The sequence below is a fragment of the Halogeometricum sp. S3BR5-2 genome (genome assembly GCF_031624635.1).
In the GTDB taxonomy this organism is placed as follows: Archaea; Halobacteriota; Halobacteria; order Halobacteriales; family Haloferacaceae; genus Halogeometricum; species Halogeometricum luteum.
This window is the reverse complement of the sequence record NZ_JAMQOQ010000006.1, coordinates 109,479-162,139: the sequence shown is the minus strand read 5'-3', so window position 1 is coordinate 162,139 and position 52,661 is coordinate 109,479. Positions and strand designations below refer to the sequence as shown.

Sequence of the window (52,661 nt, the reverse complement as noted above, 5' to 3'; positions counted from 1 at the left end):
TCCTGATTCACCACGTCCAGAATCTTCGAGGGAAGGCGGTAGGAGTTCGGCAGCACCACGTCCTCGTCGCGTTCGGTGTCGAGGAGGAGGTTCGGGTCCGCGCCCTGCCACGCGTAGACGACCTGGTCGTCGTCGCCGGCGATGAGCACGCCCTTCAGGTGCGGGAGCCACTCCTGGTACACGTCGTACTGCAGCGTCGTGATGTCCTGGAACTCGTCGATGACGAGGTAGTCGACGTTCGGGACGAGCGAGCGCTGCTTCACCCGTTCGAGCATGTCCGCGAAGCCGACGAGGCCGTTGTCGCCCTTGTACTTGCGCCACCCGCGGATGACGCTCGGCACGTCGATGCGGTCGTCGTCGGAGGGCCACGTCGGCGTGTACTTGTTGCCCTCCTGCGCGTTGGGGTCGACCTCCGGCGGGAGTCGGACCTCCTCGACGTCCCAGTTGAACGGCACGTCGTACCACTCGGAGACGTCGCGGCGGGTCCGCTGGAGCCACTGGCTCGTGGCGATGATCTTGTTCCCGATGGTCGTCGACCGGGCGGTGCGGCGGCCGGCGCCGCCGTACTCGTCTTCGAACTCGACGCCGAAGTCCTCGCAGAACTCCTCTTTGTCCTTCTCGCCGACCACGTCGTTGCGCGAGAGGTCGAGCAGTTCGTACGCCTTCGCGTGCATCGTGGCGACGTTCCCCTGCAACGCCCGCGGGGAGACGTCGAGTCGCTCCGCGAGTCGCTCTCGTATCTCCGCGGCCGCGGCGCGGGTGTAGGAGACGACGAGGATGTCCCGAATCGTCACGTCGTCGTCTTCGAGAATCTCCTCGACTCGGTCGAGGAGCGCCGTCGTCTTCCCGCTCCCCGGACCCCCGAACAGACGGGTGACTGTCGCGTCGGAGTCGCTCATTGTACCCGTTCACGCCCTAGTCCCTGATAAACTGCCTGCTTTTGGAGACCGCTCTCATCGTCGGAAAACGCGAGTCAGAAGTCGATTCGCGGAGGTCGAGCGGGGGCCGTCAGGCGCGCGGGTCCCATCCGCAGACGGTACAGTCGACCGCCGCCTCGTCGTGGAGTGCACCGCAGTCCGGACACTGCTTCTTGTTATAGGATGTCTCCCAGTCCTGCGGTTCGGATACGTCGTGACCGCGGTCGTCCAAGAACTGGTCGAACAGCGCCTCGTCGGAGTCGGGTGCTGAGGCCATACATGGTGTGCTACGCCGTACCATTACTTAGGCTTGTTGCCGGTACCCACGCCTCGGGAGCGGTCGATAGTTTCCGGAGACGGACGGGCGTCGTTTCGGGTCGAATTGGACCAGAGGAGCGCGGAGCGCTCGTTCGCTACGCGTCGATGCCGTACAGGTCGCCGTACTTCTCGGTGACGTAGTCGGTGAACGCCTCGGCGGTGAAGTCCTCGCCCGTCGCACCAACCACGAGTTCGTTCGTCTCGTAGCGCGCGCCGTGCCGGTGGACGTTCTCGGTCAGCCACTCGTGCAGCGGTTCGAAGTCGCCCTCCCCGATTCGGTCCTCCAAGCCGTCGATGTCGTCCTCGGCGGCGTCGTACAACTGCGCGGCCATCACCGACCCGAGCGAGTACGTCGGGAAGTAGCCGAAGTTGCCGTGGCTCCAGTGGATGTCCTGCAGGCAGCCTTCCGAGTCCGTCTCGGGGCGGACGCCGAGGTACTCCTCGTACTTGTCGTTCCACACCTCGGGCACCTCCTCGACGTCGATGTCGCCCGCGATGAGCGCCCGCTCTATCTCGAAGCGGACGATGATGTGCAGGTGGTAGGTGAGTTCGTCCGCCTCGACGCGGATGAGGTTGTCCTCGTACACCTGATTCGCCGCCTCGTAGGCCTCCTCCGGCGTCACGTCCTCGGCCTTCGGGAACTGCTCTTTGAACGTCGGGAGCAGCACGTTCCAGAACGCCTCCGAGCGGCCGACGTGATTCTCCCAGAGGCGCGATTGGGACTCGTGGACCGACAGGTCACGCGACTCGCCCAGCGGCGTCGCGTAGTGCTCGTCCGGCAGGCCGTGGGTGTACGTCGCGTGGCCGAACTCGTGGACCGTCGAGAGCAGCGACCCGAGCGGGTCGGACTCGTCGAAGCGCGTCGTCACGCGCGCGTCGAACGTCGTCCCCGTGGAGAACGGATGCGAGGAGGTGTCGAGGCGGCCGCGCTCCCACGGGTAGCCGAGCGTCGAGAGCACGTCGCGGCAGAGTTCCTCCTGTGCGTCCTCGGGGTACTCGCCCTCCCTCGTGAACGCGTCGGTGGCGATGTCGTCGCCCGACTTGCGTATCTCCGCTATCATGGGGACGAGCGTGTCGCGGAGTTCTTCGAGGATGGACTCGGCCTGCTCCAAGGGGAGACACGGCTCGAAGTCCTCGAACAGCACCTCGTAGGGGTCCCGGTCGGGGTCGATGTGCTCGGCGTACTCCCGCTTGAGTTCGATGTGTTTCTCCAGGTGGGGCGCGAACGCCGAGAAGTCGTCCTCGGCCTTCGCCTTCTCCCACGCCGGGAGCGCCTCCGAGGAGGCGGTGGATATCTCCTCGACCAACTCGGAGGGGACGCTCACGGCGCGGTCGTACGCGCGCCGAATCTCCCTGACGACGGCGGCCTGCTCGTCGGTCAGGTCGGCGTCTTCGAGTTCCTCCAGCGCCTCGCCCACCTCGTCGTCGGTGAGCAGTTCGTGCGACAGCGACGAGAGCGTCGACAACTGCTGGGAGCGCGCGGGGGTGCCGCCCTCCGGCATCATCACCTGCTGGTCCCACGAGAGCAGTCCGGCCGCGTTCCGGACGTTCGAGACCCGCTTGTACGTTTCGAGGAGTTCCGCGTAAGCGTCTGGCGCCGACTCGGCGTCGGCCCCGGCGGCGTCAGTGGCCATATCGAATCGAAACACCTCCCGCGTTATCAACTATTGCATGCCGAGGCCGCCGTACCGAGGGGCTACGTCGTCGGCCACGACTCGGCCGCGTCGCGGTATATCTCGTAACACCGCTCGACCACCGACAGCGAGACGCTCTCGGTCTTCGTGTGCGCCTCGCCCGGTTCGGAGGCGCCGCAGACGACGCACGTCGTCCCCGCCTCCGCCAGCCATCCGGCGTCCGTGGCGTGCGGCTTCGTCACCAGTTCCGGGTCGCCCGCCTGCGCCCGCGCGGCCGCGCCGAGGACGGCCTCCGCGAACGCCTCGTCGTCGCATCCCATCGGCGGCAGGTCCTGTTCGACCACCCACTCGACGCCCTCGACGGACTCCACCCGTTCCAAGTCGGCGTAGTCGCCGGGGACGGTTCGCTCGTCCACGGTCACCTCGCAGCGCTCGGGGACGACGTTCCACGCCGACCCGCCGTCAACCTCGGTGACGACGACGCTCCCGGACAACCGCTCGCCGAACACGTCGGCCTCGGGGGCGTCGAGGTCGCGGATCACGTCGACGGCGTCGCAGGCGCGGTAGACGGCGTTCTCGCCCGCCTCGGGTTCGCTCGCGTGCGAGGCGGTGCCGCGCGCGACGACGGTGGAGGCGCGCCGTCCCTTGTGCGCGACGACCACATCGGTCACATCGGCTCCAGAATAGTTCGTCGACCCCTCGCCGACGATTGCGTGGTCGGGCGCGAACCCGTCCGCGATGGCGCCGCGGGCGCCCTCGCCGCCCACCTCCTCGCCGACGAACGAGGCGAAGACGAGTTCGCCCGCCGGGTCGGCGTCGCGGAAGGCGAGCATCGACGCCGCGACGGCGCCTTTCATGTCCGCCGTCCCGCGGCCGTACAGGCGGCCGTCGCGTTCCTCGACGACGTACTCGCCGTCGTCTATCTGGGAGTCGTCCGGCGGCACCACGTCGTGGTGCCCCACGAGGGCGAGCGACGTCCCCTCGCCCTTCCGGGCGACGACGTTCCCGTGTTCGTCCCGCGTCACGTCGGCGTCCGTCTCCCCGCGGAGCCACGACTCGATGGCGTCGCCGCAGGCCGACTCGTCCTCGTGGCTCGGCGTCGAGACGAGTTTCCGGGTGAGTTCGCGCAGTTCTCGCATGCGCGGAGATATCCCGCGGCCGGCATAAGTCTCGGCTCCCCGGTAACGCCGGGGAGCGGACTGAAGGGGTGGGACGGACTCCCGGCCGGAGGACCCTTCCGTCGGCCGACGCTACGGTCGACCGTATGACGGACGACGATACCGACGCCGAGGAGGAACGGCAGGAACAGTACGGCGGCGGCGAGGGCGACGTCGACGCCGTCGAGCAGACGGAGGCCGTCGGGGACGCGGATTCGGATTCCGACGCGGACACGGATTCGGATTCGGATTCGGACTCTGACTCCGACGCGGACGCGGACTCGGACGACGACTGACGACCGAGATTCGGCCGCGGGGAGCGGTCCTCGCGGCGACGCTTCTTCCGGAAGTCGACTCCGAGACGAGCGGCGAGTCCGGCCAAAAAAGAAATCGGCGACGCTCCGTCCGCTCAGTTCACTTCGTTGTACATCTCGTCGATGACCTTCTCGACGTTCGGCGGGCCGCCGTCGGGTTGCTCGGAGGTGTACGAGTACTCCGATTTGCCGTCGTGCGAGGGGCCAGTCGTCCACGGCTGTTCGGGGTCCGCGCGCTCCTCGCGCATCGTGGACATGAACGTGTAGTTGTAGTCCTGGTTCTCCTTCTCCTGCGGGAAACTCGCCGGGACGGGGAGGTGCTCGTCGAAGGAGTCGATGACCGAGTGCCACTGGTTCTGGTGCATCGTGTCGCGGGCGATGAGGTACTCCAGCATGTCCTCCATGCCGGGGTCGTCGGTGAACTCGTAGAGCCGCGTCGCCAGCGTGCGGCCGGTGGACTCGGCCATCACGTTGGCGTACATGTCGGCGGCGAGGTTGCCGCTGGCGACGACGTAGTTGCCGGTGAACGGCACGCCGTTGCTGTCGACGGGCATCGCGTGCAGGCCGGCCGAGAGCGCCTGTCGGGGCTGGCCGCTGCGCATCATCTCGTCGATGACGGCGTCCTCGCGGGCCGACTCGCGGGCCTCGGGGGAAGCGCCTTCGAGGTTCTTGGCGACGGCCGTCGCCAGCATCTCGATGTGGCCCATCTCCTCCATCGCCGTCTCCATGAGGAGCGTCTTGTACTCGCTCATCTCACTGGGGACGGCGAAGGACTGGAACATGTACTGCAGGGCGACGCGCATCTCGCCCTCCGCACCGCCGATGGCTTGCTGGAGCATCTTCGCGAACTGCGGGTTCGGGTCCTCGACTTCGACCTCGTACTGGAGGCCGTTTTCGTGGTAGAACATCGTTACAATATCTCCGACACGCGGTGTACTAAAATAATTTTTTGCCGACAGACAAGTTCTGTACCGATGCAGAAAACGGGAGTCCCGTAAACTTCAAAAACAAAGTCTCATTCGACCGTCATTCCGGCGCTCCGATACTATTCACCGAGCCGTCACGTCGTCGGGGACGGCCGGTCGCCGGTCCGCCGTGATACGTTCTTTTATCCGTCTCCCACGCCAAGCCGGGGCCATGAAGCTAGTGCCGGACACGAGCGCGGTCATCGACGGTCGCGTGTCCGAGCGAGTCGAGTCGGGCGGCGACGCGGAGACGGTGTGCGTGCCCGAAGCCGTCGTCGGCGAACTCGAATCGCAGGCGAACAGCGGTTACGACACGGGCTGGGAGGGTCTCTCCGAACTCCAGCGACTCACCGAACTCGCCGACAAGGGGTCGGTGACCGTCGAGTACGTCGGCCGGCGGACGAAGCCCAGCGAGGCCACCGGCGCCCACGAGGGCGACATCGACGCCCTCATCCGCGACATCGCCGAGGAGCGCGAGGCGACGCTCCTGACGAGCGACCAGGTGCAGGCCGAAGTCGCCCGCGCGAAGGGCATCGACGTGGAGTTCGTCGAGGCGCGCGTCCGCGGGTCCGGCGGCCTCGTCATCGAGGAGTTCTTCGACGACGAGACGATGTCCGTCCACCTCAAGACCGGCACGAAACCGAAGGCCAAGCGCGGCGCCATCGGCGAGATGCACTACCAGACTATCAGCGAGGAGGTGTCCGACGAGGAGACGATGAAGGCGTGGGCCGACGACATCGAGAACTCCGCCCGCGCGAGTCCGGACGGCTTCGTCGAACTCTCCGAACCGGGGATGCAAATCGTGCAGTTCCGCGACTACCGCATCGCCCTCGCCCGCCCGCCGTTCGCCGACGGCATCGAGATAACCGCCGTCCGGCCCATCGTCAAGACGGAACTCGACGAGTACGAGTTCGCCGACGAACTCCGCGACCGACTCAGCGAACGCCAGCGCGGCGTCCTCATCTCGGGGGCGCCCGGCGCCGGCAAGTCCACGTTCGCGCAGGCCGTCGCGGAGTTCCTCAACGACAGCGACTACGCGGTGAAGACGATGGAGAAACCGCGCGACCTGCAGGTCGGCCCCGAGATAACGCAGTACACCGCCCTCGACGGGCAGATGGCGAAGACGGCCGACTCCCTCCTCCTCGTCCGCCCCGACTACACCATCTACGACGAGGTGCGCAAGACGGACGACTTCGAGGTGTTCTCCGACATGCGTCTGGCCGGCGTCGGCATGGTCGGCGTCGTCCACGCCACGCGCGCCATCGACGCCCTCCAGCGACTCGTCGGCCGCGTCGAACTCGGGATGATTCCGCAGGTCGTCGACACCGTCGTCTACATCGAGGACGGCCGCGTCGACACCGTCTACGACGTGCGGACGGAGGTGAAGGTGCCCGAGGGCCTCACCGCCGAGGACCTCGCCCGCCCCGTCATCCAGGTCACCGACTTCGAGACGGACACGCCCGCCTACGAGATTTACACGTTCAACCGGCAGGTCGTCACCGTCCCCCTCGGCGACGAGGCGGAGGGACGCGACGAGACGGGCGTGAGCCGACTCGCGCGACAGGAGATAGAGCGGGAGATTCGCTCCATCGCCCGCGGCCACGTCGAGGTGGAACTGCAGGGACAGGAGAAGGCGACCGTCTACGTCGACGAGGACGACATCTCCTACGTCATCGGGAAGGGCGGCGGGAGAATCTCCGACATCGAGGACCGACTCGGCATCGACATCGACGTGCGGACCCACGAGGACAACCCGGCGCAGTCGTCGGCGTCCGGCGGGTCCGGCGACGAGGACGGCGACGTCGTCACCCCCGAGGTGACCTCCCGGCACGTCGTCGTCCGGATGGACGACCACGTCGGCGAAACCGTCGAAGTGCGCGCCGACGGCGACTACCTCTTCACCGCGACGGTCGGCCGCGGCGGCGACATCCAGGTCTCACGGGGGAGCGCCATCGCCGACGAACTCGAACAGGCCATCGACCGGAAGCAGAAGATCACGGTCCACCCGGCGTAGACCGCTCTCCTCCGTCGTCTCCGTCCGCTTCGCCGTCCCCGGAGTTTCGCTCCTCGCGCGTGGTAGTCACACACTCAGAGTGGTAGCCACACCTAAAGCGTGTGATACAAACAGGCGGCGGTCGTGGGCCGGAGTACGATGTCGAGCGAGTCACCCCGCCGACTGCTACTCGTCGCCGCCGCGGTCGGTGTCGCGGCGATTGCGCAGGCGTACAGGCTCTTCCTCGGCGAGGGCGGTGCCTGGGCGCTCGTCGCTCTCGTCGGTTTCTCGCTGGTCGCTCTCGCATCGGGGTGGCAACTGTGGTCCGTTCGTCGCTCGGGAACGACCCGTCGCTGAGGAGCGTCCTCACTCCGCTTCGCCGCGCCGAGCGCCGTCGCTCGCCGGGCGGAAAGGGAGAAGATCGGTTTCCACGTCGTCGCGGAGTGGTCGTGTGTCGGTGCGCGCCGTGGGGTGAGCCGGTGACGTCGTGACGGAGCTATTCCGCGCAGCAGGCTTCCGCCTCGTCGGCGTCGCCCTCCGAGGGCCGCTTCGGGGCCGCGTCGGTGAGTTGGTAGAGATTCTGCCGTGCGTCCGCGAAGTAGACGTCCTCGTCGACGACGCCGATTCCCTCCAGCCGTTCGAGCGCGTAGCGAACCGTCCGGGCCGACAGCATCGACTCCTGGACGATTCCCTTCTGCGTGAGCGGGCCGTTGTATTCGAGTACTTTGAAAACTAACTTCGCACTCGGAGGGAGGTCGTCGAGACTCTCCTGTTCTTGTTCTGCCTCAGCCATCGTTACGAATCGAAACGTCCAATCGGCATAAACCTTCGTGGACGGGCACGGTCGAACGGTCCCGGTTCGCTAGGTGTCGCGGCGCGGCGCGCCGCCCGCGTGCGGGAACGAACGCCTTTTGACGCCGGGTATCGGAGTCGTACCCATGGCAACGGAAACGCAGACGGGCCTCTCGGGTCACATGCGGGGGGTCACGGTCACCACGCTCGCCTGCCTCGCCGGCGTCGCGGCGGCGCTCGCGTCGGGCGCGCTCGTCGGATTGGGGTCGGTCCCCGTCTCCGAGGCGGCGACGAACCAGCAGGCGTTGGCCGTGCTGGGGGCGGCCATCCTCGCGCAGTTTCCCGTCCTGAAGGTCGTCGGCGTCGACGTCTCCGACTTCGGCGCGAAGGACTACCTCTACATCGGCTTCATGACGTTCACGCTGTGGTTCATCTCGTTCGGCATCCTGCTGACCTCCGGAGCGGCACTGTAATCCATGGCGGACGACAGCATCGCGGTCGTCGACCTCGACCGGTGTCAGCCCGACCGCTGTAGCTACGAGTGCGCCAACTACTGCCCGCCGAACCGGACGGGCAAGGAGTGCATCGTCACGCGCGGGGAGCACTACGAGGAGGACGAACCGTACGACGGCGGCCCCGACCAGATACGCATCTCCGAGGAGGTCTGCCTCGGCGAGACCTGCGGCATCTGCGTCGAGAAATGTCCGTTCGACGCCATCGAGATTATCAACCTCCCGACAGAGTTGCAGGAGGACCCGGTCCACCGCTACGGCGAGAACGCCTTCGCCCTCTACGGTCTTCCCGTGCCCGAGTCGGGCGCGGTGACGGGCATCCTCGGCCCGAACGGTATCGGGAAGACGACGGCCGTCCGCGCCCTGGCGGGCGAGATGGTGCCGAACCTCGGCAACTACGACGACGAGGCGACGTGGGAGGCCGTCCTCGAACGGTATCGCGGAACGGAGCTTCAGAACTACATCGAACGCGTCCGCGAGGAGAAAGTCACCATCGCGCGCAAGCCGCAGTACGTCGACCAGATTCCCAAGCAGTTCGACGGCGTCACGAGCGAACTGCTGGCGGCGACCGACGAGCGAGGCAAACTCGACGAGTACGTCGAGCGACTCGGCATCGCCCCCGTCGTCGACCAACCGCTCGACACCCTTTCTGGAGGAGAGCTCCAGCGCGTCGCCCTCGCGGCGACGCTGGCCCGCGACCGGGACTTCTACTTCCTCGACGAGATAACGCCGTACCTCGACATCGGTCAGCGCGTCACCGCGGCGCGACTCATCCGCGAACTCGCCGAGGAGGAGGACAAGGCCGTCCTCGCCGTCGAACACGACCTCGCCATCTTGGACCTCCTCGCCGACACGCTCCACATCGCCTACGGCGAACCCGGCGCCTACGGCGTCGTCACGGACCCCAAGTCGGTCAGAAACGGCATCAACGAGTATCTCAAGGGGTACCTCTCGAACGAGAACATGCGCATCCGGCCCGACGAGATACAGTTCCACGAGCACGCGCCGCGCGAGACGACCAAGAGCGCCCCCCTCGTCGACTACCCGGACCTCTCGAAGTCCTACGGCGACGGGGAGTTCTCCCTCGACGTCGAGGGCGGCACCATCTACCAGTCGGAGGTGCTCGGCATCGTCGGCCCGAACGGCATCGGGAAGTCCACCTTAGCCCAGATGTTCGCGGGGTCGCTCGAACCCGACGAGGGCGAACTCGACTTCCGCCTCGACATCGCGTACAAACCGCAGTACATCGACATCGACCAGCCGATGCGCGTCGACGCGTTCCTCTCCTCTATCACCGAGGACTTCGGCACCTCCTACTGGAAGACCGAAGTCGCCAACCCGCTCCAACTCGGCCGCATCATGGAGCGCAACCTCGACGACCTCTCGGGCGGGGAGCGCCAGCGAGTCGCCATCGCGGCCTGCCTCTCGGAGGACGCCGACCTGTACGTGCTCGACGAACCGTCGGCCCACCTCGACGTCGAACAGCGAGTGCAGGCGACGACGGCCATCCGCCGCTACGCGGAGAACCACGACGCGACGGTGATGGTCATCGACCACGACATCTACATGATCGACCTCCTGGCGGACCGCCTGATGGTGTTCGACGGCGAACCCTCGGAGCACGGGCACGCCGGGACGCCCCAGGAGATGCGCGCCGGGATGAACGACTTCCTCTCGGACCTCGACATCACGTTCCGCCGCGACGAGCGCACCCAACGGCCCCGCATCAACAAGCCGGGCTCGCAACTCGACAGCAAGCAGAAGCGCTCGGGCGAGTACTACTACTCCTCGGAGTAACGGACGCCCGAGGCGCCGCCCGTTCTCCCGTCCGATTCGCCGATTCGGCCTCAAACGTTAACGGGGTTGGCGCTCGATACGGAGTACATGAAACAGCAAGTGCTGAAGCAGTTCCTCGGTTCGAAGCGGTCCCGCCAACTCGGCGTCGTCATCCCGCTCGTTCAGGCGGCGATGGCGCTCCTCAAGAAGAAGCCCAAGCGGGCGCTGCTCCTCGTCGGCGTCGCCCTCGTGTCGAGCAGGTCGACGAAACTCGGAACCGTCGCGCAGGTTCTGCTCAAGGTCTTCGGCCGCCGCATCGACGCCTGATTCGGGCGGTCCGACGACTCCGACGGCTCCGACTTTTCGAGACGCCCGCTACCGCTCCAGCGGCGCGGACGCCACCGCGCCCCGGTCCGTCTCCGTTATCTCCAGTTCGTAGCCGAACGCCCGTATCACCGCGGCGTTCGTCCGCACGTGGTCGGTGACGCGCGGCGTCCGCACCGCGCCGCCGGCGAGGGCGACCCACGGGAGCAGTTGGTCGCCGAGGTGCTCGTCCACCGCCGCGCCCGTCGCCCGCCACTCGCGGAACGCCTCGACGGCCCGTTCGGCCACCGATTCGCTCGGGACGCCGCGCTCCCCGAGGACGCCGAACCCCGCCCGCGAGTCACAGCAGTCGGCGACGAGGGTGAGGACGGCCCCCGGCGACGACGTCTCGGCGTACGCCGCGGCCGTCTCCGTCGGCACCGCGGTCCGGTCGTCGACGGTCTCGCACATGCGCTCGGCCACCGACGCGGATTCGAGGGAGTCGGAGGCGACGGCGCGGGCCGAGAGCCCCTCCACCGGGCCGCGCTCCCGGAGGTCGACCGCCGAGAGCGTCGACGGTCGGAGCGTCAAAGAGAGCGTTCCGCCGCCCGTCGGGTAGAAGCCGCGGCGCTCGACCGCGACGTCGGCGTCGACGCCGAGACCGCGCAGAAGCGGCAGTTTCGCGTGCAGGAGGTAGTCCGCCGGCGGCGACCACTTCACGTCCGTGCCGCCGCGAATCCGGACCGACAGCGGTTCGTCGAGGGCGACGGCGAGGGGCAGGAGGGCGTCGCAGACGAGGGTCGCGCTCCCGGCCGTCCCCACGTCGACGGCGAACTCGCCGCCGGGCGGCGCGGTCGGTTCGAAGGTGAAGGCGTCGCCGCCCTCTTCGACGCCCTCGACGGTCGCCTCCGTCGCCGCCGCCACGGCCTCGATAGCGGCGACGTGCTGGGCTTTCAGCCCGGGGTCCGGTCGCTCGGCGCGGACGTTCTCGACGCGTATCGACCGCCCCTCGACGGCGGCCAAGGAGAGGGCGGTCCTGACCTGCTGGCCGCCGCCGGCGCCGCCGTCGAGTTCGAGCATTCGATGAATCGTAGCCGAGTTCGAATCGTGTCCTCGCTCTCAGTGGACCAGCCGACTGCAGGTGCCACAGAGGTTCTCCTCTTTGACGTCGACTTCGCGGACCGTGGGGGAGAACGACATCACGCACTTCGAGTTGTCGCAGTGCTCCAGACCGAGCGTGTGGCCGATTTCGTGGACGACTTCCTTGCGGACGCGGTCGGCGAACACTTCCGATTGGGGCTTGGTCGTGATTCCGCCGTCCGAAGAGGTCTGGAGGCGGTACGTGGAGATGACGGAGCCGTTGCCGTTGAGGTAGGCGAGACCGAAGACGTAGTTCCGCCGGCGGTAGTAGAGGTCCTGGGCGGTGATACCGATGTTCTTCTCGCCGCTGCCGACCCGACTCGCGAGCTCGATGAACTGCTCGGCACGGTACTGGTTGCGCCCGCGGTCGAACGCGCCCTCGGGAATCGACTGCTCGTTGTGAACCGTGACGTCGCAGTCGTAGACGCCGCGGAGGGCCGCAGATGCCTCGCGCTTGACCTGCGCGGGAAGGTCCCCGATGGGCACGATGTCGACAAGCATGAAAGTTGTTAAGCGGGGCGGTGCCATAAATATCCCGCCGTGGAATCCGAAATTACGGCGGCTCTCGCTTCGCGTCTCGGACGTTACAAGGCGCTGACAGAGGTCGGCGTGGGTCGGCGCCCGGCGGTCGCCTTGGCGCTCCGAGACGCCGGACGGGACGTGACCGTCACGGACGTTCGCGCCGTCGACCTCCCCTCGGAACTCCGCTTCGTCGAGGACGACGTGGTGGCCGCGAGCGAACGCGCCGACCCCGGCGACGCGTATCGTTCCGACGCCGTCTACGCGCTGAACCTCCCCGGGGAACTCCACCGCCCGGTCCGCGACGTGGCCGCCGCCGTCGGCGCCGACTTCCTCTTCACGACGCTCGGCTTCGACTCCCCGACGGTCCCCTGCGAGTCCGAGTCGTTGGCCGGCGGGAGGGAGACGCTGTACGTCGTCGCGGCGTCCGGGACCCCGTCCGACCGCCGCGGCCCCGCGGGTCGCCGCTCCGAAGGACAACGCTAACGGTGCCGTGCCGCCGTCTCCCGGTATGCACGCAGACGCAGTCGTCCTCGACGTGGACGGCGTCCTTGTCGACGTGGCCGACTCCTACCGGCGCGCCATCGTGGAGTCCGTCGCGCGCCTGTACGACCGGACCGTCGACCGCTCGGAGGTTCAACTGTTCAAGGACGCCGGCGGCTTCAACAACGACTGGGAACTGACGTACGCCGCCGCGCTGTACGTCCTCGCGGACGACCGCGAACCGCTCGATATCGCCGCGTTCACCGACCGAATCGCCGAACGGGGCGGCGGCCTGTCGGCCGCCGAAGCCGTCGCCGAGGACCACCTCTCCGCCGCCGACCACGACGCGGTCCGCGAGGCGTGGGACCCCGAACGGCTCCGAAGCGTCTTCCAAGCGCTCTACCTCGGCGCGGACCTCTTCCGGGAGTTAGAGGGCGGCGACCCGCCGTTCGAGGCGCCGGGCTACATCCACGACGAACCCGTCTTGGTGACAGAAGAGACCCTGGACTACCTCACCTCGCGGCACCGCGTCGGCGTCCTCACCGGCCGCCCGGCCGCCGAGGCCGACATCGCCCTCTCGCGGGCGCACCTCGCCGTCCCCGAGGACCACCGGTTCACGATGGACGACTGGGAGGAGGGGAAACCCCACCCCCGCGCGCTCGTGACGCTCGCCGAGCGTCTGGACGCCGACACCGTCGCCTTCGTGGGCGACACGCTCGACGACGTGCGGACGGCGGTCAACGCCGCCGAGGAGGACGGGTCGCGGACCTATCGAGGAATCGGCGTCCTCACCGGCGGTCTGACGGGTGAGGCGGGCCGCGAGAAGTTCGAGTCCGCGGGCGCGTCGGCCGTCCTCGACTCGGTGAACGACCTGCCCGAACTCCTGTCGGACGACGAATAGGTTTAGTCGACGGCGCACAGACTCTCTCGCGTGGACGCGCACCGACTCGAACGCCTCGTCTGGTCCGCCGCCTTCGGCTACTGGCTCGGCGTTCCGCTGGCTCTCCGTCTCACGCCCGACGCTTCGGGGCCGGTGTACCTCGCGCTCGCCGCGCTGGGATTCCTCGTCACCTCCCTCCTGGTCGCTCGCGCCCTCGCATTCGCCGAGTCGGAGACGGACCGGCCGGGCGATTCGACCGTGTGGTTCGCGGCGGTCGGCGGCACCGTCCTCGGACTCCACGCGGTACTGAACTTCGTCGGAGTCGGCGGCACCGTCGCGACGTTCGTCTCCATCGCCGTCGGCTACTGGGTGGGCGGCCGGGTCGCTACCCGACTCGTCGCCTCCCGCCGCGACGACGGTCCGCTCTCGTCGTGACTCCCTCGGCGACGCTCGGCGGTCGAGGAACACGCTTAGGTCGCCCGCGCTCGAAATCGCACCCCATGGACGCGCTCCGACTCGAACGACTCGTCTGGTCCGTCCTGTTCGGCCTGTTCGTCGGGACCACGACGGCGCTCCTCTTCGCTCCGGACCCGACGGGCCTCGTCGCGTTCGCCCTCGCGGCCGTCGTCTTCGCCGCCTCGGCCGCCGTCGCGTTCCGCGTCTTCGCGTTCTCCGAGTCGCCGACGGCCGAGGCGGGCGACATGAGCGTCCGGTTCGTCGCCTTCCTCCTCGCCGCCACCGCCCTCCAGTTCGGCCTCGCGGCCGTCGGGTTCGACGGCTTGGTGGGACGGGTGGCCGGGTTCGCGGGCGGGTGGGTGGCGGCCCACTACGCGTCGACGCGGCTGAATCCCCGTCGGTGGGGAAGCGGAGGTGTCGCCCCGTGAGAGACACCCTGCAACACCTCTCGCGGTTCCTCACGGTGATGCTGCTCGTCGACTTCCTCGGCCTCGGCGTTTGGGTCATCCTGCCGGCGTCGGCGGGGTTCAGACAGTACGTTCTCCTGGGGACGCTCGTCGTCGCGCCGCTCATCGCCTTTCTCGTCACCTACGGCCCGGAGTTCGCGGACGCGTGACCGGCCGCACCCGCGTCCCCGACCGCGGCAGGCGTTCGCGGTCACGCAACGCTTTACCCCCCGCCGGCCGCACGCGGTAGCATGCGAATCGCACTCCTCGGTGGGACCGGCGACATCGGCGAGGGACTCGCCCTGCGCTGGGCCTACCACACCGACCACGAGGTCGTCGTCGGGTCGCGCGACCCCGAGAAAGCGCGGGCGAAGGCCGACGAGTACGAGACCGAACTCGAGAGCCGCGGCCGTGAGGTGAAGGTCAACGGCTTCACCAACGAGATGGCGGCCGACCGCGCCAGCGTCGTCGTCCTCGCGGTGCCGCCGTACCACGTCTCCGATACGGTCGACGCCGTCGCCGACGGACTCGACGGCGAGGACATCCTCGTCACGCCCGCCGCCGGCATCAAGCGCGAGGACGACGGCTTCCACTACCACCCGCCGAACGTCGGCAGCGTCACGCAGTTGGTCGACGACGCCGCCCCCGACGGCGTCCCCGTCGTCGGCGCGTTCCACAACCTCGCGGCGGGCCGCCTCGCCAACCTCGACGCCGAGTTGGACATCGACACGCTGCTGGTCGCCGACGACTACGACGCCAAGGACATCGTGTGGCGACTCGCCGAGGACATCGACGGCCTCCGCGCCCTCGACGCCGGCGGCATCTCCAACGCCGCGGAGGTGGAGTCGGTGACGCCGCTTCTCATCAACGTCGCGCAGAACAACGAGGGGATGCACGACCTCGGGATTCAGTTCCGCTGAGTCGGTCTCTCCTCACAGCTCCGAGCGCGGCGCCGTCGCCCCCTCGCCGTACAGCGTCCGCGCGGCGAGCATCCCGACGAGGACGACGAGGGCGACGCAGGCGAGGTACTCGACGCGGAAGCCGACGATTTCCGCCATCGGGACGGCGACGAGGGGACCGAGCGTCGACCCCGTGTCGCCGAACACGTTGTAGACGCCGCCGAGTTTCCCCACGTCGTCCGCGGGGCTGAGGTCGCCGAGGTAGGCGAGCAGCGGCGGGTTCGACCCGCCGACGCCGACGCCGATGAGGGCGACGCCCGCCAGCGCCGACGGGAGCGTCGGCACGAGGGCCAACAGTGCGTACCCGGCGGCGAGCACGCCCAGAGCGGGCAGCGTCAGCGCCGCGCGGTTCGACAGGCGGTCGGAGTAGCGCCCGACGACGAGCGTCGTGACGCTGGAGGCGACGACGCCGACGGCCATCACGACGCCGCTGACGCCCGTCTCCGACAGCAGGCCGATGGTGATGTCGTTCGCCCGCGCGTACAGCACCGCCGTCGAGAGCAGGACGCCCGCGAACAGGAAGCGGACGGTGAAGTTGACGGCGCCGACGGTGAAGATGCGCGCGTCGGCGGCGACCAACCGCGGCACGTCGCGCAGCGAACTCGACGCGCCGACGTCGGTGTGAACGTCCGGCAGGACGGAGACGGCGACGAGGGCGGCGAACAGGCCCGCGCAACCGGCGACGACGAACGCCGTCGCGTAGCCGAACGCGTCGGTGACGAGTCCGCCGACGACCAATCCGGCGGGGAAGCCGAGGCTCTGTCCGCCGCGCATGTAGCCGACCCATCTTCCTCTGTTTTCGGCCGTCGTGACGTGCGTGATGGTGCTGAACGCGCCGACGAACACGAACGCCGACCCGAGACCCCAGCAGGCGCGCGACAGCAGGAACACCGTGGCGCTGTCGAGGGGGAGCGGACCGGGGTCGAGTCCGAGGACGTAGCCGAACGGCGCCAACCCTTGGACGAGGAACCCGGCTATCATCGGCCGGCGCGTCCCCATCGTGTCGAGCACCTGCCCGGCGGGCGTGTTCATCACCAGTCGGGTGAACCGGTTCGTCGAGAGGATGAGACCGACCAGAAACGGCGAGATTCCGAGGATGGGTCCGAGCGTCGGCAGCGTCGGGAAGGCGACGCCGGCGCCGACGCCGCCGAAGAACACGCCGGCGATGAGGCTGCCGGCGACGAACTCCGTGGACGGTTCGTCGCCGCCGAACAGCCGACTCACGCGGCGGGGCTCCGACGGTCGGACGGTCGGCCGCGGGCGGAGAGAGCAGACGACGGCCGGATTCGTGGGGCGTTCACGGACGGGTACGCTGTCGTGAGCGCACGTCCTTGGCGCTTTGCAATCGGGCGTTCTCGGCCGGAAACGGCGGTCGACGCCGCTACTCCGACCGGAGCGTCTCCCGGAGACTCTCGGCCGCCGCCTCGTCCTCCGTCGTCAGGACGAACTCCCCGTCCCACTCGCCTTCGGCCATAGCCGTCGCGAGGTCCTGCGCGATACCGAACCGGTTCGCCTCCTCGCCGCCGCGCCGCAGGACGAACTCGAACTCCTCGGGGTTCTCGTCGACCCCGGCCGCGCTCACCGTGTCGCTGATGCGCTCCGTCGCGTCGTCGTCGAGCGTTATCGGGAGGCCGTACGACGTCTGATAGCGCTGCGCCTCGCCGACGCGCGCCACGTCCTCGCCGGTGAACAGCACCTGCTCCGTCTCGGGACCGACGAGTCGCATCTCCACGGACGCGGGCGCGCCGGCCGTTTCGGACGCGTCGGTCGTCCCCGACGGCTCCGAGTCCGTCTCCGCCCCCGACTCGGAGGTCACCGCCGCGTCGGTTCCGCCGCTTCCGGCGGTGCACCCGGCGAGGAGGGCGACCGTCGCGCTTCCGAGCAGTCCGAGCGTCGCGCGTCTGGAGGGCGGCATAGGTTCGGATGACAGACACGTCGGCAAAGCTCTTGTGCCGCCGGTCCGCGCCGTCCCCGCTCAGAACCGCTCGCGCAGTTCCGCGCGCAGGTCGTCGAGCGAGGCGCCCTTCATCGAGAGGAGGACGAGGAGGTGATACACCAAATCGGCGCTCTCGGCCAGCAACTCCTCGCGGTCGTCGTCCTTGGCGGCCAGAATCGTCTCGGTCGCCTCCTCGCCGATCTTCTCCAACACGTAGTTCTCGCCCTTCTCGTGGGTGAACAGCGTCGTCGTGTAGGAGTCCTCGGGCAACTCCGCCTTCCGCGACTCGACGGTCGAGAACAGTTCGTCCAGCACCTCGTCGTCGGGCGTGTCGGCGTCCATACCGCCCTCTCGAACGAGGCGGGCCAAAACACGCCCGGTTCGGTCGCGGGTTCGCCTCCTCGACGGGCCGGCACCCGGCGCGGCCTCAGTCGGCGGCGTCGGCCTCCACGCGGTCGAAGAACGCCAAGTCGTGCAGGCGACTGTCGGTGGTCAACTCGGGGTGAAAGGAGGTGCCGACGACCGGACCCTGCCGGACGGCGACGGGCGTCCCCTCCCACTCGGCCAGCACCTCGACGCCCTCGCCCACCTCGTCGATGAGGGGCGCGCGGATGAACACCGCCGGGAACGGGTCGTCCATGCCGGTGATATCGAGCGGTGCTTCGAAGCTGTCGACCTGCCGGCCGAACGCGTTGCGGTCGACGGTCACGTCTATCAGGTCGAGCGTCTCGACCCGTTCGTCCTTCGCGTCCGTGGACGCCACGATGAGGCCGGCGCACGTCGCCAGCACGGGCTTTCCGGCGGCGACGTGTTCGCGTATCTCCGCGTCGATACCCTCGCCCCTCAGGAGGCGGGAGATGGCCGTCGACTCGCCGCCGGGGACGAGAAGCACGTCACAGTCGGGGACGTGGCCCGACTGGCGAATCTCGACCACTTCGACCTCCTCGCCGTGGGCGGCCGCCGCGCGGCGGATGGCCTCGGCGTGTTCGGACACGTCGCCCTGAACGGCGACGACGCCTGCGCGTAGCATACGTACCCGTCGGTGGGCCGGGGTGAAAAACCGAGCGTTCGGGAGGACCCGTCCTCAGAAGGCGACCGAGTTCAGGACGATGACGAGGACGCCGAAGAGGAGGCCGAAGGCGACGATGGTCTTGGGGTCGATGCGGATGGCGTTGCGGTCCTCCGCGTCGAAGTACCGAACGAGACCCGCACTAGACATCAAGCCGCCGCTGTTCTGTCCGCTGCTCATGTCACCTTCTGTGAGTGCCCCCGGCCTAAACGTTTCGACTCCGCGCGAACCCGGCGGGGTTGAGAAACCCTTATGCGCGGGGACAGGTTATCACACGGCGGACACCATGACCGTTCGACTCAAGGATTTCTACGCCGATTGGTGCGGCCCGTGTAAGACGCAGGACCCCATCCTGGAGGAGTTAGAGGCCGACTACGCGGACGTCGAGTTCGAGAAAGTCGACGTGGACGACGAACAGGACGTGGCCAACGAGTACCAGGTGCGCTCGCTCCCGACGCTCATCGTCGAGAACGACGACGGCATCGTGGACCGCTTCGTCGGCGTCACTCAGCGCGAAGACATCGAGTCGGCGCTGCAGAAGGCGGGCGCCTGAACGGCGACGCGGCTCTTTCCGACGGTTCCGCTCCCTCCGGAGCGACGGCGCCGGTACCGCCGTTCACCGTCTCGCAAGCGTTATACGGACGGCTGGGGAAACGTCCCGTATGCCCAGCAACGAAGCCGCGACGAAGCGAACGCTCGAGAAACAGGTCTGCATGCGCTGTAACGCGCGGAACCCGCCGCGAGCGGACAGTTGTCGCAAGTGCGGCTACAAGAACCTCCGCCCGAAGTCGAAGGAACGCCGCGCCGCGTAATCGGGCGGCCTCGCCGCTCCGCTACTCCTCGGGATACTTCGGTTCGCGACGCTCGGCGCGCGTCAGCGCCCGCCGTATCACCTCGCGCACCGTGTCGCCCTCCGGTTCGTTTCGGAACACGTCGCCGTGGCCCGCGTACAGTTCCGCGACGGATTCGGGCGTCCGTTCGAGAAGCGAGTTCAGGCTCTCGATGAGTCGCTCGCGCGACTGACCGGACATGTCCGTGCGGCCGAAACTGCCGTCGTCGAACGCGCCGTCGTTGTACACCACCACGTCGCCGCTGAACAGGCGCGTCTCGCTCGCGAACGAGACGTGGTCGGAGGCGTGTCCCGGCGTGTACACCACCTCGAACGTCTCCTCGCCCATCGTCACCTCGTCGCCGTCTTCGAGGGCGCCGTCGCGGCGCGGATGCTCCGCGTAGGCGTACAGGTCGGCGTCGAACCGGTCCAACACGGCGTCGAGTTCCGCGACGTGGTCGGTGTGCTGGTGGGTGAGGACGACGGCGTCCAGTTCGTCGACGTACTCCGCGACGACGTCCTCGACGCCGGGCATCGCGCCGGCGTCGACGAGCACGTTCCGGTCGCCGACCACGAGGTACGCGTTGCAGGTGAACTGCTCGGCCCCCTCGGTCACCGTGAATATCTCCATACGTCCGGTGTGCTCCGCGACGGGAAAAAGTCCCCCGAGTCGGCAACGCACCGGGCGGTCGAACCCCACGAATCGGGCAGAATCGTATCTTTCTTACGTTCGTAGGACGAATATAATCCGAATTAGCGTATCACTTTTCCGTCCGAACCCGCTATGTGAGAGTGTATGGGATTTGGGAGCTACGACGAGTCAGAACAAGAGAGTCAGGACTACGACCAAGATCTCGACGAGAACGACGGCGTTGCGACCTCGGAGAGCGACCACAAGGGTGAGGTGAACTTCGAGAACGGCGCGTCGAACGACGAACTGCTGGACCGCCTCAAAGAGATCAAGGACGACTGACGACCCGTCGTGACGCCGACGCCGAAGCCGGGAACGCGGGCGCTCGGCGTCGCGGAGTCGTACGCGGACCGACGATCCGACGCGAGCGCCCGTCCCGACGCGGAGAGCGTGCTGTGCGGTGCGGTCGTCCGCGCGGACCGCGTCGTCGACGGCGCCGCCTTCGATACCTGCGCCGTCGGCGGAACGGACGCGACGGACGCGATACGCCGACTGTTCTCGGACCTCGGCCGCGAGGACGTGCGCTTGCTGTTCGTCGCGGGCGTCGCACCCGCGTGGTTCAACCTCGTCGACCTCGAACGACTCGCCGACGCCGTCGAGCGACCCGTTCTCTCGGTCTCCTTCGAGGGGAGTTCGGGGCTGGCGTCGGCGCTTCGCGAGCAGTTCTCCGGCGACGCACTCGACGCCCGCCTCGCGACGTACGAGTCGCTGCCGCCGCGGCGACCCGTCGACGTCGGCGACGACACCGTGTTCGTCCGCGCCGTCGGCGTCGGCGACGAGGCGGCGGCGCGCGCCGTCCGCGCGTACACGCCCGAGGGGAGCGGACGCCCCGAACCCCTCCGCGTGGCGCGCCTCCTCGCCCGGTCCGGCCGGCGGTGGCGCGAGGGAGAGCGGTAGGGAGAGACGAGCGAGGCGCGCCGACCGACCGCCGCCGCTAAGTCGCCCCGGCCCGCCCCTCCGGTATGAGCGACGACGCGATGGACGGCCTCTGCGTCCGCGAGTGCGAGCGGTGCCCCGCCCTCGTCGAGTCCCGGAGCCGAATCGTCAACGGCGTCGGCCCCGACGAGGCGGACCTCCTGTTCCTCGGCGAGGCGCCCGGCGCGAACGAGGACGAGGAGGGCGAACCGTTCGTCGGCCGGTCGGGGAGCGTCCTCGACGACGCCCTCCGCGAGGTGGGGTTGGCCCGCGCCGACGTGCGCATCACGAACTGCGTCCGGTGTCGGCCGCCGGAGAACCGCGACCCGACGAAGGAGGAACTGGGCAACTGCCGCGGCTACCTCGAACGAGAACTCGAACTCGTCGACCCGGACCTCGTCGTCACCCTCGGGAAGGTGCCCTCCGAACACCTGCTCGACCGCTCCGTCGCGGTGACGAAGGAGGCGGGCGACGTGGCGGACGTGCGCCTCGGCGACCGCTCCCAGCGCACCCTCGTCTGCGTCCACCCGGCCGCGACGCTGTACGACGGGAGCCAGAAGGAGACGTTCTTCGACGCCGTCGCGAAGGCGGCCGACCTCTCGGGCCTCGCCGACGGCGGCGACGGCCAGTCCAGCCTCGGCGACTTCTGAGTTCTGCGTTCTCGCTGTTTTCTCTGATTTCCCCCGAACGCCGTTGTTCGGCCCCCCGAAACGGCAATTGATATAACATATGTTAACGTATGTCGAGATATGAGCGCCGAAGGCCTCGAACGACGAACGCGGAACTACCTGAGCAACAACGTCCCGCAGATACAGGAGCACGGCGGGTTCTTCGAGGTGCAGGACGTCGACGACGAGACGGGCGAGGTGACAGTCGCCATCGGCGGCGCCTGCTCGGGGTGCGGCATCGCCCCGATGACGATGAACGCCATCGAGCACCGCCTGCCCGACGAGATGGACGGCGTCTCGTCGGTGAAAGTGGTCCGCGCGGGCGGCCCGCGGGCGGCGGTCATGCCGACGAAGACGGCCGAGATGGAGTCGATGGAGGAGTACCGGGATTACTCGCCGCCGTTCTGAACCCGGTCCGGAGCGGCGTCCGCATCCCCATCTTCGATCTTGATGCGGCCGGACGCCACGTGCAGCGATGCTCCTGTAGGTGTGCGACCGCGCCGAACCCCGTTTTCGGAGCGACTATCCGAGCGGCGAGCACCGGGAGACGCCCGACGGCGAACGCCCCGGCGGCCGAATCTACCCCGAGGGAAAGCCACTTGACCGCCCTCCTCCCATCTCCGATATGAGCACGACGACGGCCGAGACGCGCGAGACGGTGGCCTCTGTGGTCATGGTCGACTACGGCCTCGGCAACCTCCGGAGCGCGCGGCGCGGCCTCGAACGCGCGGGCGCGGACGTGACCGTCTCGGACGACCCCGAGACGTTCGCCGACGCCGACGGAATCGTCCTCCCGGGAGTCGGGGCGTTCTCCGAGGGGATGGAGAACGCGGGCCCGTTCCGCGAGGCCCTCGCCGAGGCGGCCGACCGCGGTCAGCCGATTTTCGGCATCTGCCTCGGGATGCAGATGCTTCTGACCTCCTCGGAGGAGGCCGCCCACGCCGGCGAGGGCGAGGTGGAGGGACTCGACCTGATACCCGGACGCAACGTCCGCTTCGACGAGGGGCAGAAGGTGCCGCACATGGGCTGGAACGAACTGGACGTCGAGCGTGACCACCCCCTCGTCGAGGGCGTGGACGGACAGTACGCCTACTTCGTCCACTCCTACTACGCCGTCCCCGAAAACGCGGACGCCGTCGTGGCGACCACCGACTACGGCGTCGAGTTCCCGGCCATCGTCGCGAACGAGGCGGGCAACGTGTTCGGCACGCAGTTCCACCCCGAGAAGTCCGGCGAGACCGGACTCCGAATCCTCCGGAACTTCGTCGACTTCTGCGCGGAGCGGTAGGACCCCGTCAGGACAGCGTCACGTCGTCTATCGCCCGCGCCACTTCCGTCTCCCAGACGACGCTGACGCCGACGGCGACGATGCCGACGTCCTCGGCGTCCACCTCGTACTCGTATCGGTTCCACCCCGCGCGGTCCTCTATCGCCCGTTCGGTGTCGAAGTCGGCCTCGCGCAACCACCCCCGCTCGGGCCGCGGCCCGGCGTAGACGGCGAGTCTGGTGATGGTGTTGAACGACTCCTCGGGCGAGTGGACGGACACCGAGAGCGTGTCCACTTCGTCGAAACGAGCGGCCTGCTGAGCCCAGATGACGCCGTCGTCCTGCAGGCCGTTGATGAACAACTGGAGGGCGGCGTCGCCGGAGGCGACGGGGTCGTCGACGACCCGCGCGGCCGATTCGACCGGAAGGCCCGTGTTCGGGTCCGTCGGCAGGTCGCGGCCGATCAGCCACCCCCGGAGCCCCGACTCGAATCCCGGGTTCACTATCTGTGCGCTCGGGTCCGTCGTCCCGTCGTCGACGACGGGCGCGTTGCATCCCGCGAGGGCGGCGAGACCGGTGCCGCAGGCGGCGAGGTAGCGTCTTCGGTTCACGAGTACCCGCCACACGGGGCGAGACGATATACCCCACGACGACGGGACGTGCGAGGAAGCGCGACGGGCGCGAGTACACCCGAGAGCCTTTTACAGGGGGCTGGAGAACGTCGGTCCATGCAGGCAGTCACGCTGGGTCCGGCCGGGACGTACTCGCACCGCGCGGCGCGCGCCGTCGCCGACGACGTGGCGTTCCGCGAGTCGGTGTCCGCCATCGTCGACGCCGTCGACGCCGGCGAGTACGAACGCGGCGTCGTCCCCATCGAGAACAGCATCGAAGGCAGCGTCACGGAGACGCTGGACGCCATCGCCTCCGCGAACATCGCCGTCACCCGCGAGATAGTGACGCCCATCAGACACGCCCTCCTCGCGCAGTCCGAGGAATTCTCCGTCGTCGCCTCCCACTCGCAGGCCCTCGCGCAGTGTCGAACTTACTTGGAGACCAACTACCCCGAGGTGAAACTGGAGGCCGTCGCCAGCACGGCCCGCGGCGTCGAACGCGCCCGCGAGGACTCCTCCATCGCCGGCATCGGCCACCCCGACAACGCCGGCGAGGGTCTCTCCGTCGTCGCGGAGGACATCCAGGACCAGTCCTCGAACGCGACGCGGTTTTTCGTCATCGCGCCCGAGTCCGCCCGCTCGGACGCCGGCGGGAAGTCCACCGTCGTCGTCTACCCGAACGCCAACTACCCCGGATTGCTGCTCGAACTGCTCGAGGCGTTCGCGGAGCGGAACATCAACCTCTCGCGCATCGAGTCCCGCCCCAGCGGCAACCGCCTCGGCGACTACCTGTTCCACGTCGACTTCGAGGCCGGACTGTACGAGGAACGCGCGCAGGAGGCGCTCGACGCCGTCGAGGAGATAGCCTCGCGCGGGTGGGTCAAGCGCCTCGGCTCGTACGACACACAGCACGTCCTCTACTGAGCGGCGGCGAACGGACGCCGGTCGAACCGCGCTCGCGCCCGCAAAAACCTTGATGCCGGGACGGGACGAACTCCAACGCGATCATGACGCGTCAGAACCCCTTCGACGAGATAGAACAGTTCTTCAAGCGGATGGGACGCGAGTTCGAGGAGTCCGGCCTCGCCTCGCTCCGGGACGTCTCGGTGGACGTCTCCGAGACGGACGACACCATCGTCGTCACCGCGGACCTGCCCGGCTACGAGAAGGAGGATATCGACATCTCCGCGTCCGGGCGCGAACTGACCATCAGCGCGGAGCGAAGCGCCGCCGACGAGGAGTCGGGCGACCGGTACATCCGCCGCGAGCGAACCCGAAGCAGCGTCGAGCGCTCGCTGACGCTCCCCGAGGAAGTCGTCGAGGAGGAGGCGTCCGCCACGTACAACAACGGCGTCCTCACCGTCACACTCCCGAAGGAGTCGGCCGACGAGGACGACGAGTCGACGGATATCGACGTCATCTGAACGGGCGGCGAACGCCCGAGGTTCGATTCGTTCAAACGACTAATTCGGACGGCTCGGGACTCCTGCCGTGCGAACTGTCGTCTCGCGTCCCGCGATATTTATCTCCTCGAACGGCGTTATAGCGCTCGGTGAATTACCAATGATGCGACGTTCCAACCCCTTCGAAAACATGGAATCGATGTTCGAACGAATGTCCCGACAGTTCGACGAGATGAGCCGTCAGTTCGACGACTCCCACTGGACCGGTTCCTCGACCCGGGGCATGGAAGTCGACGTCCGCGACGGCGAGGACGAGTTCGTCGTCGTGGCCGACCTGCCCGGGTTCGAGAAGGAGGACATCGACCTCTCCATCACCGAACGCGCGCTGACCATCTCCGCCTCCCGCGAGACGGCGACGGAGACGGACTCCGACGGTGACGCCGACGGCGAGTACCTCCGCCGCGAACGGCGCCACGAGTCGATGCGCCGCACCTTCCGCCTCCCCGGCGACGTGACGGCCGACGACGCCTCCGCCTCCTACAAGAACGGCGTCCTCACCGTCACCCTCCCGAAGGTGACCATCGACCGCGAGGACTCCCGTCACATCGACATCGAGTGAGCGGTCGACCGGGCCCGCACACCTCGAAGACGTACCGCCGCCGCTGAGGCCTCCGGGTCTCGACGCTTCGCTTCGTTTCTCCGCGTCGTTCGACCGTCCGCCCCGCCTACCGGTCGGACTCGGACGACGCCGGCCGTTTCGCCCGTGCGGTGTTTTCTCTCTCGACTCACTGTTCCTGCGTCGCCGCGGCGTCCGAATCGACGGCTCCGAAAGTCGGGTATAGGAGTTAATTTATGCGCGCATCCTGTCCCAACAGACATGGAATACGACCCGCAGGAACTCGAGGAGCGCTGGCGGGAGCGGTGGGCCGAGACCGGTCGGTATGAGGCCGACCCCTCGGACGCCGACGAGGACCCGACGTTCATCACGGTGCCCTACCCGTACCCCAGCGGCGGGATGCACATCGGCCACGCGCGGACGTACACCGTCCCCGACGTGTACGCCCGATACCGGCGACAGCGGGGGGACAACGTCCTGTTCCCCATCGCGTGGCACGTCACCGGCACGCCCATCATCGGCGCCGTCGAGCGCCTGAAGAAAGGGGAGGAAAAGCAGCTCTCGGTCCTGCGCGACACGTACAACGTCCCCGAGGAGACGCTGACCGACCTGGAGACGCCGATGGGCTTCGCCCGCTACTTCATCGAGGAACACTACAAGCGCGGGATGAAGTCGCTCGGCCTCTCGGTCGACTGGCGCCGCGAGTTCACGACGAACGACGAGCGCTACTCGAAGTTCATCACGTGGCAGTACGAGACGCTGCGGGAGCGCGAACTGCTGGAGAAGGGCCTCCACCCGGTCAAGTACTGTACGAACGAGGAGCAACCCGTCACCACGCACGACCTGCTCGAAGGCGAAGAGGCCGAGTTCCAGGAGTACACGCTCGTCCGCTTCGGCCGCGGCGACACCGTCGTCCCGATGGCGACGCTGCGCCCCGAGACGGTCCGCGGCGTGACGAACGCCTACGTCAACCCCGACGGCGACTACGTCTACGCCGACGTCGACGGCGAGGAGTGGTTCGTCTCGGCGAAGGCGGCCGAGAAACTGCGCCTGCAGGCCCACGACGTCGAGGTCCGCGAGGAGGTCACCGGCGCCGAGTTGGTCGGCGAACGCGTCACCAACCCCGTCACGGGCGACGACGTGTTGGTTCTGCCCGCGGAGTTCGTCGACCCCGAGAACGCGACGGGCGTCGTGATGTCGGTTCCGGCGCACTCGCCCGACGACTACGTGGCGCTTCAGGAGGCGAAGGACGACGACGCCCGGATGGAGGAGTACGGCATCGACCCGGCCGACGTGGCGGCCATCGAGCCGATTCCGATTCTGACCGTCGAGGGCTACGGCGAGATTCCCGCGCGGTCCGCCGTCGAGGAGGCGGGCGTCACGAGTTCCGACGACCCCGCCCTGGAGAAGGCGACGAAGGACCTCTACAACAAGGAGTTCCACGCGGGCCGCATGAACGACGACTACGGCGAGTTCGCCGGCGAACTCGTCGAGGACGTGCGAACGAGATTCCGCGACGCCCACCGCGAGGAGGGCGCCTTCGGGACGATGCAGGAGTTCTCCGAGGACGTCGTCTGCCGGTGCGGCGGCGACGTCGTCGTCGCCGAACAGGACACGTGGTTCCTGCGCTACGACGACGAGGACTGGAAGGCGAAGGCCCACGAGGTGGTCTCGGAGATGGACGCCATCCCCGAGAACACCCGCGGGGAGTACGACCACACCATCGACTGGTTGAACGAGTGGCCGTGCATCCGCAACTACGGACTGGGGACCCGCCTGCCGTGGGACGAGGACTTCGTCATCGAACCGCTGTCGGACTCCACCATCTACATGGCCTACTACACCATCGCGCACCGCCTGCGGGACGTGCCGGTGGAGGAGTTAGACCGGGAGTTCTTCGATACGCTCTTCTACGGACCGGAGGCCGTCGACGACGCGCCCGAACGCGCGGTCGAACTGCGCGAGGAGTGGGACTACTGGTACCCCGTCGACTACCGCTTCTCGGCGAACGACCTCATCTCGAACCACCTGACGTTCTACCTGTTCCACCACGCCGAACTGTTCGACCGGCCGAACTGGCCGCAGGGCGTCGTCATCATGGGGATGGGGCTGTTGGAGGGCGAGAAGATGTCCTCCTCGAAGGGCCACGTCGTCCTCCCCGGCGCCGCCATCGACGACTACGGCGCCGACACGGTGCGCTTCTTCCTACTCAACTCGGCGGAACCGTGGCAGGACTACGACTGGCGGGACGACCAGGTCGAGTCGGTCCGCACCCAACTGGAGCGCTTCTGGAACCGCGCCGACGAGATAATCGAGTCGGACGCACCCGCGGAGCGACCCGAACTGGCGCAGGAGGACCGCTGGCTCCTGTCGAAACTGCAGGCGACGGTTCGGAAAGTGACCGAAGCGATGGAGTCCTCGGAAACCAGAAGCGCCAGTCAGGCGGCGTTCTACGACTTCGAGGAGCAACTGCGCTGGTACCGCCGCCGCACCGACACCGACCGCCCGGCCGCGCGGTGGACCCTCCGGGAGGTCTTGGAGACGCGTCTGCGCCTCCTCGCGCCGTTCGTCCCGTTCATGACGAACGAACTCCACGAGCGGTTGACCGGCACGCCCGCCGAGGACGCGCCGTGGCCCGAGGCCGACGAGTCCGTCGAGAGCGACGCCGTCGAGGCGAGCGAGTCCCAGATAGCGCGGCTGACCGAGGACATCAAGGGCATCCAGCAGTCGCTGGCGAACGCCGACGAGGACGTGCCCGAGGCCGACCCCGACCGAATCGTCGTCACCGTCGCCGCCGACTGGAAGCGCGAGGTGTTCGCCGCCGTCGCCGAGGAGGGGGCGGACCAGGGCGCCGTGATGGGAACGGTGATGCAAAAGCCCGACCTGCGCGAACGCGGAAACGAGGTCAACGACCTCGTGGGCGAACTCGTGGAGTTCGCCCGCGGCCACGACGACGAGGAGGTGACCGCCCTCGCGGAACTCGACGAGTACGAGACGTACGAGGCGGCGACCGAGTTCCTCTCGCGGGAGTTCGACGCCGCGGTGGAGATTCGACTCGAGGGCGACGACGCCGAGGCGACCAAACGGGCGATTCCGTTCCGCCCGGCCGTCGAACTCGAAGTCGAGTAACGACTCACTCCTCCTCGCCGGACTCGTCGGACGCCTCCGATTCATCGGGTCCGCCGGACAGGTCGAACAACCGCTCGCGGTTCAGGTAGCCGACGGCGGAGACGACGACGACGGCGGCGACCAGCGCGATTGCGGCCCAGTATCGCTCGGTCCCGAGGAAGTCGCCGACCACGTTGACGAGGAAGAACGCCGGCGCCCGTCCGACCGCGGCGATGACGACGAGTTGCCACAGCGGAATCCGGGTGAGGCCGCCGGCGAAGCAGAGCACGTCGTCCGGCAGGCCGGGGAAGAGAAAGAAGACGAACAGCACCGTCCGTCCGTAGCCGTCGCCGAGGGCGTCGAACCGCGCGAGGGCGTCGGCGTGAACCATCCGGTCGACGTACGCGCGGCCGAACCGCCGCGAGAGCCAGAAGGCGACGGTGCTGCCGAGGGTCACCCCGACCAGACTGTAGACGGTGCCCCACCAGGCGCCGAAGAGGTAGCCGGCGACGACGGCGAGCACCTGCCCGGGGAGGGGGGCGACGACGACCTGAAGCGCCTGCAGGGCGACGAGCGCCGCCGGCCCCCAGACGCCGTACCCGCGGACGAACGCGCGCACCGCCCCCGGGTCGGCCAGAAACGCGAGGTGCCGTCGGGCGAGGGCGACGGCGACGACGAGGACGAGGGCGGCCGCCGCCGCGTGGACGAGGAATCGCCGCCGCTCTCTGGCGGACGCGAACACCCGAACCTCGTCGACCCGCGAGCGAACCAGTTCCAACTGTCCCCTCATCTCTCTGTCATCGGTTCGGACGGCGCCCCGGAACTTAGGTTTGCGATCCGACCGTCGTGGCCGCGAACCGCTCGTCTCCTTTTCGCCCGCCATCGACGCGCCGCGGAGCGAACGTATTTTCGTGCCGGCGGGCGTTGGTCCGACCATGGCAGACGAAGAAGAATCTCCGGGCGCACTGCGACGCGCCTACCGGACGGTGACGCCGGGGTACAAATCGCACACCGACAGGGAAATGAACTCCGTGGGCTGGATCATCTTCCTGGTCCTCCTCGCGCTGTTTCTCCCCCTGCTCCCGTTCTTCCTCGCCGTCTGGGCCCTGACGAAACTGCTCGAGTTCCTCGCGGCGCAGCGGGGACAGAGCGAAGAGGACGAGACGTAGACAGCCGACCGATTCAGCGCTCGTTCCGACCCCGACCGGCGAGGCCGAGCAGGTCGAACTCGTAGCCGTTGTCGTTCTCGTCGGCGTGTTCGTAGACGACGTGCGCCGCGGCCACGTCCTGAATCGCGAGGCCCGTCGAGTCGAAGACGGTGATGCCGTCCTCGGCGGTGCGGCCCGCCTTCTCCCCGACGACTATCTCGCCGATGGCGCCGTAGATGTCCTCGTCGGTGAGCGTCCCCGCTCCGTAGGGGACGTTTATCTCGCCCGAGTGGGTGGTCTGTTCGTGGTCGTCGATGACGAGTTTCGAATCGAGGAGCACCTCGTCGGCGAGTTCGTGTTTCCCCTCCGCGTCCGCGCCCATCGCGTTGATGTGGGTGTGCTCGCCGACGGCCTCGCGCGGGACGATGGGGCTCTCGACGGGCGTCACCGTCGAGAGCACGTCGCAGGCGGCGGCCTCCTCGACGGACCCTGCCCGCACGTCGAACTCGTCCTCGAAGGCGTCGAGAAAGCGCGCGACGCGTTCCTCGTCGAGGTCCGAGACGACGACCTCTCGGATGTCGCGGACGGTGGAGATGGCCTCCAACTGCGTGTACGACTGGACGCCCGCGCCGACGATGCCGAGGGACGTCGCGTCCTCGACGGCGAGGTGGTCGGTGGCGACGGCGGCGGCCGCGCCCGTCCGCTTCATCGTCAACTCGGTGCCGTCCATGACCGCGAGGGGGAACGCCGTCTCCGGCGAGGAGTACACCATCGTTCCCATCACGGTGGGCAGGTCGAACCGGTCGTCGTTGTCGGGGTGGACGTTCACCCACTTGATGCCCGCGGCGTCCCAGTCGCCGGCGTCCATGTACGCCGGCATCGACCGGAAGTCGCCGTTGTACTGCGGCAGGTCGATGTAGGACTTCGGCGGCATCTGCGCGTCGCCGCGTTCGAAGGCGGCGAACGCCTCCTCGATTGCGGGGACGAGGTCACCCATGTTCGCGTTCTCGTGGACGTCGTCACCGTTCAAGAGCAGCGTTTGCATCTTACCGTCCTGTTCCGCGGTACATTACTTAGTTCATGGTGAATCAGAACGAACTCCCACACCGAACCAGATATTCGAATAACTTCTCTTTACAGAGCGAAAATTGAAATAATATTCGAACATCCCCGTCCGCCGCCGGTTGTCCGAACCGAACTGGTCGAGAGACCATGGAATAATTTCAACCACTTTTCATTTTTGCGAATTAGAGCGTCTCGGCGGTCTGACACTCCCGAAATACGCAGAAGCGGTTTTCTACGCTCCCCGTAATGTGTACTTCGATGTCAGATCCAGACACCGCCTCGGACGGCCGGACAGACGCTGAGACGACGCCCGACCCGCGGGACGGGTTCGCCCTCCGGCGCCGGACCCTCGTGCGCGCGGCTGGTATCGGCGCCGTCGCCGCCGGCGGCGTCGGCGCGTGGGGGATGGCCGCGGCGGCCGACGACGAGGACGGTGGCGAGGAGTACGAGGGGGACGCCGAAGACGACACCGACGACGGGACGAACCAACCCCCCTCGGCCGACCCGGTGTTCGGATACGCGTCCATCTCGCCGGACGTGACCCCGCCCGTCGAACCCGACCACGAGGTCGAGTTGCTGGTCCGGCCGGCCGAGGGACGGGAGATACCCGAGTTCTACTACGACCCCTGCGGTCTGTACGTCGACCCCGGCGACACGGTGAAGTTCTCGTACACGACGCCGCACCACACCATCACGGCGTACCACCCCGCCCGCGGCGAGATGCGCCGCGTCCCCGAGGGCGTCCCGCCCTTCTCGTCGCCCGTGCTGAACGCCGGGGCGTACTGGCTGTACACGTTCGAGATACCCGGCGTGTACGACCTCTACTGCGGCCCGCACGAGGCGTTCGGCCACGTGATGCGCGTCGTCGTGGGGACCACGGAGGGGTACGAACCGCTCCCGGACCCCTGCGCGGCGCCGCCCGAGGAGACGGAAACTGAGACCGAAGTGCCGACCGAGACGGAGACGCCGACGGCGACGATGACCGAGACGTCGACGGAGACCGCCACGGAGACGTCGACGGAGTACGGGACGCCGACCCCGACGGAGATGCCGACCGAGGACGGAGGTGAGGTCGAGGGCGGCGAACCCGAACTGCGCCTCCCCCTGTTCACCGGACTGACCGTCCTGCGCGACCCCGCTCTCGACCCGGAGAACATCGTCGCCGACGGCGAGGTCCACTGGGACGACCTCGCCGCCGAGAGCAAGCAGTTGTTCCTCCGCGTCGAGGGGTTCCCGCCCTGCTCGACCGACGAGGAGAGCGAGTAACCGCGCCGCTCGGCTTTTTGTACAGGTGACGGAGCGGTCGCTCTCGGGTCGGCGTCGAAAGAAAATCGGGTTCGGCCTGCGGGCCGACGGTTGCGCGGCGATTCGAGGTCGGAACGGGGTGTGAGTCGGGTTGTTCCCTACTTCACATCGCGCCGCCCATGCCGCCCATGCCGCCCATGCCGCCGGCGGGGGCGCCGCCCTCGTCGTCGCCGCCGCTGGTGCTCAGGTCGCCCGCGGCGATGATGTCGTCGATTTTGAGGACGAGGTTCGCGGCTTCCTGTGCGGAGGAAATCGCCTGCTCCTTCGCGTGAGCGGGTTCGACGATGCCCGCCTCGAAGGTGTCCTCGACCTCGCCGGTGAAGACGTTCAGCCCGGCGTGGGTCTCGCCGTCCTCGTGGGCCGAGCGCAGGTCGACGAGCGTGTCGATGGAGTCCAGCCCGGCGTTCTCGGCGAGGACGCGGGGGACGAGTTCGAGTGCGTCCGCGAACGCCTCGACCGCGAGCTGTTCGCGGCCGGAGACGGAGTCAGCGTAGTCGCGGAGGCGCGAGGCGAGTTCGACCTCGATGGCGCCGCCGCCCGCGAGGACGCGGCCGTCGGAAACGGTCGTGGCCACCACGTCGAGGGCGTCCTCGACGCCGCGTTCGAGTTCGTCGACCACGTGGTCGGTGGAGCCGCGGAGGAGCATCGTGACGCCGTGGCGCTCGTCGCCGAGGCCCTCGACGTAGAACAGGTCGTCCTCGTCGTCGCGGCGGACCGACGCCGTCCCGAGGTCGGCGTCCGTGAGGCTGTCGAGGTCGGAGACGATGGAGCCGCCCGCGACGTTCTTCAGGAACTTCATGTCGGACTTCTTGGTCCGACGGACCGCGAGGATGCCCTCCTTCGCGAGGTAGTGCTGGGCCATGTCGTCGATGCCCTTCTGGCAGAACACGACGTCAGCGCCGGAGTCGACGATCTTCTGGACCTTGTCCTTCAGCTGTTTCTCCTCCTGGTCGAGGAACTTCTGGAGCTGGTCCGGCGAGTCGATGCTGACCTGCGTGTCGACGTCGGCCTCCTCGACCTCGATGGGCTCGTTGAGGAGGAGCACGTCGGCCTCGTCGAACTCGGTCGGCATGTCGTCGTGGACGGGGTCCTTGTCGATGACCGCGCCGTTGAGCAGTTCGGACTCGCCGGCGGAGCGACCCGTCTGCGTCTCGATGGAGACGTTCTCCAGGTCGACCACGTGGGAACCGTCGTTGGCCTCGACGGTGACGCCGTTGACGGCCTCGACGATGAGTTCGGCGAGGAGCTCCTTGTTGAGTTCGGAGCTCTTCCCGGTCATGGAGGTCTCGGCGACCTTCTTCAGCAGTTCCTCGTCGCCGGGGTCGACGGACTCGGCGACGTTGTCTACTTCCTCGCGGGCCTTCTGGCTGGCGAGGTGGAAGCCCTTGATGATGGCCGTCGGGTGGATGTCCTGTTCGAGGAGGTCCTGCGCGTTCTTCAGGAGTTCGCCGGCGATGGCGACGGCCGTCGTCGTGCCGTCGCCCGCCTCGTTCTCCTGCGTCTCGGCGACTTCGACGATCATCTCGGCCGTCGGGTTGTCGATGTCCATCTCCTGGAGGATGGTGACGCCGTCGTTTGTGATGGTGACGTCGCCCATCGAGTCGACGAGCATCTTGTCCATCCCTTTCGGGCCGAGTGTGGAGCGTACCGCTTCAGCGACGGCGCGGGCGGCGTTGATGTTGTACTCCTGCGCGTCGCGGTCCTTCACGCGCTGAGCGTCCTCTCCCATGATGATCATGGGCTGTCCCTGCTGCATTCGCTGACTCATAGTCACCGCAGGATTGTTTGTGATTCTATATAAAAGCTTCGCTACGGTCGCTCGTGAGGGGTGTCACCACGAATCAGGGAACCTCCCGAAAATCAGCCCGCGTGTCGCGTTTCCGTCGTCGCCGCCGTCCGCCCGTCGCGCGTGCGAACGCGGTGTCGAAACGCGATGTGCGGGGTTGTTTATATACTCTCGAACGGTGGAACGAACCCGCGGCCCGAACGCCGCAGTCGCTAGCGAAGGGACGCTCGCCCACCGAACGGAGCGACGCCGTCGCTCGGGCGTCGGGACGCGAAGAAAGGGTGTCGTGGAGGTCGGCGGACGGTCAGCGTCTGTCGGGAAGCTCGTCCGCGAGGAACTCCGATTCGCGGGACCGGTCGGACTCGAACGGTGGAAGCTCGTCCTCCGTGTCGAGAGCGTCCATCTCTTCGGTATAGAGGCTCTCTTGGAGCTGACTCTGCTTGTTACGACCTTTGCGCTCCCTGCCGTTCTTTGTGTCTGGCATTGTCAAACACACGTACTCGCGGTGTGAACATCAATCTTTGGGATAGGTTCGCACGGTGAAGTCGGCGGCTCGCTGTCCGACTCGTGTCGTTCTCGTCCGAGCAGCAGGGGAGGTCGGGACAGGGATTTGAACTCACTCGTACCGCTTCGCGGTGCTCGCTGCACAAACCCCTTCGTACCTGTCTAGACTCCATCGCTGTCGCTCGGCGATGAAACGCTTCGCCGGAGGGTAGAGTCAATAGAACGCCGGGACAGGGATTTGAACCACGGTCGCTTCGCTCCCTGATTCAAATCCCCTCGGCGTCGCTTCGACGCTCGCGGCGACGAGCACACGCTACGCGGTGCTCGTCGGGTAGTCGCGTCAGAAACGCCGGGACAGGGATTTGAACCCTGGATCCCAAAGGGAACACGCTTTCCAGGCGTGCGCCTTACCACTCGGCCATCCCGGCTCGATTCGAGGTAGCCCGGTGATGCGTTTAAGTCCTTCCTTTCGCGCTGAGACGGTGCTCGGTGGCGTACGTCGCGGCGGTGACCACGAGTCCGACGAGGACGGCGACGGCGGCCGTCGCGCCGAACCCGATGCCCAACGGTCCGACGAGGAGGCGGTAGCCCTGTACGAGGACGAGAAACGACAGCGTCCCCACGAGACCCCACAGCGCCGCCGACCGGGCGCGCGGTGTCACTCCTCCGACACGTCGGCGATGGCCTCTATCTCGACGCTCGCCCCCTTCGGCAGGGCGCCGACTTCGAGGGCGCTCCGGGCCGGCGGTTCCTCCTCGAAGTACGTCGCGTACGTCTCGTTCATCTCCTCGAAGTCGTCGATGTCGTCGAGGTAGACGTTCACCTTGAGCACGTCCGAGGCGTCCGCGCCCTCCGATTCGAGGATGGCCATCACGTTGTCGAGCGACCGCTCGGTCTGCGTGGCGACGTCCTCGTCGTCGAGGAGTTCTCCGTCCGGCGTGAGCGGAATCTGCCCGGCCGTGAACAGAATAGAACCGTTCGTCGTCGCCTGACTGTACGCGCCCACCGCCGCGGGGGCGTCGTCCGTGCTGATAGTTCGCTTCACACGCGCTGTCTTACCCTCGTCGGACTTAAAACCGAGAGAACTGCGGGTTTACTTTCCGCGTCGTCTCGGCGGACCCCGGCCGCGACTCAGACGAGAACTTCGACCGCGTAGCCCCGTTCGCGGAGGGCCGACAGCAGGTCCTCGACGTGGTCGTGCCCGCGCGTCTCCAAGTCGAGTTCCACGTCCGTCTCGTTCATGCCTATCTCCCGGGAGGTCCGGTCGTGGCGGATGGCGTAGATGTTCGCCTGTGCGTCGGCGATGACCGACAGCAGGTCGTGGAGGGCGCCCGGTCGGTCCCGGAGCACCGTCCGCACCTTCAGATATCGGCCCGTCTCGACGAGGCCGCGCATGACGACGGTGGTGAGTTGGTTCATGTCGATGTTGCCGCCGCAGAGGGCCGGCACGACCACCTCTCCCTCCTCGTAGTCGAACTTCTCGAAGACCAGGGCGGCGAGGGCGACGGCGCCCGCCCCCTCGACCAGCGTCTTCGAGCGTTCGAGCAGGTAGGTGAGCGCCACGGCTATCTCCTCGTCGGAGACGGTGACCACCTCGTCGACGCGCTCTCGGATGACCTCGAACGGCTTGTCGCCGACGCGGCGCGTGGCGATGCCGTCGGCGATGGTGTTGACGCTGTCGAGTTCGTGGACCGACCCCTTCCGGAGCGACTCGGCCACGCTGGAGGCGCCCTCCGCCTGCACGCCGACGACGCGCGCGTCGGGCAGTTGCGCCTTCACCGCGGTGGCGATGCCGGAGATGAGGCCGCCGCCGCCGATGGGGACGACGACGGTGTCCAGGTCGGGGCAGTCCTCGACGATTTCGAGGCCGATGGTGCCCTGCCCGGCCATCACGTAGTCGTCGTCGAACGCGTGGACGTAGGTGCGGCCCTCCTCGGCCTCTATCTCGTGCGCCCGCGCCTGCGCCTCGTCGTAGTCCGCGCCGTGCAGCACCGCCCGTCCGCCGTACCGGCGCGTCGCCTTCACCTTCGAGATGGGGGCGTGCTCGGGCATCACCACCGTCGAGTCCACGCCCGTCCGGGTCGCCGCGAGGGCGACGCCCTGCGCGTGGTTGCCGGCGCTGGCGGTCACGACGCCCGCCTCCTTCTCCTCCTCGGAGAGCGTCGCGATACGGTTCATCGCGCCGCGTATCTTGAACGACCCCGTCCGCTGGTTGTTCTCCAACTTCAGGTGGACCGCCGCCCCGGTCATCTCCGAGAACGTGTACGAGTAGTCCAGGGGCGTGCGCTTCGCGACCTCCTCGACCCGGTCGCGCGCCGCCTCGATGTCGGCAAGCGAAATCATACGCCGCGGTTCCGCGGCCCACCGGGTAAGCGTTCGCATTACGCTTTCGGAGGCGACAATTTGTGCGCCGGCGGGAACTCAACCCGGCGTGCGCTCCCGGGCGCGGCGGCTCGGAGAAGTGTAAGGGGGAATGCACGCGCGTGACGTGCAGTTGTTCTACCGACCGGCTGCTACATAAACGTCCCCCAGGCGCGGTGAAAGTAAAATCGGGAGACGGAGGCGCCCTGAACTCCGCGTCTGACGGCCGTCGTTCGTCCGTCTTATCCTGATTCTCCCGTTTCGACCACAACTCTGTTCTCTGACAAATACTGCTCGACGCGGGTCCGCAGGTCGCCGTCGCCGGGCCACTCGGCGTCCGCGTTCAGGCGGGCGGCGTCGCCGACGTAGGCGAAGGCGTGCTCGCCGTCCGTACGCGGGAGTTCGACGCGGACGTACAGGCCGGAGTCGACGCCCTCGTAGGCGTCCAGCGTCGCCGCGTCGTCGGTTTCGAGCAGGCGCCCGGAGACGGACCCGCCGGGCGCCAGCGTCGGGTAGCGCCCCTCGGCGCGGTGAAGTCCGTCGACGCGCGCGTCGGGTCCGAACGACCACTCGTCGAGGAGACGGTCCACCTGTACGCGGTCGGTCAGCGTACCGTAGACGAAGAACGACGGCATGGGCGGCCGTTCGGCGCCGAGACACCTTCCGTTTCCGGTATCGTCAAGCGCGCCCCGCGACTCGTGGCCGCATGAACTGGGGGCGACTCCGCGGCGTCTGGCGACGCGTGTTCTCGCTGGCGTGGCCCGTCATGGCCGAGCAGACGACGCGGACGCTCATGCGCACCGTCGACGTGCTGGTGACCGCGGCGCTGTCGCCCGCCGCCGTCGTGGCCATCGGCCTCGCGGACCTGTTCGCCCGCTTTCCGCTCCGCATCGGCCTCGGCCTCGGCGGCGCCGCCATCGCCCTCTCCAGTCAGGACACCGGAAGCGGCGCCGACGCCAACCGCAACGAGGCGGTGACGCAAGCGATACTCGTCGCCCTCCTCGTCGGCCTGCCGTTCGTCCTCGCCGGCTTCCTCGCCGGCGACGTCCTCGTCGGTCTGTTCCCCGCCAGCGACCGGGCGGTCGAACTCGGCGGCACGTACCTCGCGGTCATCTTCGCCACCGCGCCCGCCCGACTCGTCGTCCTCGTCGCCGCGCGCGCCCTGCAGGGCCTCGGCGACACCCGCACCCCGATGTACGTCAACGTCGTCGCCAACGTGCTCAACGTCTCGCTGTCCGTCGGCCTCGGGTTCGGACTCGCCGGCCTCCCGCGACTCGGCGTCTTCGGCGTCGGCCTCGCCACCTCGGCGGCCAACGTGCTCTCGGCCGCTCTCCTCCTCGCCGCCACTTACCGCCCGTCCTCGCCCGTCGCGTTCGCGCGGCCGACGGACCCTACGGTCGGCGCGCAACTCGTGCGCGTCAGCCTCCCTCGGATAGCCGAGGGGTTCACGGCCGAACTCGCGGAGTTCCCGTTCAACGCCCTGCTGCTCTCGTTCGGCGACGTGGCCAACGCGGGGTTCCAGATCGGCCGGCGCGTCTACCAGCAGGTGACGGGACCGCTCGTCCGCGGCTACAACGTCGCCGCGAGCGTCCTCGTCGGGCAGGCGCTCGGCCGGGAGGACCCGGCGACGGCCCGGTACGAGGGGTGGGCGACGGCCGCCCTCGCCCTCGGCACCGTCGGCGTCATCGGTCTCCTGCTCGTCGCCCTCGCCGACCCCGTCGTCGCCGCCCTCGGCTTCGGCGGGTCGACCGCCGCGCTCGAGTACGCCGCCGAGTTCGCCGTCGTCTACGGCCTCTCGGCCCCGCTCTTGGCGCTGTTCGTCTCGCTCTCGGGCGCGTTGCAGGGCGCGGGGGCGACGCGGCTCCCCTTCCTCGCGCGGCTGACGGGGATGTTCGGCTTCTTCGTCGGCTTCTCCTACCTCGCCGTCGAGCGGTTGGGGATGGGGCTGTTCGGCGTCTACGTCGGCGTGTTCCTCGCGTACGCGTGGATGAGCCTGTTCGTCCTCGTCGCCTTTCGGTACGCCGACTGGACGGGGACGGCGGCGGGCCTCCTGCGCGAACGGGGGAGCGTCGAGGGCGACGACTGAGCGCCGCGGCGGGGTTTCGTTCTCGACGCGACGGATGGATTTTTCCGCGAGCGTCCGTAGCCGAACGCCATGGACGATTCACCGGACGACGAGACGGTTCGACAGGCCATCGAGCGGTCGCGGCGCGGCGCGCCTGCCGTCGGCGGCGTCGTCAGAGACCAGTTCGAGACCCACGAGGTGTTCCAGCGAATCGTCGCCGCCGCGGACGAGGAGGCGACGACGGGCGTCCGGGAACTGTTCTTCAGCGCCCTCGCCGCGGGGTTCGCCATCACCGTGACCTACCTCCTGTACGCGTCGATGACGGCGGCGACCGGCCGCGACCCGGTGCTGAGTGCGCTGCTCTACCCGCTCGGGTTCGTGTTCATCATCATCGGGGGGTACCAACTGTACACCGAGAACACGCTCCCGCCGGTCGTACTCGTCTTGGAGCGACTGGCGAGCGTCCCCCGGCTACTCGCCATCTGGTCCGTCGTCATCCTCGGTAACTTCGTCGGCGGCGGCCTCGGAGCGCTCATCCTCGCCCGGACCGGCGTGCTCTCGACCGACGCCGCGGCCGCCGCCGCCTACCTCGCGACGAAGGGCGTCGAGACGCCGTTCTGGGACCTCTTCTACAAGGCGGCGTTCGCCGGCCTCATCGTCGCGGGCGTCGTCTGGTTGGTGTACGCCGTCAACGACAGCACCACGCGATTCCTCGTCGTCTACGTCGCGTTCCTGGCGATACCGTTCGGTAACCTCTATCACTCCGTCGTCTCGTTCACGGAACTGACGTACCTCGCCCTCGTCGGACAGGTGGCGTTCCTCCCCGGTTTGGCCGGGTTCGTGCTCCCCGTCCTCCTCGGGAACACCCTCGGCGGCGTCGTCCTCGTCACCGTCGTCAACTACTTCCAGACGACGGAGGAGCGTCTCGACATCGCCCGCAGGGACGGCGCGGAACGGAAGCTATCGACGAGAGAGTGGCTCTTCGGACGCGGGAACGGTCGGTCGTACGTCCCGGTTCGAGACGAGAAAGAGGAGAAGTAACGCGGTCGTACGGCCGGTTACCGCTCGTCGACGGGTGCGAACGAGCGGTCCTCGTCGCCGACGTAGCGGGCGCGGGGACGAATGAGACGGTTGTCCTCGTACTGTTCGAGGACGTGGGCGACCCACCCGCCGACGCGGGACATCGCGAAGATGGGCGTGTAGATGTCGACGGGGATGCCCATCTGGTAGTACGTCGACGCGGAGTAGAAGTCGACGTTCGGCGCGAGACCCTTCTCCTCGGAGATGTACTCCTCGATGGCGACGGAGTAGTCGTACCACTTCATGTCGCCCGCGGCCTCCCCGAGTTCCTCCGACTTCTCGCCGAGGATGACGGCCCGCGGGTCCTTCACGTTGTAGACGCGGTGACCGAACCCGGGCACCCGGCGGCCGCCTTCGAGGGCGTCCTGCACCCACTTCTTGGGGTTTTTGTCGCTGTCGTCTATCTCCTTGAGCATGTTCATCACGTTGGCGTTCGCGCCGCCGTGCAGCGACCCCGCCAGCGTCCCGACGGCCGAGGTGACGGCGCTGTGCACGTCCGACAGCGTCGACGCCGTGACCATCGCCGAGAACGTCGAGGCGTTCAGCCCGTGGTCGGCGTGCAGGACGAGGGCCATGTCGAACGTGTCCGCGAGCACCTCGTCGGGTTCCTCGCCGTTGAGCATGTAGAGGAAGTTCGCGGCGTGCCCGAGGTCCTGCCGGGGGCTCACGACCTCCTCGCCGTTTCGGAGGCGGTTGAACGCCGCGAGCGCCGTCGGTATCTTCGCCGTGATGCGGCGGCCCTTCCGGACGTTCGCCTCGCGGTCGGTCACGTCCTCGTGGTCGGCGTCCTCGTCGTACGCCGACAGCGACGAGACGACGGTTCTGAGCGCCGCCATCGGCACCTCGTCGGCGTCGGCGAGTTCCCGAATCTCCGCCAGCACGCCGTCGTCGAGTTCGCGTTCCTTCGACATCTGCTCGGAGAACTCGTCGAGTTCCTCGCGCGTCGGAAGATCCCCGTGCCAGAGGAGGTAGACGACTTCCTCGTACGACGCGTCGGGCGCGAGGTCTTCGATGGCGTACCCGCGATACACCAGCTCTCCGGCGTCCCCGTCGATGTGGCTCAGTTCCGACTCAGCAACGAGAACGCCTTCGAGACCCCGCTTTAACTCGTCTGACATACTGTTATCGTTCCCGTCCGTCTCAAAAAAGCGTTATCGTTCACCCCAAGAATTTTTCGACAGTCGTCGAATAATAATTCGACGGAACCCCGGTCCGTCGCCCGTTCGCGAGCGAGCCTCCGCCTCCTCGAAACGCGATTCGTTCGGTTCGGCGTGTGTCAGGGCCTCTCGCACCGGCACGGAGATATAGCCGCTTCGCGTAAGAGATTCGACAGACGTTGTCGCTAACAAACCTTTTCACACGACGGGCAGAAGGTCGTCTCATGAACCCCGAGGACGTGGAGTACGAACCGGTCAGCGTGAAGGAGGTGCTGGCCGAGATGAAGGACACGGCCGAACTCCTCATCGACCTCTCGTTCTCCGCGGTCCTCAACGGGAGCGACGACATCGCCCGCGAGGTGCTCGAACTCGAAGCGCGCATGGACGTGCTGCAACTGCAGGGTCGGATGAGCCTCCTCATGGCCGCGCGGACCCCCGAGGACGCCGAGCAGCTCGCTCCCGTCCTCGGCGTCATCAGCGCCGCCGAGAAGATATCCAACGCCGCGGGCGACATCGCCAAGGTGGTCCTCGAAGACATCGGTCTGCCGGACGCCATGCGCTCGGCCCTCCCGGAGGCGACGGAGATGCTGGTGCGCGCCACCGTCGCGGACGCCTCGGCGTACGCGGGCCGTTCGCTCGCCGAGATAAACATGGAGACGGAGACGGGCGTCCGCGTCATCGCCATCCGCCGCCGGTCGGCGACGGGCAAGCGCCGGTGGATAACCAACCCCCACCACGAGACGACTGTCGAGGGGGGCGACATCCTCCTCCTTCGCGGCCCTCAGAGCGGCATACGGACCGTCTTCGAGGCGGCCGCCGGCACGCCGTTCGAACTCCCCGAAACGCACGATTCGCCCATCGAGGACCTCGAACGCGCCGTCGACTCCATCATCCTGATGAAGGACATGAGCGAACTGGCCGTCGACCTCGCGTACGGGTCGGTGCTGTTCGACTCCGAGGACGTGGCCGAGGAAGTATCCGAGTTGGAGGCGGAGGTGGACGCCCTCAAGTCGCGTTTCGAGGCGTGGGTGCTCCGCGCCGCCGAACGCGTCGACGACCCCGTGCAACTGCGCGGCCTCGTCCACATCGCCTCCGCGACGGAGGTCATCTCCGACGCCGCCCTCGAAATCTCCGAGGGCGTCCTGCGCGGCATCGACGCCCACCCCGTCGTCGCCGCCGCCGTCGAGGAGTCCGACGAGATAATCGTCCGCTTCCGCGTCGGTCCGGACAGTTCGCTGGCGGGCGAGACGCTGGGCGACCGGATGGTCAAGACGGAGACGGGGATGCGCGTCATCGCCGTCCGCCGCGCCGACGGCAGCGAGTGGGTCGTCCAACCCGGTCCGACCACCGCGCTCCGCCCCGAGGACGTCCTCATCGCCAAGGGAACCCGCGCGGGCGCCGAACGCCTCGGCGAACTCCTCGACGACCCGCAGCAGTTCGAGGCGTGAGGCGACCCCGCCGGAGCGGACGCTCCGAACGTTTCGGAATCGACTGGTATCTCAGGTAATCGGTTCGACAACAGTTATCCCGCTCATTTCCGATACCCAGACGTGAGTCTCGTCGCGGAGTTCTCGCTTCCCCGGACGGATCTCCTGTTGGGTCGAGTCCCGACCGACTGGACCGGCCGCGTCGAGTTCGAACGGGTCGTCTCCGCCCCGTCGACCCCGCTCTCGCTCCTCCGCGTCTCCGGCGACGCCGAGGCGTTCGCCGCGTCGGCCCGCGCGGACGCGGCCGTCGAGTCGCTCGTCGAACTCGACGACTCGCCCGCGGGGACGCGGTATCGGCTCTCGTGGTCCGCCGCGGCGGAATCGGTCCTCCGACCGCTCCTCCGGGAGGCGACGGTGGTCGAGGCGGCCGCCGGCCAGCGGTGGCGGTTCCGCCTCCGCTTTGCGGAGTTCGACGACCTGACGGCGTTCCGGCGACGGGTCGACGACACCTGTACCTCGCTCGAACTCCGGCGCCTCCGCGACGAGTCGCGCGCCGAGGAGACGAAGACGCGGATAACTGAGGTCCAGCGGCGGACGCTGACGGTGGCGGTCCGCGAGGGCTACTTCGAGGTGCCGCGGTCGGCCACCCTGTCGGACCTCGCCGCGGAACTCGACGTCTCCAAGCAGGCCGTCTCCGAGCGCCTCAGACGCGCGCTCTCGCCGCTGGCGGCGGACGCCGTCGGCGGTACGACGCGCCACTCTTAAATTCCCGGACAAATCAACGTAGAGACTCATTCCTGTCTCCGTGGTGGTCTGTAGCACGAATGTGTGGAGTGGCGCTTTTCGACGACGACGCGGCGGACGCGCCGACCGAGGGGGAGTCGGGGGGACGGCCGTGACGGCCGACGCGTCCGGCCCGCCGGACGGAACCGACGACGGCACGGGAGAGCGGTTCGAGGTTCGACTCGTCAGGGCCATCGCCCGGACGCTGGACCGCGACCCGCTGGACCTCCCGCCGTTGGCGCGAGAGGTGGACGTAGAGGCGCTCTCGGCGCTGGCGGGGAACGGCCGCACCGTCGTCTCCTTCGAGTACGAGGGCTGCGACGTCGAAGTCGGTCCGGGCGGCGCCGTCTCCGTCGCGCCCCCGGACGAGGCGCGGTCCGGCGACGGCGCCGCGCCGCCCGCGGAAGACGCCGACGCCGCGTAACCCCGTCAGACCTCTTTGGCGAGTCGGTACGCCGAGACGAGCGTCAGCGCCGCGGTCACGAGGAGCGCCGTCGACGACGCGAGGACGAACGCCAGCACGGCGAACCAGCCCTCGGCGCCGAGGAGCGGGTACTGTTGCGTCCCGGCGAACGGGCCGAGCAGTTCGAGGACGCGGAACAGGTAGGCGAGAGCCGCGAGGCCGACGCCGACGGCGGCGCCGGCTTTCGCGTTCCGCGGGACGTGCAACGCGTGGACGAGTCCGCCCTGCGGCGGCCGCCCGGGAACCTCGTCGCTCACGACTCTCACTTCTCTCTCCGGGCGCATAGCCTCGTCGGAATCCGCCTCGTTCAGGCGTACGCGTCGAACTCGCGGCCGAACGCGAGGAAGTAGCCCGTCCCGAGTACTCCGACCGCCGTGGCGACGAGAAACGCCGTCTCGGGGTCTCTCGCGTAGAGCCAGCCGCCGACGGCCGCCGAGGGGATGGTGATGGTGTTACGAAGGAGGTAGTAGGAGCCGACGACGCGCCCGCCCGCGTTCTCCTCGGCGGGGCCGACGATGAGCGCCTTGTGCGCGGGTAGGCCGGCGAACCGGAGCCCCGAGAAGGCGAACAGCAGCGTCACGACGAGGGCGCTGTCGGGGGCGTTGACGAGGAGGACGGGGAATATCGCGTAGACGGCGAAGCCGACGGCGACGACGGGTTTGAGGCCGACGCGGCGGGCGAGTTTCGCCACCGGCACCATCGTGAGGAGGGCGACGGCCATCTCGACGGCGAGGAGGACGCCGAAGAAGGCGTCCGGCGAGAGCGTCACGCCCAGCGGGGGAACCGAGAGGCCGACGCCGAGGAACTCGACGACGACGATGACGAAGAAGACGTACACCATGCCGTTGGCGAAGCGGACGAGCGTGTCGCCGACGAGCAGCGGTCGGAGGCCGGCGGGCATCCCGCGCAGGTCCGAGACGACGGTGGCGACGCCCTCGAAGGTCTTTCCGACGCTGTCGCCCTCGGCGTCGTAGAGGACGTGCTGGGCCACCGTCGCCGCGGCGGCGAACAGGGCGGCGACGACGAGGACGATTCGAAAACCGGTCTCGAAGGCGAACAGCGAGAGGACGCCCGCGGCGAACAGGGGGCCGAGGAGGAAGGCGGTCCGGCGGAACGTCTCGGTGCTGGCGAACCCCGTCGCGAGGCGGTCCGGCGGGACGCTCTGCTTGACGATGGCGAACGTCGCGCCGAGGCCGAACGACTTCCACGCCTGCGCCAACAGCAGGCCGACGAAGATGCCGACGGGGAGCAGCACGGGGTCGACGGCGAACGGTCCGAGGGCGAACCCCGGGAGCGTCACCGTCCCGAAGGCGCCCGCGAACGCCCAGACGAGGAAGCCGACGGTGGAGGCGAGACCGAACGCGGTCAGCGACGCCCGCGACCCGATGCGGTCCGAGAGGGCGCCGCCGGGGTAGGGGTAGACGGCGCTGATGAGGTTGCCGAAGCTTCCGTACAGTCCGATGGCGACGCTCCCGGCGCCGAGGACGCTCAGGTACCGCGGCATGTACCGCCCCGTCATCTGGAAGCCGAGGCTGAACGCGAACATCGCCGCCGAGAGGACCAAGACGTCGCCGTCGAGGGCGAAGAAGCTTCGAAACGTCGAGAGCGCGTCGGGGTCGTTCGTCTCGCCGTCTGCCATACGCCCGCATTCGACTGCGAGAAGAAGTCTCTCCCGGTCGTGCGGAACTGCCCCGGGGTGTGCTAAACGTTGACGAACAGGACGTTCGATACGCCTCTACAGGTGGAGCCAGCGCGTCGACCCGTGCTCCGGGAGGTGCCAGCGCTGGTATATCCTGTCGTCCTCGGAGCGGACGTCCACTTGGGCGTCGCAGGACGCCGCGAGCGAGTCCCGGAACGGCGTGTCGTCGGCGTCGACGTGGTAGTAGGCCATGCCGCGGACGCCGACGACGGAGTCGGTGACGCCGCCGAGGAGGTCGACGGTCCGGTCGTCGCCCACCGTCTCCGTGAGTTCCGCCATCGAGTCGACGCTGAGGCGGAGTTCGCCCGGCCCCAGCGACCCCGACGCGTCGAACGTGTCCACGGCGTCGCAGACGGTGTCGCGCAGGCCGTCGGCCCCGTCCTGCGGCGTCGACGCCTCGTCGAGGATGCCCCGGAAGTTGACCACGGAGACGGACTCGCTGCCGGTGTCGACGCCGCGGGGCAGTCGCTCTCGCAGCGTCTCGTCGTCCTCCTCGGCCGTCACGACGACGCGCGGGTACTCGGGGAGCGAACCGAGCGTCCGGCGACTCGCCCGCTTCGTACACAGGTCGTCGTCGCAGCTAACGAGGATGGAGCAGCCGCCTTGCTTCATTCGGAGAAGCGCTCGTCGGAACGTCTCCGGTTTCAATTCCGCGGACATAGTGTCGGTATATACCCATATTTTTCAGGGCTTCTCATCTTGTTATTATCTACGGACCCTGATAACTGTTGTTTCCGGATGGGTACCGCTTTTCGTTTCGTCGGGGGAGAGAAACCCCCTGCCGCGACGCGCGAGGAGGTCCGTCGTCGGGACGTTCGCCCGCAGGCGAGGGTGGAGCGATACCGAACGGATAAAGGGCGGCGCATCCGACCGTCTTAGTAATGATTTCGCTCGGCAGTGCGAGTGCGGCCCCCGGCGAGGCGGACACGGGCCGCCTCGAAGTGGGTGAGATGCGCGACGGGACGCCCGTGGGCCTCCCCTGCGCCGTCGTCAACGGCGCCTCCGACGGCAAGACGCTCTACCTGCAGGCGGCCTCCGACGGGGACGAACTCAACGGCGTCGGCGTCATCCAACGGTTGTTCCCGCAACTCGCCCCCTCGGAGCTCTCCGGTCAGATATTCGTCGTCGGCATCGTCAACTTCCACGCCTTCCAGGTGGCCCAACACCGGAACCCGATAGACGACACGAAGATGAACCGGGCGTATCCGGGCGACAGCAACGGCACCTCCTCCGAACGCATCGCCGCGGCGACGTTCGACGTCGCCCGCGAGGCGGACCTCATCGTCGACCTCCACCAGGGCTCTACCTCGCAGATGATAGACGAGGTTCGCGTCCGGTGCGGCCGCCACCACCGCCTCCACGGCGACTGTCTCAGCCTCGCGAAGACGTTCGGCTGCGGGTACGTCTTGGACCAGAAGGGCCCGGACGGCCAACTCGCCCGCGCCGGCCCCGACGAGGGCGTCCCGACCATCGACCCCGAACTCGGGGGCTGCGTCGGGTGGGACGAGGAGAGCATCCAGAAGGGCGTCCGCGGCGTCGAGAACGTCCTCCGCGGTTACGGCTTCCTCGACGGTTCCGTCGAGACGGAGCGACAGACCCGCGCGAGGGGGTTCGACCAGTACGGCGCGCCCGCCGGCGGCCTCGTCCGCTTCCAGAAGAGCCTCGGCGAACGGGTGTCCGCCGGCGACGTGGTGTTCGAGGTGACGGACGTGTTCGGCAGCCTCAAGGCCCGCGTCACCGCCGACGGCCCCGGCGTCTTCTGGCGCTCCCGACGCCTCCCGCAGGTCGCAACCGGCGAGTACGTCTGCTCGGTCGGAACCGACGTCGACAGCTTCTGATGACCCTCTCCGCTCTCTCCCTCCGGTGTTCGGCGTGCGGCGAGACGTACGAGACCGAGTGGGCGTGGCGCTGCGACTGCGGCGCGCCCCTCGACTTCCTCGCGGACCCGCGCCCCTCGCGCGACGCCCCCGACCCCCGCGGGTTCGATGACCGACGCGGCCTCTGGTCGTTCGCCGACTTCCTCCCCGTCGGCCCGCGCGTCACCCTCGGCGAGGGGATGACGCCCCTCGTGGACGCCCCCGAGTGGGACGCGTCGTTCAAACTGGAGTACGTCTTCCCGACGGGGTCGTTCAAGGACCGCGGCGCGACGACGACGCTCTCCGCCGCCGCGGAACTCGGCGTCGAGAAGGTCGTCGAGGACTCCTCGGGCAACGCGGGCGCCGCCATCGCCACCTACGCCGCCCGCGCCGGCCTCGACGCCGAGATATACGTCCCCGCGTCGGTGAAAGAGTCGAAACTCCGCGCCATCGAGCGCGCCGGCGCGACGCCCGTCCGCGTCGAGGGGTCCCGCGAGGACGTGACCGACGCCTGCGTCGACGCCGTCGAACGCGGCGAGGGCTGGTACGCCTCCCACTCGTGGAACCCCGCGTTCTTCGCCGGGACGGCCACGTTCGCTTACGAAACAGCTTACCAGCGCGGGTGGTCCGCGCCCGACGCCGTCGTGACGCCCCTCGGCCACGGGACGCTGTTCCTCGGCGCCTACCGCGGCTTTCGCGCCCTCCGCGACGCGGGCTGGATAGACGAGATGCCGAAACTCCTCGGCGCGCAGGCGGCCGGCTACGCCCCCGTCGCCGAGGAACTGCACGGGCCGACCGAGGGGATGAACGACGCGGCCGACGGCATCCAGATACGCGAACCGACCCGCCTCGGGCAGATTCTGGCCGCCGTCGACGCCACCGACGGCGACGCCATCACGCTCTCGGAGGCGGCGGTCGAAGCGGAGTTAGAGAAACTCCACCGCCGCGGCTTCTACACCGAACCGACGTGCGCCGTCGCGCCCGCCGCCCTCCGCGAGTACCGCGAGCGCGGCGTGCTGTCCCCGGACGACGACGTGGTGGTACCGCTCACGGGGAGCGGTCTGAAGGGCTGAGTTCGCTTCCGCGACCGACGACGAAACCGACGAAAAATCGGGTTAGCTCGGCCGGCCGGCGTCCCGGCCGGGGGTCTCCGCGTCCGCCTTCGCCTCACCGCGGTACGTGTCGATTCCGAGTGCGCGGTTGAGCGGGCACTTCTGCGCGACGCCCGTCACCGCGAGGACGGCGCCGACGACGAGGGCGATTCCCGCGAGGGCGAGACCGAGCGTCCCGGCCGCGACGGTGATACCCCCGCCGAGCGCCGCAGCACCGAAGACGACGAGGAGCGGTCCGACGACGAGTCGAGCGATGCGGTCGTAGCCACCGACGTTTTTCTGCATGTCTTTCCTCGGTATCCCCTACGTCGCGCGAGCGCATAGCGAACGTCCCCGTTTCTCGAAACCGTAGAATCGAGCTACCGCTCGTACCGCCGCCGCCGCCCGCTCAGCCGCTCGTCCCAGTCGATCCACTCCTGCTCCCATCCGGTCGGTGCGAAGTAGCCCGTCTCGTCGCTGTCGAACTCGGCGTCCTCGCGCATCGTCCGGTTGCGGGCGGGGCCGCTCCGCTGCTCGCCCTCCACCAGCAGGGGTTCGAAGGCGACCGGACCGTGCTCTTCGACCACCTCGCCCGCGGCGTCGACGCTCGCGAGCGTCTGCGAGGGGCCGCCCAGCGGCAGGACGAGTCGCCCGTCGGGTTTCAGTTGGGAGACGAGACGCTCCGGCGGGCCGATGGCGGCCGCCTCGACCAGAATCCGGTCGAACGGGGCGTACTCCGGGAGTCCCTCCGCGCCGTCGCGGCAGTCGACGAGGACGGCCGAGGCGCCCGCGGACTGGAGGTTCTCCCGCGCCGCGTAGACGAGTCTCCGGTCGATGTCGACGGCGTGGACGTGCGTCTCGCCGACGATTTCGGCCAGCAGCGCGGCGGTGTAGCCGACTCCCGCGCCGACGACGAGCACGTCCTCCTCGGGGTCCGCCGAGAGCGCCGAGAGGAGGCGGGCGACGTTCGCCGGCGAGAGGACCGTCGAGCCCTCGAAGTCGTCGGCGCGGTTCTGGTACGGGGCGTTCTCGACGAACTCGTGTCGCGGGACGGTTCGCATGGCGAGGGCGACGGACTCGGCCACGTCCATACCGTGTTCGAGGCCGTCGACCATGTCTTCTCGCAGTACCGCGGGGTCCATACGTCCCTTCGGAATCCCGCACTAATCAACCGCACGCTCGGGGCGGCGCGCGACGACGGCCGAGCGGTCGTCGCCGGGCACCGCCCGCACCGTCGCGTCGACGAACCCGGCCGCGTCGAGCCACGAGCGGTACGCCTCCTCGGTGTAGGCGTCGCCGCGGCCGACGCCCAGCGCCCGAACCCGCGCGTCGACGGCCGCCCGCGACCCGTCGCGCAGGGCGTCCACGAGGACGAGCGTCCCGCCCGGTTCGAGGGCGTCGAACGCCGCCGACAGGAGCGTTCGGTTCTCCCCGGGGTCGAACCGACTCGTCGCGTCCGCCGCGAACGCGAGGTCGAACCGCCCCGCGCCGAAGTCGGCCGCGCAGGGGACGTCGGCGGCGACGGTCCGCACGTCCCTGTGAGCGAGCATCGGACCCGCGGCGTCGACGGCGGCCGGTTCGTCGACGAGCGTCGTCTCGAAGCCCCGCGCGGCGAACTCGGTCGCGTACGCGCCAGAGGCGCCGCAGACGTCGAGGACGCGGTCGGCTTCGGGCGCCTCGCGCACGGCGGCGGTGACGCGCCCCCGCACCCGCGACTCGTCCGTCGCGGCGTGCGCGCCGAGTCGGTTCCGCGTCCACTCCTCGGGAGGGTCGGGCGCCTCGCCCGTCCGCATCGTCTCCGGCAGCGCCGTCCACAGGTCGAACAGGTCCAACGCGTGCGGCAGGCGCCCGATGGAGCGCACGTCGCGCTTGGCGAGGAAGCCGAGGGCGCGGTTCGTTATCTCGTACTCGCCGCCGACGCGGCGGAGGTATCCGAGGTCCGCGAGCGACTCGACGACGACGCGCGCGGCGGGTTCGGTCACGCCGGCCTCGGCGGCCGCCGCTTCGGCCGTTCCCGCGCTGTCGAGGAGCGCCTCCAAGACGCCGCTCCGCCGGGCGGCCCACAGGACGAACAGTTCCTCCGCGTCGAGCGACGACCGGTCTCGCGTCGGCATACCACCCCCGAGGGCGGGACGCGTAAAATCGCCTCCGTTCCGCTCCGGTCGCGCTCTACCACCCATCGAAACGGACGCATAACGTTCCACGTACGCTGACTGTTTCGAACAGTTTCACCCGTGAAACCGGCAGACTGCGGCCGAATCGGTCGGCTCCGTTTCGACCCGTCACCCACCGGAACGTACGTGATAGTTTATACATCCCCGGTGGCACCCTGCTCTCACGATGGGTACCCGAGAAACCCCCGCGTACGACTCGGCGTACGACTCTCACACCTCCGCGGTCCGAACCGACGGCGACCGCCCGGCCCGACGTGCGCGCATCTCGCGCGACGAGGCGTTCCGCGTCCTCCAAGACGACCGCCGCCGCGCGGTCCTCCGCTTCCTCCTCGCCGAGGGGACGAACGACCCCACCCCGCTCTCGACGCTCGCGGCGTTCGTCGCCGCCGTCCAGTGCGACGGGGAACGGGCGGTCGTCGGCGAGGTACAGGAGCGGGTGCGCGTGGCGCTCCACCACTCGCACCTGCCGATGCTCGCGGACCACGGCCTCGTCACCTACGACCACGCGACGCGGACCGTCGAGCCGAAACCACTCCTCGCGGCCCTCGACCCGTTCCTCGAAGACGGACTCGGCGCCGAACGCGACCTGACGGTCGACCCGGACCGGGTCGAGGGGCGCGGACCCGGCGACGCTCGCTAACCGCGCCGACTGCTCGATGCCCGACGGTTACCTACCGTTCCGTCCGGTCACCACGCCGACCACGCCGAGGTGGTCTTGTCGGTGCCGTACAGGCGGTTGACGTCCTTCGCGTACACCATGTCGCCGTCGTGGTCGAGTTTCCCGTGGCGGTACTCCGGCGCGTCGTCGCGGACGTGGAGGGCCTTCACGAGGAACTCCTCGTCGCCGAACGACTCCGTCTCGCCGACGGTGAACTCGTAGTCGCCGGGGACGTTCACCTTGAAGCTCCGCGTCTCCTCGCGGAAGCCCGTCCCCTCTTTCGGGTTGACGGTGACGCGCACGGAGACGTTGTCGACGGCGCGGGTCCAGATGGTTCGCGCGTCCTCGACGGTGGCCTCGTCGACGCGTTGCTCCGGGCCGACTTCGATGCCCGTGATGCGGACGAGCATGATGGCCTCGGGCGTGTCGACGATGAACTCCTCGCCGGCGGCGATAGTTTCGGTCGGCGGCGCGTCCACCATGGTGGTGAACGACTCGCCGTCCTGCGAGACGACGACCTTGCGTTCGACTTCGCTCTCCTCCTCGATTCGCACCTTGTGGACGTGGCTGCACTCCGTACAGCGGACCGTGGCGTGACCGCCCGGTTTCAGCACCTCGTGCACCGTCTCCTCCGCGGGCGAACAGGAGGGACAGGCGACCGCGATGCGGTCCTGCGTGTTGCTCATACGGGCCGTTATCCCGTCACGCCGTAAAAATCCGCGCTTCCGTCACTCCTGTGGGACGGTGTCTCTGTCACGGCCGAACGAGACGGTAGATTGACATCTCCGGAACGCGACCGGACGATATGGTCTCGGCCGACACGAAAGTCACCGTCGCGTTCGTGGTCGTCGCCTTCCTGCTGTGGCTTCTCGCACAGCGGTTCACCGACAGTTCGTGGGTTCTCTTCGGTCTCCTGCTCGGCGTGGGCGTGGTCGTCCCGACGCTGGTGAACGAGGTGCGGAGTCGGTAACTTAGGGCTCGGGCTCGACTACTCCGGGCTCGGTAGCTCCACTTCTTCCCCGTCTCGCGGCTTCACCGCTCGACCGAAGGGAGGTCTACGACCTCTCCGTCCGCGTACACCGTCGGGTCCTTGATGATGCCGTCCAAATGCAGGGGCGCCTCGGTGTCGCCGCCGATGCCGGCGTCGTCGCCGATGGCGACGTGCACCGTGCCGGCCGCCTTCTCGTCTAAGAGCACCGACCCCATGAGGTGGCCGACGCCGACGTTCGTGCCGATGCCCAACTCCGCGAGGTTGTAGGCGTCGCGGCCGACTTCCTCCGCCCCCGCCTCCACCTGTTCGCGCACGCTCTCGTCGGAGATGTCCGTGACGTAGCCGTCCTCCACGTCGAATCGGAGCTGTTGG

At 68.4% G+C, this 52,661-nt stretch carries 65 protein-coding genes, 1 tRNA gene and 1 pseudogene (2 of these 67 cut by a window edge); 34 read left to right on the top strand and 33 right to left on the bottom strand.

The features are described from left to right. From NDI79_RS19665 to NDI79_RS19650, 4 genes are all read right to left on the bottom strand, one after another. Nucleotides 1-899, bottom strand: the 5' portion of a protein-coding gene (locus NDI79_RS19665) for an ATP-dependent helicase (protein ID WP_310930396.1). 958 nt of this gene lie to the left of the window's left edge; only the first 899 of its 1,857 coding nucleotides appear in the window; its start codon is at nt 897-899; its stop codon lies off the left edge, out of view. Nucleotides 900-1,008: 109 nt separating this feature from the next. After that, entirely contained in the window at nt 1,009-1,194 is a 186-nt protein-coding gene (locus tag NDI79_RS19660; protein WP_310930394.1) for an HVO_0416 family zinc finger protein, read from the bottom strand. Nucleotides 1,195-1,330: 136 nt separating this feature from the next. Then, on the bottom strand, nt 1,331-2,869 hold the full coding sequence (locus NDI79_RS19655; RefSeq protein WP_310930393.1) for a carboxypeptidase M32: 1,539 nt from the start codon (nt 2,867-2,869) through the stop codon (nt 1,331-1,333). A gap of 62 nt (nt 2,870-2,931) precedes the next feature. Then, nucleotides 2,932-4,008 (bottom strand): M20 family metallopeptidase, encoded by a 1,077-nt coding sequence (locus tag NDI79_RS19650; RefSeq protein WP_310930392.1) that lies wholly within the window; start codon nt 4,006-4,008, stop codon nt 2,932-2,934. 125 nt (nt 4,009-4,133) lie between these two features. On the opposite strand from NDI79_RS19650, the gene NDI79_RS19645 reads away from it, so the two are divergent. Next, complete coding sequence (locus tag NDI79_RS19645) at nt 4,134-4,322, top strand: hypothetical protein (RefSeq protein ID WP_310930391.1); 189 nt, start codon at nt 4,134-4,136, stop codon at nt 4,320-4,322. Between the two features lie 113 nt (nt 4,323-4,435). Here the strand turns inward: NDI79_RS19645 and NDI79_RS19640 are convergent, their stop codons facing one another. After that, a complete protein-coding gene (locus tag NDI79_RS19640; RefSeq protein WP_310930389.1) occupies nt 4,436-5,248 on the bottom strand; it encodes a manganese catalase family protein in 813 nt (270 codons plus the stop codon). Between the two features lie 229 nt (nt 5,249-5,477). Here NDI79_RS19640 and NDI79_RS19635 point away from each other — a divergent pair, with 229 nt between their 5' ends. Both NDI79_RS19635 and NDI79_RS19630 read left to right on the top strand, forming a co-directional pair. Then, on the top strand, nt 5,478-7,319 hold the full coding sequence (locus tag NDI79_RS19635) for a PINc/VapC family ATPase (protein ID WP_310930388.1): 1,842 nt from the start codon (nt 5,478-5,480) through the stop codon (nt 7,317-7,319). A gap of 138 nt (nt 7,320-7,457) precedes the next feature. Beyond that, nucleotides 7,458-7,655 carry a hypothetical protein gene (locus tag NDI79_RS19630; protein WP_310930387.1) on the top strand — a complete coding sequence of 66 codons (198 nt, stop codon included), beginning with the start codon at nt 7,458-7,460 and terminating at the stop codon, nt 7,653-7,655. A gap of 139 nt (nt 7,656-7,794) precedes the next feature. Here NDI79_RS19630 and NDI79_RS19625 read toward each other — a convergent pair whose 3' ends face one another. Continuing rightward, nucleotides 7,795-8,091 carry a MarR family transcriptional regulator gene (locus tag NDI79_RS19625; protein WP_008387089.1) on the bottom strand — a complete coding sequence of 99 codons (297 nt, stop codon included), beginning with the start codon at nt 8,089-8,091 and terminating at the stop codon, nt 7,795-7,797. Nucleotides 8,092-8,236: 145 nt separating this feature from the next. On the opposite strand from NDI79_RS19625, the gene NDI79_RS19620 reads away from it, so the two are divergent. The 3 genes from NDI79_RS19620 (at nt 8,237) to NDI79_RS19610 (ending at nt 10,705) form a co-directional block, all read left to right on the top strand. Continuing rightward, nucleotides 8,237-8,563, top strand: coding sequence for an EMC6-like membrane protein (locus NDI79_RS19620; RefSeq protein ID WP_310930386.1), 327 nt, complete (start codon nt 8,237-8,239; stop codon nt 8,561-8,563). Between the two features lie 3 nt (nt 8,564-8,566). Further along, nucleotides 8,567-10,399, top strand: a complete 1,833-nt coding sequence (locus NDI79_RS19615; RefSeq protein ID WP_310930385.1) for a ribosome biogenesis/translation initiation ATPase RLI — start codon at nt 8,567-8,569, stop codon at nt 10,397-10,399. Between the two features lie 87 nt (nt 10,400-10,486). Next, nucleotides 10,487-10,705, top strand: a complete 219-nt coding sequence (locus tag NDI79_RS19610) for a hypothetical protein (protein WP_310930384.1) — start codon at nt 10,487-10,489, stop codon at nt 10,703-10,705. Nucleotides 10,706-10,753: 48 nt separating this feature from the next. Here NDI79_RS19610 and rtcA read toward each other — a convergent pair whose 3' ends face one another. Together rtcA and NDI79_RS19600 are read right to left on the bottom strand one after the other, a co-directional pair. Further along, nucleotides 10,754-11,761 (bottom strand): RNA 3'-terminal phosphate cyclase, encoded by a 1,008-nt coding sequence (gene rtcA, locus NDI79_RS19605; RefSeq protein ID WP_310930383.1) that lies wholly within the window; start codon nt 11,759-11,761, stop codon nt 10,754-10,756. 39 nt (nt 11,762-11,800) lie between these two features. After that, nucleotides 11,801-12,322: an archaemetzincin family Zn-dependent metalloprotease gene (locus NDI79_RS19600; RefSeq protein ID WP_008387095.1), complete on the bottom strand. Its 522-nt coding sequence runs from the start codon at nt 12,320-12,322 to the stop codon at nt 11,801-11,803. Nucleotides 12,323-12,361: 39 nt separating this feature from the next. Here NDI79_RS19600 and NDI79_RS19595 point away from each other — a divergent pair, with 39 nt between their 5' ends. The 6 genes from NDI79_RS19595 (at nt 12,362) to npdG (ending at nt 15,525) form a co-directional block, all read left to right on the top strand. Beyond that, on the top strand, nt 12,362-12,826 hold the full coding sequence (locus NDI79_RS19595) for a UPF0146 family protein (protein WP_310930382.1): 465 nt from the start codon (nt 12,362-12,364) through the stop codon (nt 12,824-12,826). Nucleotides 12,827-12,851: 25 nt separating this feature from the next. Next, the gene (locus tag NDI79_RS19590) at nt 12,852-13,724 is read left to right on the top strand and encodes a TIGR01548 family HAD-type hydrolase (RefSeq protein ID WP_310930381.1); all 873 of its coding nucleotides are present in this window, start codon (nt 12,852-12,854) and stop codon (nt 13,722-13,724) included. A 30-nt stretch (nt 13,725-13,754) separates the two neighbouring features. Continuing rightward, complete coding sequence (locus NDI79_RS19585; RefSeq protein ID WP_310930380.1) at nt 13,755-14,138, top strand: hypothetical protein; 384 nt, start codon at nt 13,755-13,757, stop codon at nt 14,136-14,138. Between the two features lie 65 nt (nt 14,139-14,203). Further along, the gene (locus NDI79_RS19580; protein WP_310930379.1) at nt 14,204-14,587 is read left to right on the top strand and encodes a hypothetical protein; all 384 of its coding nucleotides are present in this window, start codon (nt 14,204-14,206) and stop codon (nt 14,585-14,587) included. Further along, on the top strand, nt 14,584-14,775 hold the full coding sequence (locus NDI79_RS19575) for a DUF7534 family protein (protein WP_310930378.1): 192 nt from the start codon (nt 14,584-14,586) through the stop codon (nt 14,773-14,775). The genes NDI79_RS19580 and NDI79_RS19575 overlap by 4 nt, the downstream gene beginning before the upstream one ends. An 81-nt stretch (nt 14,776-14,856) precedes the next feature. Next, nucleotides 14,857-15,525 carry an NADPH-dependent F420 reductase gene (npdG, locus tag NDI79_RS19570; protein ID WP_310930377.1) on the top strand — a complete coding sequence of 223 codons (669 nt, stop codon included), beginning with the start codon at nt 14,857-14,859 and terminating at the stop codon, nt 15,523-15,525. A gap of 12 nt (nt 15,526-15,537) precedes the next feature. On the opposite strand, the gene NDI79_RS19565 is transcribed toward npdG, so the two are convergent. The 5 genes from NDI79_RS19565 to NDI79_RS19545 form a co-directional block, all read right to left on the bottom strand. Next, nucleotides 15,538-16,788 carry an MFS transporter gene (locus tag NDI79_RS19565; protein ID WP_310930376.1) on the bottom strand — a complete coding sequence of 417 codons (1,251 nt, stop codon included), beginning with the start codon at nt 16,786-16,788 and terminating at the stop codon, nt 15,538-15,540. A 157-nt stretch (nt 16,789-16,945) separates the two neighbouring features. Further along, nucleotides 16,946-17,479: a preprotein translocase subunit SecD family protein gene (locus tag NDI79_RS19560; RefSeq protein ID WP_310930375.1), complete on the bottom strand. Its 534-nt coding sequence runs from the start codon at nt 17,477-17,479 to the stop codon at nt 16,946-16,948. Between the two features lie 60 nt (nt 17,480-17,539). Beyond that, nucleotides 17,540-17,842: a phosphoribosyl-ATP diphosphatase gene (hisE, locus tag NDI79_RS19555; protein WP_310930374.1), complete on the bottom strand. Its 303-nt coding sequence runs from the start codon at nt 17,840-17,842 to the stop codon at nt 17,540-17,542. Nucleotides 17,843-17,927: 85 nt separating this feature from the next. Further along, nucleotides 17,928-18,530, bottom strand: a complete 603-nt coding sequence (gene pdxT, locus NDI79_RS19550) for a pyridoxal 5'-phosphate synthase glutaminase subunit PdxT (protein WP_310930373.1) — start codon at nt 18,528-18,530, stop codon at nt 17,928-17,930. 54 nt (nt 18,531-18,584) lie between these two features. After that, on the bottom strand, nt 18,585-18,749 hold the full coding sequence (locus NDI79_RS19545) for a preprotein translocase subunit Sec61beta (RefSeq protein WP_310922523.1): 165 nt from the start codon (nt 18,747-18,749) through the stop codon (nt 18,585-18,587). A 106-nt stretch (nt 18,750-18,855) separates the two neighbouring features. Here NDI79_RS19545 and NDI79_RS19540 point away from each other — a divergent pair, with 106 nt between their 5' ends. Together NDI79_RS19540 and NDI79_RS19535 are read left to right on the top strand one after the other, a co-directional pair. Next, nucleotides 18,856-19,122 carry a thioredoxin domain-containing protein gene (locus NDI79_RS19540; RefSeq protein ID WP_008387116.1) on the top strand — a complete coding sequence of 89 codons (267 nt, stop codon included), beginning with the start codon at nt 18,856-18,858 and terminating at the stop codon, nt 19,120-19,122. A 109-nt stretch (nt 19,123-19,231) separates the two neighbouring features. Continuing rightward, entirely contained in the window at nt 19,232-19,381 is a 150-nt protein-coding gene (locus NDI79_RS19535; protein ID WP_310930372.1) for a 50S ribosomal protein L40e, read from the top strand. Between the two features lie 21 nt (nt 19,382-19,402). Here the strand turns inward: NDI79_RS19535 and NDI79_RS19530 are convergent, their stop codons facing one another. Further along, nucleotides 19,403-20,029: an MBL fold metallo-hydrolase gene (locus NDI79_RS19530; RefSeq protein ID WP_310930371.1), complete on the bottom strand. Its 627-nt coding sequence runs from the start codon at nt 20,027-20,029 to the stop codon at nt 19,403-19,405. A gap of 165 nt (nt 20,030-20,194) precedes the next feature. Between NDI79_RS19530 and NDI79_RS19525 the strand changes: the two genes are divergently transcribed. The 5 genes from NDI79_RS19525 (at nt 20,195) to hisH (ending at nt 22,960) form a co-directional block, all read left to right on the top strand. Further along, complete coding sequence (locus NDI79_RS19525) at nt 20,195-20,371, top strand: DUF5786 family protein (RefSeq protein ID WP_310922526.1); 177 nt, start codon at nt 20,195-20,197, stop codon at nt 20,369-20,371. Between the two features lie 9 nt (nt 20,372-20,380). After that, on the top strand, nt 20,381-20,986 hold the full coding sequence (locus NDI79_RS19520) for an endonuclease dU (RefSeq protein WP_310930370.1): 606 nt from the start codon (nt 20,381-20,383) through the stop codon (nt 20,984-20,986). A gap of 65 nt (nt 20,987-21,051) precedes the next feature. Further along, complete coding sequence (locus tag NDI79_RS19515; protein WP_310930369.1) at nt 21,052-21,654, top strand: uracil-DNA glycosylase; 603 nt, start codon at nt 21,052-21,054, stop codon at nt 21,652-21,654. 99 nt (nt 21,655-21,753) lie between these two features. Next, complete coding sequence (locus NDI79_RS19510; RefSeq protein ID WP_310930368.1) at nt 21,754-22,080, top strand: NifU family protein; 327 nt, start codon at nt 21,754-21,756, stop codon at nt 22,078-22,080. 217 nt (nt 22,081-22,297) lie between these two features. Then, complete coding sequence (gene hisH, locus NDI79_RS19505) at nt 22,298-22,960, top strand: imidazole glycerol phosphate synthase subunit HisH (protein WP_310930367.1); 663 nt, start codon at nt 22,298-22,300, stop codon at nt 22,958-22,960. A gap of 7 nt (nt 22,961-22,967) precedes the next feature. On the opposite strand, the gene NDI79_RS19500 is transcribed toward hisH, so the two are convergent. Continuing rightward, nucleotides 22,968-23,549, bottom strand: coding sequence for a hypothetical protein (locus tag NDI79_RS19500; RefSeq protein WP_310930366.1), 582 nt, complete (start codon nt 23,547-23,549; stop codon nt 22,968-22,970). Between the two features lie 117 nt (nt 23,550-23,666). Here NDI79_RS19500 and pheA point away from each other — a divergent pair, with 117 nt between their 5' ends. The 4 genes from pheA (at nt 23,667) to leuS (ending at nt 28,697) form a co-directional block, all read left to right on the top strand. Continuing rightward, nucleotides 23,667-24,473, top strand: a complete 807-nt coding sequence (gene pheA, locus NDI79_RS19495; protein ID WP_310930365.1) for a prephenate dehydratase — start codon at nt 23,667-23,669, stop codon at nt 24,471-24,473. Between the two features lie 83 nt (nt 24,474-24,556). Further along, the gene (gene hsp14 / locus NDI79_RS19490; protein WP_310930364.1) at nt 24,557-24,973 is read left to right on the top strand and encodes an archaeal heat shock protein Hsp14; all 417 of its coding nucleotides are present in this window, start codon (nt 24,557-24,559) and stop codon (nt 24,971-24,973) included. A 139-nt stretch (nt 24,974-25,112) separates the two neighbouring features. After that, entirely contained in the window at nt 25,113-25,571 is a 459-nt protein-coding gene (locus NDI79_RS19485; RefSeq protein WP_310930363.1) for an Hsp20/alpha crystallin family protein, read from the top strand. A gap of 258 nt (nt 25,572-25,829) precedes the next feature. Next, nucleotides 25,830-28,697 (top strand): leucine--tRNA ligase, encoded by a 2,868-nt coding sequence (gene leuS / locus NDI79_RS19480; RefSeq protein WP_310930362.1) that lies wholly within the window; start codon nt 25,830-25,832, stop codon nt 28,695-28,697. 4 nt (nt 28,698-28,701) lie between these two features. Here leuS and NDI79_RS19475 read toward each other — a convergent pair whose 3' ends face one another. After that, the gene (locus NDI79_RS19475) at nt 28,702-29,466 is read right to left on the bottom strand and encodes a TVP38/TMEM64 family protein (protein ID WP_310930361.1); all 765 of its coding nucleotides are present in this window, start codon (nt 29,464-29,466) and stop codon (nt 28,702-28,704) included. A 145-nt stretch (nt 29,467-29,611) separates the two neighbouring features. On the opposite strand from NDI79_RS19475, the gene NDI79_RS19470 reads away from it, so the two are divergent. Further along, nucleotides 29,612-29,845 (top strand): DUF7535 family protein, encoded by a 234-nt coding sequence (locus NDI79_RS19470; protein ID WP_310930360.1) that lies wholly within the window; start codon nt 29,612-29,614, stop codon nt 29,843-29,845. Between the two features lie 13 nt (nt 29,846-29,858). Here NDI79_RS19470 and NDI79_RS19465 read toward each other — a convergent pair whose 3' ends face one another. Then, nucleotides 29,859-30,869 carry an ornithine cyclodeaminase family protein gene (locus NDI79_RS19465; RefSeq protein ID WP_310930359.1) on the bottom strand — a complete coding sequence of 337 codons (1,011 nt, stop codon included), beginning with the start codon at nt 30,867-30,869 and terminating at the stop codon, nt 29,859-29,861. Between the two features lie 278 nt (nt 30,870-31,147). Between NDI79_RS19465 and NDI79_RS19460 the strand changes: the two genes are divergently transcribed. After that, on the top strand, nt 31,148-32,155 hold the full coding sequence (locus NDI79_RS19460; RefSeq protein WP_310930357.1) for a cupredoxin domain-containing protein: 1,008 nt from the start codon (nt 31,148-31,150) through the stop codon (nt 32,153-32,155). Nucleotides 32,156-32,297: 142 nt separating this feature from the next. Here the strand turns inward: NDI79_RS19460 and thsB are convergent, their stop codons facing one another. The 7 genes from thsB to NDI79_RS19425 all read right to left on the bottom strand — a co-directional run bounded on the left by thsB (nt 32,298) and on the right by NDI79_RS19425 (nt 37,480). Beyond that, nucleotides 32,298-33,932: a thermosome subunit beta gene (gene thsB / locus NDI79_RS19455; protein ID WP_310930560.1), complete on the bottom strand. Its 1,635-nt coding sequence runs from the start codon at nt 33,930-33,932 to the stop codon at nt 32,298-32,300. 352 nt (nt 33,933-34,284) lie between these two features. Continuing rightward, nucleotides 34,285-34,464 (bottom strand): hypothetical protein, encoded by a 180-nt coding sequence (locus tag NDI79_RS19450; RefSeq protein WP_310930356.1) that lies wholly within the window; start codon nt 34,462-34,464, stop codon nt 34,285-34,287. Nucleotides 34,465-34,831: 367 nt separating this feature from the next. Further along, nucleotides 34,832-34,912, bottom strand: a tRNA-Ser gene (locus tag NDI79_RS19445). A gap of 27 nt (nt 34,913-34,939) precedes the next feature. Continuing rightward, complete coding sequence (locus tag NDI79_RS19440; RefSeq protein ID WP_310930355.1) at nt 34,940-35,146, bottom strand: DUF7981 family protein; 207 nt, start codon at nt 35,144-35,146, stop codon at nt 34,940-34,942. Beyond that, complete coding sequence (locus NDI79_RS19435) at nt 35,143-35,529, bottom strand: Rid family detoxifying hydrolase (protein WP_310930354.1); 387 nt, start codon at nt 35,527-35,529, stop codon at nt 35,143-35,145. Before NDI79_RS19435 ends, NDI79_RS19440 begins: the two co-directional genes overlap by 4 nt. A gap of 86 nt (nt 35,530-35,615) precedes the next feature. After that, nucleotides 35,616-36,827, bottom strand: a complete 1,212-nt coding sequence (gene ilvA, locus NDI79_RS19430) for a threonine ammonia-lyase (protein ID WP_310930353.1) — start codon at nt 36,825-36,827, stop codon at nt 35,616-35,618. Nucleotides 36,828-37,087: 260 nt separating this feature from the next. After that, nucleotides 37,088-37,480: a gamma-glutamylcyclotransferase family protein gene (locus NDI79_RS19425; RefSeq protein ID WP_310930352.1), complete on the bottom strand. Its 393-nt coding sequence runs from the start codon at nt 37,478-37,480 to the stop codon at nt 37,088-37,090. A 71-nt stretch (nt 37,481-37,551) separates the two neighbouring features. On the opposite strand from NDI79_RS19425, the gene NDI79_RS19420 reads away from it, so the two are divergent. Both NDI79_RS19420 and NDI79_RS19415 read left to right on the top strand, forming a co-directional pair. After that, a complete protein-coding gene (locus NDI79_RS19420; protein WP_310930351.1) occupies nt 37,552-38,931 on the top strand; it encodes an MATE family efflux transporter in 1,380 nt (459 codons plus the stop codon). Between the two features lie 69 nt (nt 38,932-39,000). Next, nucleotides 39,001-39,942: pseudogene (locus NDI79_RS19415) on the top strand (formate/nitrite transporter family protein); the annotation flags it as partial. A gap of 26 nt (nt 39,943-39,968) precedes the next feature. Here NDI79_RS19415 and citZ read toward each other — a convergent pair. Then, a complete protein-coding gene (citZ, locus tag NDI79_RS19410; RefSeq protein ID WP_310930349.1) occupies nt 39,969-41,108 on the bottom strand; it encodes a citrate synthase in 1,140 nt (379 codons plus the stop codon). A gap of 263 nt (nt 41,109-41,371) precedes the next feature. Between citZ and NDI79_RS19405 the strand changes: the two genes are divergently transcribed. From NDI79_RS19405 to NDI79_RS19395, 3 genes are all read left to right on the top strand, one after another. Further along, nucleotides 41,372-42,595, top strand: coding sequence for a potassium channel family protein (locus NDI79_RS19405; RefSeq protein ID WP_310930348.1), 1,224 nt, complete (start codon nt 41,372-41,374; stop codon nt 42,593-42,595). A gap of 102 nt (nt 42,596-42,697) precedes the next feature. After that, on the top strand, nt 42,698-43,339 hold the full coding sequence (locus NDI79_RS19400; protein WP_310930347.1) for a helix-turn-helix domain-containing protein: 642 nt from the start codon (nt 42,698-42,700) through the stop codon (nt 43,337-43,339). A 130-nt stretch (nt 43,340-43,469) separates the two neighbouring features. Then, nucleotides 43,470-43,781 carry a HalOD1 output domain-containing protein gene (locus NDI79_RS19395; RefSeq protein WP_310930346.1) on the top strand — a complete coding sequence of 104 codons (312 nt, stop codon included), beginning with the start codon at nt 43,470-43,472 and terminating at the stop codon, nt 43,779-43,781. Between the two features lie 5 nt (nt 43,782-43,786). On the opposite strand, the gene NDI79_RS19390 is transcribed toward NDI79_RS19395, so the two are convergent. The 3 genes from NDI79_RS19390 to NDI79_RS19380 form a co-directional block, all read right to left on the bottom strand. Further along, nucleotides 43,787-44,104 (bottom strand): DUF7536 family protein, encoded by a 318-nt coding sequence (locus NDI79_RS19390; protein WP_310930345.1) that lies wholly within the window; start codon nt 44,102-44,104, stop codon nt 43,787-43,789. 23 nt (nt 44,105-44,127) lie between these two features. Further along, nucleotides 44,128-45,459 (bottom strand): MFS transporter, encoded by a 1,332-nt coding sequence (locus NDI79_RS19385; protein WP_310930343.1) that lies wholly within the window; start codon nt 45,457-45,459, stop codon nt 44,128-44,130. Nucleotides 45,460-45,555: 96 nt separating this feature from the next. Then, nucleotides 45,556-46,131, bottom strand: coding sequence for a DUF7504 family protein (locus NDI79_RS19380; RefSeq protein ID WP_310930342.1), 576 nt, complete (start codon nt 46,129-46,131; stop codon nt 45,556-45,558). Between the two features lie 269 nt (nt 46,132-46,400). Here NDI79_RS19380 and NDI79_RS19375 point away from each other — a divergent pair, with 269 nt between their 5' ends. Together NDI79_RS19375 and NDI79_RS19370 are read left to right on the top strand one after the other, a co-directional pair. Further along, nucleotides 46,401-47,357, top strand: coding sequence for a succinylglutamate desuccinylase/aspartoacylase family protein (locus NDI79_RS19375; protein WP_310930341.1), 957 nt, complete (start codon nt 46,401-46,403; stop codon nt 47,355-47,357). After that, nucleotides 47,357-48,448, top strand: a complete 1,092-nt coding sequence (locus NDI79_RS19370) for a threonine synthase (protein WP_310930340.1) — start codon at nt 47,357-47,359, stop codon at nt 48,446-48,448. Before NDI79_RS19375 ends, NDI79_RS19370 begins: the two co-directional genes overlap by 1 nt. 42 nt (nt 48,449-48,490) lie before the next feature. On the opposite strand, the gene NDI79_RS19365 is transcribed toward NDI79_RS19370, so the two are convergent. From NDI79_RS19365 to NDI79_RS19355, 3 genes are all read right to left on the bottom strand, one after another. Beyond that, nucleotides 48,491-48,772 carry a YgaP family membrane protein gene (locus NDI79_RS19365; RefSeq protein WP_310930339.1) on the bottom strand — a complete coding sequence of 94 codons (282 nt, stop codon included), beginning with the start codon at nt 48,770-48,772 and terminating at the stop codon, nt 48,491-48,493. Nucleotides 48,773-48,846: 74 nt separating this feature from the next. Then, nucleotides 48,847-49,608, bottom strand: a complete 762-nt coding sequence (locus NDI79_RS19360; RefSeq protein WP_310930338.1) for a protein-L-isoaspartate O-methyltransferase family protein — start codon at nt 49,606-49,608, stop codon at nt 48,847-48,849. 21 nt (nt 49,609-49,629) lie between these two features. Continuing rightward, nucleotides 49,630-50,580: a class I SAM-dependent methyltransferase gene (locus NDI79_RS19355; RefSeq protein ID WP_310930337.1), complete on the bottom strand. Its 951-nt coding sequence runs from the start codon at nt 50,578-50,580 to the stop codon at nt 49,630-49,632. A 226-nt stretch (nt 50,581-50,806) separates the two neighbouring features. Between NDI79_RS19355 and NDI79_RS19350 the strand changes: the two genes are divergently transcribed. Continuing rightward, nucleotides 50,807-51,280, top strand: a complete 474-nt coding sequence (locus NDI79_RS19350; RefSeq protein WP_310930336.1) for a DUF7344 domain-containing protein — start codon at nt 50,807-50,809, stop codon at nt 51,278-51,280. A gap of 47 nt (nt 51,281-51,327) precedes the next feature. Here the strand turns inward: NDI79_RS19350 and NDI79_RS19345 are convergent, their stop codons facing one another. Next, a complete protein-coding gene (locus NDI79_RS19345; protein ID WP_310930335.1) occupies nt 51,328-51,984 on the bottom strand; it encodes an HVO_0476 family zinc finger protein in 657 nt (218 codons plus the stop codon). 119 nt (nt 51,985-52,103) lie between these two features. Between NDI79_RS19345 and NDI79_RS19340 the strand changes: the two genes are divergently transcribed. After that, nucleotides 52,104-52,268 carry a DUF7987 family protein gene (locus tag NDI79_RS19340; protein ID WP_310930334.1) on the top strand — a complete coding sequence of 55 codons (165 nt, stop codon included), beginning with the start codon at nt 52,104-52,106 and terminating at the stop codon, nt 52,266-52,268. Between the two features lie 62 nt (nt 52,269-52,330). On the opposite strand, the gene NDI79_RS19335 is transcribed toward NDI79_RS19340, so the two are convergent. Further along, nucleotides 52,331-52,661: the end of an aminopeptidase gene (locus tag NDI79_RS19335; protein WP_310930333.1), read on the bottom strand. Its footprint extends 629 nt past the window's final position; only the last 331 of its 960 coding nucleotides appear in the window; its start codon lies beyond the right edge, outside the window — the gene reads right to left on this strand; it ends in the stop codon at nt 52,331-52,333.

Coding starts and splice junctions, on each gene's coding strand:
- NDI79_RS19660 (WP_310930394.1), bottom strand. CDS start 1,194: ATGGCCTCAGCACCCGACTCCGACGAGGCGCTGTTCGACCAGTTCTTG.
- NDI79_RS19655 (WP_310930393.1), bottom strand. CDS start 2,869: ATGGCCACTGACGCCGCCGGGGCCGACGCCGAGTCGGCGCCAGACGCT.
- NDI79_RS19650 (WP_310930392.1), bottom strand. CDS start 4,008: ATGCGAGAACTGCGCGAACTCACCCGGAAACTCGTCTCGACGCCGAGC.
- NDI79_RS19645 (WP_310930391.1), top strand. CDS start 4,134: ATGACGGACGACGATACCGACGCCGAGGAGGAACGGCAGGAACAGTAC.
- NDI79_RS19640 (WP_310930389.1), bottom strand. CDS start 5,248: ATGTTCTACCACGAAAACGGCCTCCAGTACGAGGTCGAAGTCGAGGAC.
- NDI79_RS19635 (WP_310930388.1), top strand. CDS start 5,478: ATGAAGCTAGTGCCGGACACGAGCGCGGTCATCGACGGTCGCGTGTCC.
- NDI79_RS19630 (WP_310930387.1), top strand. CDS start 7,458: ATGTCGAGCGAGTCACCCCGCCGACTGCTACTCGTCGCCGCCGCGGTC.
- NDI79_RS19625 (WP_008387089.1), bottom strand. CDS start 8,091: ATGGCTGAGGCAGAACAAGAACAGGAGAGTCTCGACGACCTCCCTCCG.
- NDI79_RS19620 (WP_310930386.1), top strand. CDS start 8,237: ATGGCAACGGAAACGCAGACGGGCCTCTCGGGTCACATGCGGGGGGTC.
- NDI79_RS19615 (WP_310930385.1), top strand. CDS start 8,567: ATGGCGGACGACAGCATCGCGGTCGTCGACCTCGACCGGTGTCAGCCC.
- NDI79_RS19610 (WP_310930384.1), top strand. CDS start 10,487: ATGAAACAGCAAGTGCTGAAGCAGTTCCTCGGTTCGAAGCGGTCCCGC.
- rtcA (WP_310930383.1), bottom strand. CDS start 11,761: ATGCTCGAACTCGACGGCGGCGCCGGCGGCGGCCAGCAGGTCAGGACC.
- NDI79_RS19600 (WP_008387095.1), bottom strand. CDS start 12,322: ATGCTTGTCGACATCGTGCCCATCGGGGACCTTCCCGCGCAGGTCAAG.
- NDI79_RS19590 (WP_310930381.1), top strand. CDS start 12,852: ATGCACGCAGACGCAGTCGTCCTCGACGTGGACGGCGTCCTTGTCGAC.
- NDI79_RS19580 (WP_310930379.1), top strand. CDS start 14,204: ATGGACGCGCTCCGACTCGAACGACTCGTCTGGTCCGTCCTGTTCGGC.
- npdG (WP_310930377.1), top strand. CDS start 14,857: ATGCGAATCGCACTCCTCGGTGGGACCGGCGACATCGGCGAGGGACTC.
- NDI79_RS19560 (WP_310930375.1), bottom strand. CDS start 17,479: ATGCCGCCCTCCAGACGCGCGACGCTCGGACTGCTCGGAAGCGCGACG.
- hisE (WP_310930374.1), bottom strand. CDS start 17,842: ATGGACGCCGACACGCCCGACGACGAGGTGCTGGACGAACTGTTCTCG.
- pdxT (WP_310930373.1), bottom strand. CDS start 18,530: ATGCTACGCGCAGGCGTCGTCGCCGTTCAGGGCGACGTGTCCGAACAC.
- NDI79_RS19545 (WP_310922523.1), bottom strand. CDS start 18,749: ATGAGCAGCGGACAGAACAGCGGCGGCTTGATGTCTAGTGCGGGTCTC.
- NDI79_RS19540 (WP_008387116.1), top strand. CDS start 18,856: ATGACCGTTCGACTCAAGGATTTCTACGCCGATTGGTGCGGCCCGTGT.
- NDI79_RS19535 (WP_310930372.1), top strand. CDS start 19,232: ATGCCCAGCAACGAAGCCGCGACGAAGCGAACGCTCGAGAAACAGGTC.
- NDI79_RS19530 (WP_310930371.1), bottom strand. CDS start 20,029: ATGGAGATATTCACGGTGACCGAGGGGGCCGAGCAGTTCACCTGCAAC.
- NDI79_RS19525 (WP_310922526.1), top strand. CDS start 20,195: ATGGGATTTGGGAGCTACGACGAGTCAGAACAAGAGAGTCAGGACTAC.
- NDI79_RS19515 (WP_310930369.1), top strand. CDS start 21,052: ATGAGCGACGACGCGATGGACGGCCTCTGCGTCCGCGAGTGCGAGCGG.
- NDI79_RS19510 (WP_310930368.1), top strand. CDS start 21,754: ATGAGCGCCGAAGGCCTCGAACGACGAACGCGGAACTACCTGAGCAAC.
- hisH (WP_310930367.1), top strand. CDS start 22,298: ATGAGCACGACGACGGCCGAGACGCGCGAGACGGTGGCCTCTGTGGTC.
- pheA (WP_310930365.1), top strand. CDS start 23,667: ATGCAGGCAGTCACGCTGGGTCCGGCCGGGACGTACTCGCACCGCGCG.
- hsp14 (WP_310930364.1), top strand. CDS start 24,557: ATGACGCGTCAGAACCCCTTCGACGAGATAGAACAGTTCTTCAAGCGG.
- NDI79_RS19485 (WP_310930363.1), top strand. CDS start 25,113: ATGATGCGACGTTCCAACCCCTTCGAAAACATGGAATCGATGTTCGAA.
- leuS (WP_310930362.1), top strand. CDS start 25,830: ATGGAATACGACCCGCAGGAACTCGAGGAGCGCTGGCGGGAGCGGTGG.
- NDI79_RS19475 (WP_310930361.1), bottom strand. CDS start 29,466: ATGAGGGGACAGTTGGAACTGGTTCGCTCGCGGGTCGACGAGGTTCGG.
- NDI79_RS19470 (WP_310930360.1), top strand. CDS start 29,612: ATGGCAGACGAAGAAGAATCTCCGGGCGCACTGCGACGCGCCTACCGG.
- NDI79_RS19465 (WP_310930359.1), bottom strand. CDS start 30,869: ATGCAAACGCTGCTCTTGAACGGTGACGACGTCCACGAGAACGCGAAC.
- NDI79_RS19460 (WP_310930357.1), top strand. CDS start 31,148: ATGTCAGATCCAGACACCGCCTCGGACGGCCGGACAGACGCTGAGACG.
- thsB (WP_310930560.1), bottom strand. CDS start 33,932: ATGATCATCATGGGAGAGGACGCTCAGCGCGTGAAGGACCGCGACGCG.
- NDI79_RS19450 (WP_310930356.1), bottom strand. CDS start 34,464: ATGCCAGACACAAAGAACGGCAGGGAGCGCAAAGGTCGTAACAAGCAG.
- ilvA (WP_310930353.1), bottom strand. CDS start 36,827: ATGATTTCGCTTGCCGACATCGAGGCGGCGCGCGACCGGGTCGAGGAG.
- NDI79_RS19425 (WP_310930352.1), bottom strand. CDS start 37,480: ATGCCGTCGTTCTTCGTCTACGGTACGCTGACCGACCGCGTACAGGTG.
- NDI79_RS19420 (WP_310930351.1), top strand. CDS start 37,552: ATGAACTGGGGGCGACTCCGCGGCGTCTGGCGACGCGTGTTCTCGCTG.
- citZ (WP_310930349.1), bottom strand. CDS start 41,108: ATGTCAGACGAGTTAAAGCGGGGTCTCGAAGGCGTTCTCGTTGCTGAG.
- NDI79_RS19405 (WP_310930348.1), top strand. CDS start 41,372: ATGAACCCCGAGGACGTGGAGTACGAACCGGTCAGCGTGAAGGAGGTG.
- NDI79_RS19390 (WP_310930345.1), bottom strand. CDS start 44,104: ATGCGCCCGGAGAGAGAAGTGAGAGTCGTGAGCGACGAGGTTCCCGGG.
- NDI79_RS19385 (WP_310930343.1), bottom strand. CDS start 45,459: ATGGCAGACGGCGAGACGAACGACCCCGACGCGCTCTCGACGTTTCGA.
- NDI79_RS19380 (WP_310930342.1), bottom strand. CDS start 46,131: ATGAAGCAAGGCGGCTGCTCCATCCTCGTTAGCTGCGACGACGACCTG.
- NDI79_RS19375 (WP_310930341.1), top strand. CDS start 46,401: ATGATTTCGCTCGGCAGTGCGAGTGCGGCCCCCGGCGAGGCGGACACG.
- NDI79_RS19370 (WP_310930340.1), top strand. CDS start 47,357: ATGACCCTCTCCGCTCTCTCCCTCCGGTGTTCGGCGTGCGGCGAGACG.
- NDI79_RS19365 (WP_310930339.1), bottom strand. CDS start 48,772: ATGCAGAAAAACGTCGGTGGCTACGACCGCATCGCTCGACTCGTCGTC.
- NDI79_RS19360 (WP_310930338.1), bottom strand. CDS start 49,608: ATGGACCCCGCGGTACTGCGAGAAGACATGGTCGACGGCCTCGAACAC.
- NDI79_RS19355 (WP_310930337.1), bottom strand. CDS start 50,580: ATGCCGACGCGAGACCGGTCGTCGCTCGACGCGGAGGAACTGTTCGTC.
- NDI79_RS19350 (WP_310930336.1), top strand. CDS start 50,807: ATGGGTACCCGAGAAACCCCCGCGTACGACTCGGCGTACGACTCTCAC.
- NDI79_RS19345 (WP_310930335.1), bottom strand. CDS start 51,984: ATGAGCAACACGCAGGACCGCATCGCGGTCGCCTGTCCCTCCTGTTCG.
- NDI79_RS19340 (WP_310930334.1), top strand. CDS start 52,104: ATGGTCTCGGCCGACACGAAAGTCACCGTCGCGTTCGTGGTCGTCGCC.